The following is a 48,682-nucleotide window of genomic DNA, read 5'->3' on the forward strand; positions in this document are numbered from 1 at the left end:
GCAGCGTGCCGACCGTCGCTCGCATTTTTGCTCTCGCGCCACGTGCTCAGGCAGAGTTAAAACCGAGGGCTTGACAAAAACGTTCATAGCAACGGACTGGGAAGCCTCTATCAGCTTGATCTTGCAGCAATTTGTGCCCCGTTTAGTCGAATAAGGTCTGTGAGGTCCGTTCCATCTAGTTTCTCAGCCGTATTCACCAGAATAACGTCTTTGAGGTCCGTTAAAGTTCAATATTGGAATTACTTCAAGTCTACCATAAATCGCCACAATACCGCTTGCGGAATCTAGCTCCGTCGTTCCGCCCGTCCGTCTCGGTCGATATACACCGTCGTATCGTAGTTTGTCTGGGTTCTTGGTTCTCGAAGCTCCTCCATTTTCACCAACACAACGTCAGATCCAATCTTCACGATATTTTTCCATGGGATAATGAGATCGCTCCCGCCGCCAAACAACCCCATAAATTTCGCCCCGACAGGCACGACAATCGCTTCAATGACACCCTGTCTTAAATCCAGCTCCAGGTCGCTGATATGGCCAAGCCGCTTCCCGTCCACAACATTGATAACGTCCTTCGTCTGAAAATCGGATATTTTCATACTCGCCCTTACCACATTATCCATACTTCTACCGCCCCCGTCCCGTCGAATTACTCCGTCCCTTTACTATATGAGCTTGGGATTCGGTGCATGCCCTTGGCCACAGGAAAAGAGATGCCCGACCAAGCCCACACAGAAAAGGACAGCCCTTCCGAAAATCTGTAAGATTCCAGAAGAAGCCGTCCTTTCAGTTATCCGTTCGTTTTTATGCTATTATTTCCCCAGCGCCCCGGCAGCTGCACTTTCGCCGCCCAGTCGTCCGGAAGTAAAGGAATAGCCAATGCCTACCCCGTTCCCGACGTAAGTGTCGTTAAACAGCACGCCTTCAGATTCAAGCCCAACGGCGTAAAGTCCTTTGATCGGTACACGTTGGTCGTTCAACACTTGGAATTTAGGGTTTACGAGCAAGCCGCCAACCGAACCCAGGTTGTTAATCTCGGCAATGATCGCATAATAAGGACCCTCACCCATCGACAGCAAGTATTCTTTGGATTTGCCAAACTCTGTATCTACGCCAGTTTTGGTCGCTTGCGTATATTTGTTAAACGCGTCCTTAAACACCTCGACGTCCATGCCAGCGTTTTTGGCTAATTCCTCAATCGTATTGCCTTTATACCCATCCCCGTTCTTCACCATCGATTCAAAGACGGCGGTCACGTTCTTCCATGGAGTATCCAGCTTAAACTGATCGGTGAAATCCGCGTAAAATTCCGGTGGAAGCCCTGGCAGCTTCGGCGCTTTGATGCCGTTCATGCCCTTCGCTTCCAAAGCCTTCAACTGCGATTGCGATACGATCACCAGATGGTAAGGCCCGTTAAACGCACTCGTATTCGCTGCCGCTACTGCCGTCAACGTCGCCGTCTCATCTCTGAAACGAGCTCCCGATGGGCCTACGTTCATCAAGTTCGGCAGATAGCTGAGCATGAGTGGATAGCTGGCTTCGAAGGAGGAATATTGCTTCTTCAGATTGCTGGTTCCTCGGGCCAGTGTTTGGTGCAGCATTTGTCCGCCAAAGTTGTCCGGTACCTTCGCTCCAACTTCCCAGGACATTTTCAGACCTTCGCCAATATTTTGGGCGAGTCCGCCATTCACGCCCTCAAAACCAAATGCCTCTTTCACCATTTCCTTGTTTCCTGCGTAACCGCCCGTTGCGATTACGACGCTTTTTGCACTGATTTCCAGCGTGGTGCCGTCCGTTTTTTCCGCGATAACGCCAGTCACCGCTCCTTTAGCGTTCGTGATCAATTTCTTCCCGGTGGTTTCTGTAATTACCTTGCCGCCGTTCTTCTCAACCGAAGCCGTCAACATCTTACGGAGTGTCTGCTCACGAGTGTTATAAGCCGGCAGCACATGCAACTGCTCTCCACCGAAGTTCAGGAACGTCGTAACATACCCTTTGTTCTTCAGCCAATCGTACGTATCCCCGGATTTCGTCACATATTGGCGCACAGCCGCTGCATCCACTCTCCAGTGGTTGTTGACGATCCAATCGGCGATCTCCTTCTCCGCGTCCACCTTGACACCGCTCTCAAGTGCAGCGGAGGAGTTATAGAATTTGCCCGCCCAAGACAGATTGCTGGCACCGCCAATGATACTGGTCTTTTCGATAATGATCACTTTTGCGCCTTTGTCCGCCGCCGCTACTGCAGCCGACACCCCCGAAGCACCGGCCCCAACGACGACGACGTCGGCTTGGAGCTTTTCCGTTTTGCCTGCGCCAGGCTTCTTGACGCTAACCGATTTCAAGGCATTCACATCGCCGCCTGCTTTTTTAACCGCATCCTCTACCGCTTTCAGCATGGCGTCGCTGGATACAGTTGCGCCGCTTACCGCATCAATCTTCAGCGATTGGTTCGTCAAGATTTGATCCTTGATTTTGTTCAGCGCGCTGTCACCAAGCCCCTCAGTTTCGGTTTGGCTGACGATCTTGATGTCCTTGATCCGATCCGCTTGCTCCATCGTCACGAGCACTTTGATGACGCCGTCTTTGCCCTCGGCCTCCCCGGTATACGTCCCCGCCTTAAATGCTGAGGCCGCGACCGCTGTCGAGGAGCTGTTTAGCAGCTTCTCAGATGGCCAACCCCAACCGAACATCGACGCAACCAATACGATGCAGATCGTAACTAAGAGCACCTTGTTCACTCGTTTGTTGCGCATTCCCTCTTCTCCCCTTACTGCATAGTCTGCCTTGTTATTGTGAATGTTTTCACTTGTGTTCACAAACAAGGCTACACTAGAAGCATAAACCTTGGTGTTGCACCAAGGTCAATAGGAATTCTCGATAGGAATATGGATCTCTAGGAACGAACGTTTCGTGCCCTCGTGGTTCTCGGTCAACATTAATCGTCCGGTTACCGCGCCGGAAATTGCATAGTGCTGCTCATTTATGTAATTCAGCATAAAACGAAGCGATTCTTTGGTAATATCTTCACTCTGCGGGGACAAAATCACCGATGTCACACAACGAGACGGCGGAATATACTCTAAATGCTCATCCAACGTGATGCCCAGTTGGTGCACCTCGTTTTCCGAAATCGACAGGCCCCAGCTGTATTCCAAGCCCTCTGCCTCAGATTCAATGGAATCCCGGTCGATGCGGAAGCAATAAAATGAGTAAGGAAGCACCTCCATTAACGCATTAATGGTGCCCTCCAAACCTTTCGTGTTAAGCAGGTGATTTTTATCCGTTTGCTTTAATCGGTAGAGTCCTGGTCGGTCCCCCAGCGTGCAACGATAAAGTCTCCCCTCTAGATTCTGGACCTCCCGGCTCAGTTCATCTAACTTATGCAGCAGCATCGTGCTTTTGCGGATCTCTTCCTCCAGCTCCCGCTTGCTCTGTTCCATCTTGTTGAGAATGTCGTCCAACGAGGCATTTTGAATCAAGCTGGCCACATCCTGCAGTGGAATCTGCAAACTGCGATACCACCGGCTCATCAACAAATCCCGGGCGTCCAAATCGTTGAAATAGCGGTAGCTGTTATGACGGTCCTTGACCGGCCTCACGATGTCATGCTTCTCATACAGCCTCAGTGTATCCCGGGTGATGCCAAGCAGTGAAGAAAATTCCCCAATGCAATACTTCATCTACTTCCCTCCCGCACATCTCAAGTCATAAGCCTTATGTCCCACTTCTATGATATTGAAGCAGGGGGGTTTGAAGATATGGAAATGTTCACACGAAAAAAGGCCCCCGCAGGGACCGAATTACGACTTCACATGTTTCTGCATTTGTGAAATAGCGGATTTCTCGAGTCTGGACACTTGGGCTTGGGAGATCCCGATCTCCTCGGCGACCTCCATTTGCGTTTTGCCTTCAAAGAAACGCATGGACAAAATCATCTTCTCGCGGTTGCCTAACCGCTGCATCGCTTCACGTAAGGCGATTTCCTCGATCCAGGAGACGTCCTTGTTCTTGTCATCGCTGATTTGATCCATCACGTAGATGGGATCCCCGCCGTCATGGTAGATCGGCTCGAACAAGGAAACCGGGTCCTGGATGGCGTCGAGGGCAAAGACGACGTCCTCCTTCGGTAAGCCCAAAGCCTCAGAGATCTCAAAAATCGTAGGTTCACGGGAATTCTGATTGGTCAGGTTGTCCCGCATTTGAAGTGCCTTGTAGGCGATGTCTCGCAAGCTTCGGGAGACGCGGATCGGGTTGTTGTCCCGCAGGTAACGCCGAATTTCCCCGATGATCATCGGTACAGCGTACGTGGAGAATTTGACGTTCTGCGATAGGTCGAAATTATCGATGGCTTTCATGAGTCCGATGCAGCCAACCTGGAATAGGTCGTCCACATACTCCCCCCGATTGTTGAACCGCTGGATGACGCTCAGCACGAGTCTCAGATTGCCATTTACTAACTTTTCTCTGGCTGATCTTACGTGGTCCTGCTGCAACGAGTGGAACAATTCACGCATTTCCGCATTGGTTAGAACGGGCAATTTTGCGGTATCTACACCGCAAATTTCGACTTTGTTTCGGGTCATCGTGTCTTACCTCCCAAGGAGAAACTAATGAACAGTATCTCCCGGGACTGCATTTTTATTCCGCCGTCATCTTCCTCGTCGAGCGAAAACACTCAAGTCGACCTCTGTCGAAATAATTGGAATTTCGATAAACGCATATCTATCATGCCATTCACTAAACCATCTTGTTAAATTCCTTGCGCAGCCGTTTAATAATTCGTTTCTCCAGACGCGAGATGTACGATTGCGAGATGCCCAGCAGGTCAGCTACATCCTTCTGCGTCTTCTCATCGCCGTCAACGAGCCCGAAGCGAAGCTCCATAATCATCCGCTCGCGCTCGGTTAATTTATCCAGCGCCTTGTGCAGCAGCTTCCGGTCAACTTGCTCCTCGATATTACGGTAGATCGTATCGTTCTCCGTACCAAGTACGTCGGAGAGCAGCAGCTCGTTACCGTCCCAGTCGATGTTCAGCGGCTCATCAAAGCTGACTTCGGTGCGGATTTTGCTGTTCCGGCGCAGGTACATCAGAATTTCGTTTTCGATGCAACGAGATGCATAGGTCGCCAGCTTGATCTTTTTCTCCGGGTCAAACGTGTTAACTGCTTTAATTAAGCCAATGGCGCCGATGGATACCAGGTCCTCGATATTGATTCCCGTATTCTCGAACTTTCTGGCGATATATACGACCAGCCGCAGGTTACGTTCGATCAGCATGGCCCGGATAGCGGAATCGCCGCTGGGCAGCCGCTGCAGCAAATATTCCTCCTCTTCACGGGTTAATGGCGGAGGGAGCGCTTCGCTGCCGCCGATATAATAGATTTCTTCACTCTTTAGTCCAAAAAGAAACAGCAGCCGGTAATACTGCAGCTGCAGCATCATTTTCCACTTTACACGCATCACTTTGTATCCTCCTAAGTTACGTTCCCGTTTTACTGATGGTGTCCATACTCTCCTTCGCCTCTGTCGACTCAACCAGTGCGGGATGAACAATCGCTTGGTAGGTTCCTTCCGTCGATAACCGCCCCCCGTCCAGACCAATCAGCACCCGGGACGAACGATATTCCTTGCCGTCTAGACGGACCATGACCTCGTCAGGCTTCAGCGCCAGCATAAACTGGGTGCCTTTGTTGATCCCGCGGTAAGGAACCAACCGCAGCCGCTCCGGCCACGGAAAATCTCCTGCCTCCGTCAGCTGCAAGATGAGGTTGTCCGCACGTTCGTCAGCCAGCTTCCCCCGATACGACGGGGGCAAAACCTGCTCCCAAAGCACAGCTTCCATTACGGTCACCGGAAGCCTGCTGAGGGGATCGGATAACTGGTTGCCCGTATCGATCAATCCCGTGCACGTAATCGCTGTATCGCCTACGCGTACTTCCAAATCAGCTAAGAAGGAGCGAATCCGCTCCTGCCGCTGACGTGCATCGATCACCCGCTTAAACCCATACAATACGGCGAAGAAGCAAACCAGAATAAACAACGCTCCAATTTTCAAGGAAAACGAAAGCCCGCCGGAAGCCGAATACCATATCCCGCTCCAGATTTCTCCGGAATCTTGCAGCAAATAATGTACACCTAGAATTCCGCCGGCCGCTGCAAAATTGACGATATAAAAAGCTCCCATATTCCGTAAGTAGTTTTGTAAACTTCCAAATCCGAACGCAACCCACAGCATCACGACAGAGAATAGAAATTTCACCAGAAACGTGTACAGAAATGAGAGCTCCGGCAAAAACATCATGACGACGTACATCGCCCCAACCACCGCCGACAAGGCCAGCCGCCAGAGAACGACTTTTTGCTTTCGCATCCAAGCCGTGACTAGAAGCAAGCTTGCATCGATCAATAGGTTCATCAAAAATATGAGATCGATATAGACAACCAACGGCATTCACCTGCCTGGGTAGATGGTTATCAGTATAAAGAGAACGAGCGATAAAGTCTGTCTAAAATTGAAAGTAGAATGCCACTATTTTTGTCGACTTCGCGGGAGAGATTTGCAGAAGGGAAGGATAGAAAAAAAAGACCTTGGCCCATCTCGGGTCAAGGTCTAGGGGAAGACGTTTAATAGCTCCTAACCTATTCGTTGTTGTTCCGCGAACGGTTACGAAGAAACGTCGGAATATCCAGTTGGTCGCCGCTAGGCTGGTTACCGAACGGTCTCAGGGTGGAGGTCGAACGGTTCTCCTGCGGCTCCGGAGCACCAGGGGCAGCTGCTGCCGGCTTGCGGCTAGGCAACGGCTTGTTCTCGAATCCCGTGGCGATCACGGTAACTTTGATCTCTTCTTTCATATTCTCATCGATGATCGCACCAAAAATCATATTCACTTCTGGGTCCGAAGCGGCAATAACGATCTCTGCTGCTTCATTGACTTCATACAACGACAGGTTCGCCCCGCCGGTAATGTTCATAATGACGCCGCGCGCCCCTTCGATCGAAGTCTCCAAGAGCGGACTCATGATGGCTTTGCGTGCAGCTTCGGCAGCACGGTTCTCGCCGGTTGCAAGACCGATACCCATCAGGGCGGATCCGCGCTCGGTCATGATCGTCTTCACGTCGGCGAAGTCGAGGTTGATCAGACCCGGCACGGCAATCAAGTCAGAAATGCCTTGCACGGCTTGACGCAGGACGTTATCCGCTTCGCGGAACGCTTCCAGCATCGGCGTCTTCTTATCCACAATCTCAAGCAAGCGATCGTTAGGAATGACGATCAGCGTGTCTACCTTTTCCTTCAACGCTTCAATCCCCATCTCCGCTTGCGTGGAGCGTTTGCGGCCTTCAAACGTAAACGGACGGGTTACGACGCCAACCGTTAGTGCGCCGCACTCTCTGGCGATCTCGGCAATGACCGGCGCTGCCCCAGTTCCTGTACCGCCGCCCATACCGGCAGTAACAAACACCATGTCGGCGCCTTTCAACGTATTGGCGATCAAATCGCGGGATTCCTCAGCCGCTTTCTTGCCCACTTCCGGATTAGCTCCGGCGCCGAGACCACGGGTCAGCTTGTCCCCGATTTGCAATTTATGTTCGGACTTGGCCAAATGCAGCGCTTGAGCGTCTGTATTGACCGTAATAAATTCCACGCCCTGCACGCCGTTCTCGATCATTCGGTTAACCGCGTTGCTTCCGCCGCCGCCAACCCCGATCACCTTGATTTGTGCCAAGCTCTCCATTTCGAAATCAAATTCCAACATACTCTTCCATCTCCCCCTCAATATGCATGGATCGACCATGCATCATTCCTGAACCACTATATAAATTCGCTAAACAAGTTCTTGAGTCGTTCCATCAAACCGTTCTTCCGAACGGGTTCCTGCGGTGCCGGAGCCTTGCTCCGGTTCGCATTCTTCTTCGGGCTGGAAGCGCTGCGGATCCGCAAATTCTTAACCACTTTATGCAGAATTCCCACCCCGCCGGTGTATGAAGGATCACGAACGCCGATGAAATCAGGCACAGCAATCCGTACCGAAGCTTCCAGCTCCTGCTGGGCAATCTTGAGCAATCCCGGCATAGATACCGTTCCGCCGATCAGGATATATCCCCCCGGCTGCTCGCTGTAGCCAAGACGCTTGACTTCCTGGCGAATCAGCTGGAAAATCTCCTGTACGCGCGGCTCCGCAATCGCGGCCAAATCCTCCTGTGTAAACTCCTTGTCCACATTACTTCCGATCCGTGTCACCTTAAAAGTAACATCCGACGCCGCGTCCTCAATGGAAGCACAGCCGTATTTCAGCTTCGCCTTCTCCGCATGGTCCGTTAACGTCCGAAGGCCGTAAGCAATGTCGTTCGTTATAAATTCTCCCCCAATCGGAAGCGTGGATGTCGCAACGATCGTGCCGCTTTCAAATACAGCGATCGTCGTGGAACCCGCACCGATGTCCACCAGGACGGATCCCATCGTTTTTTCGTCTTTGGACAACGCCAATTGACCGGCAGCAAGCGACAACAATACCAGATCCCGAACTTTAAGGCCAGCCTTCTCCACACAGCGAAGCAAATTGTGAATCGCCGTCTTGGAGCCGGTGACGATCGTCGCTTCCACTTCCAGTCTGACGCCAATCATCCCGCGTGGATCCGAAATTCCTTCCAGTCCATCCACGATATACTGCTTGGCCACCACGTCGATAATTTCGCGTTCTGGCGGCAGGGCGATCACCTCGGCCGCCTTCAGGACCCGCTCGATGTCTTCTTCACCAATTTCCCGGTCTTCATTTTGTACGGCTACAACCCCGTGGCTCGTTTGGAGTCCGATGTGATTTCCCGAAATGCCGACATACACTTCAGATATTTGAATATCTACCATCCGTTCTGCATGATCCACAGCGCTGCGGATCGATTGCACCGTTTGGTCAATATCTACAATCGCGCCTTTTCGAATTCCTTCCGAGTCGGCAGATCCAACCCCAATAATATTAAAGGTTCCATTATTAATTTCCCCAATAATAGCACGAACTTTGGATGTACCGATGTCCAAACTAACAATGATGTCATTGTTGCTCAAGCCCCTGGCACCTCCTATTTCCCCATCAAAATATACTTGCCGTGTTAGATGCACTATCTACTAATTCAACGCCACTTAACCTTTCCCTCTTTTTTCTACAAATTTTTTGACTTCCAACTTTTAACACCATATAGACAGGAAGTATCCTGACTGTGACAGAGAACCTGCCCCTATTTGAAAAATTAGAAGAAAAAAGAGGGAGAACGCCAACTAGCCCATAAAATGTATTTTATCATTGTTTTTCAATCATGAGTAGTATCATTTTGTCCATCGTCTCCGTCCTCCGTCGTGGAGTATGGAACATATGAATCCGCGTCCAGCATCGTCAGCTTTCCAGGGTCCTGGGTTTGCAAAATTTCGTTCATGTATTCCGCCTTTTTGGCTAGGAGGGAAGTGGCTGAAATGATTTCGAACTTGGACCGGGTATACAGCTTAATTCGGTCCGGATAAGACAACGTAGGTGAAGGTACGATCTCCGAAATGTCTGCGGTCAGCTCGTCCGGAATTTGCGACAACGTTTGGCAAAGTTTGACCAGTCCTTCATCGTCGTCCTTCCAACCGGTTAATATGGGCTTGTCCACCGGCATCGACCCGTCCTTCAGGTCGATGCGCGTCCCGTTGGCGAGCAAGCCATGCAGCTTCCCGTCCTCTGCCAGCACATACGCTGCAATCGGATACTCCTCAATATGGATCGTAACGCTGCCGGGGAACGTCTTATCTACCTCTGCTTGCTTCACCGAAGGAATTTCTTCCAGCCTGCGGGCGATATGATCGGCACTGACCGCAAAAAACGGCGAACCCACCTGAAGCCCTGTGGCGCCCAGCAGCTCTGTCTCCGTTGTATACTCATTGCCGTCGAACGTAATAACAGATATTTTGCTAAGAGATGAACGGAAAAATAGAACGCATAATAATGCGAGGAACAACAAAATAAGTATGGTTTTGATTTTTCGTCCGCTTTTCTTCTTAGGCGCAGGTTCTTTTAGGACGGGTACATTCGCTTTTGGCATGTCATTTCTCCGCAACTTTCTGAATAAGTATTACAAAGCTTATATCCCCTCCAGGGGAGGGGACAAAAGTTTAGGGCTATACTACGAAGGTTTCGCGAATCAGCACCACGATAGCCTTAAGCCAGATCCAGCTGACGCAAGGCTGGCGATTCACGGCGTACCGAGCCTCCAAGCCGTTGGAACATCGTTTCGATTCGATCATAACCGCGGTCGATATGATGAACCTGCTCCACCACGGTTTGACCCTGGGCCGCCAAACCAGCGATCACCAGCGCCGCCCCTGCACGCAGGTCGGTTGCTTCCACGGTCGCGCCGTAAAGCCGGGGCACCCCGCGAATAAACGCGGAATTCAAGTCCACCGTAATGTCGGCGCCCATGCGAACCAGCTCGCCGACATGCTTGAACCGGCCTTCGAACACGGTTTCTTTCATCACGCTCATTCCGTCCGCCAAGGATAATAGAACCATCACTTGGGACTGCAAATCGGTAGGAAACGAAGGATACGGCGAGGTCACAATTCGTTCCACCGCTTTCGGACGGCCTGCACTGCTCAACGTTATTATATCATCGCTCACTCCGATTTGAACACCGGCCCGCTTGAGCACGGTAAGCAACGATACCAGGTGTGAAGGGTTGCTGTGGGTCAACGTAACACTGCCGCGGGTGGCAGCCACAGCAATCAATGCAGTTCCCGCAACGATACGGTCCGGGATAATCTCGTAATCGCAAGGGGTGAGACGCTTCACTCCTCGGATCGTAATCGTGTCGGTTCCCGCGCCGATGATGCTGGCGCCCATGGCATTCAAGAAGTTTTGCAGATCCTGAATCTCCGGCTCCCGCGCTGCATTCGTAATCATCGTTGTGCCTTCAGCGAGCGCTGCAGCCATCATGATGTTCTCCGTTGCACCCACGCTGGGGAAATCCAGATGGATGTCGGTACCAATCAACTTGCTGGCTCTGCACCATATTTGCTGATCGTGTTCTTCAATCTTCGCTCCTAAAGCTTCAAGTCCCTTCAAATGCAGATCGATCTTCCGTTCCCCGATCGCACAGCCTCCCGGCTGATAGATGCATACTTCCCCAAAACGGGCAAGCAGCGGCCCCATCAAAAAGATGGAGGAGCGCATCTGTTTCATCAAGTCCTCAGGAACATGGCTGGAATCTGCCCCCGAGGTATCCACAGTCACCGTATCTCCCAAATGGACGGCTTTACAGCCCAGTCGACTGAGAATGCCTAACATGACATCAATATCGAGCAGGCGGGGGACATTTCGAAGTTGCACCTTACCTTCCGCCAGCAGCGATGCGGCCAGAATCGGCAATGCGGCATTTTTCGCTCCATGGATACGAATGGTTCCTGATAGGGGTTTCCCGCCTTCGATCACCAATTTGTCCAATGTATCACCTCCGAGTTTACCGTTCACCCACGAAGAAGACCTCCGGCACCAGCGCCACCCCAAATTGATCTTGGACGGCTGCCTTGACTTGCTCCATGAGCGCAAGAACGTCCTCTGCTGTCGCTTGCCCGGTATTGACGATGAAATTGGCATGCAGCGTGGACACTTCAGCCCCGCCGACCTTCATCCCTTTGAGACCCGCCGCTTCAATCAGCCGAGCGGCATGATCGCCGGGCGGATTGCGAAATACGCTGCCTGCACAAGGCTGCGAGAGCGGCTGCGTTTTGCGACGGCGGTCCTTGTACGCCGCCATGGCCGCCGCGATCTCCAGCCGATCACCCACGGCAAGCGAAAAACGTGCCTGAGCCACGATCCCTCGCTGTTCATGCAGGACGGAATGCCGGTAGGCAAACTTCATATCCTCCGCTGTGTATGTGACCAATTCACCCGTCTCCAGAACAATGTCAGCGGATTTAAATATACGTGACACATCGGACCCGTGGGCACCGGCATTCATGTAGACGGCGCCGCCGACTGTACCCGGAATTCCCCCCGCAAACTCCAGCCCGGTTAGTCCCTGTTTGCCAGCCATGATGCTGAGCCGGACGGTGGATGCGCCGCCTCCGGCGCTGACTTGCGTACCGTCGAATACAATCTGCTCGAACTCACCACCCAGCCGGATGACGCAGCCTCGGATGCCTTTGTCGGAAACCAGCAGATTGGAGCCTTTTCCGATCATCATCCACGGGATTCCTTCTGCGTGGAGCAAGCGCATCAGCTCCGCAAGCTGCCGGGTCGTTTGTGGAACGGCCATCGCATCCGCCGGACCGCCGATTTTCCAAGTCGTGTATTTCGACATTGGTTCATTCGGCAACACCTCCAAGGCTTCCAGCCTGGTCAATTGTGATATCCACTGCTGCATCGTATAACCCTCCTTGACTTGAATGGCGGATCCCTTCGACGGTACTTCGCCGGGTGCCGCTGTTTCATATCGGCAGTCGATGGCTGCCGGAGCCCGGGTCCTGCAGGGCTGAAGATCTTGCCCCGCTTGGTTGTCACGATTTATAGAGTATCTTATGCCTCCCTAACGGAGAGTGTGACAATCGCCCAGACTTCCCGGCACAAGCCCTTACATCGCCTCTGAACAGCGCCTTATTGGTGCTTAACGAGCCTTTGCATCTCTTCCACGATGAGATGGGCGGAATCCGGTTTGCCCAAGGCACGGGAAGCGGTCGACATCGCGCTGTGCCGACGCAAATCGCTCATCACGCGCTCAATGGATGCATACAAGCTCTGTCCCGTCAGCTCCGGCTCCAAAATCACTTCGGCCGCACCGGCGCTCTCCAGCGCGCGGGCATTTTTCTCTTGATGATTGTTCGTTACGTTAGGAGATGGAATCAGAATCGCCGGAATCCCCAGTGCTGTAATTTCCGCCAAAAAAGAAGCCCCGGCACGGTTCACGATCAGCGAGGTGCAGGCCAGAACCTCCGGCATGTTATGCACATAAGGAAGCATCTGCAGATTGGCAGGAAGTTCGCCCAATTTCGCTGAAATCGCCTCCACCGTCGAGGCATAGTAGCGGTCTCCGGTGACGTATACAAATTTCAAGTGTTCGGACTGCTTAAGCAGCGGAGCCATTTCAACCATCGCTTGATTGATGGCACGGGCCCCTTGACTGCCGCCGACCACAAGGACAACCGAGTTGCTAGACGGCAACCCCAGCGATTCAAAGCCCTTTTGCTTATCGGCTGTGTATACGGTTGTCGCCCGCGGATTCCCGGTGTAAATCACGTTGCGAGCTGCGGGGAACGCATTCTCCGATCCCTCGAAGCTGACGGCAACCGTCGATGCGTATTTGCTCAGAAAGCGGTTCGTTAAGCCCGGAATGGCGTTCTGTTCATGAATAATGCTGGGAATGCCCAGCTTGGCCGCAGCGTAGACCACCGGACCGCAGACATATCCGCCGGTTCCGATGACGACGTCAGGCTTAAATTCTTTGAGCAGTTTCTTGGAAGTTTGCACTCCCTTGAGAAAACGCATGACCGTTTTCACATTATCGAAGGACAGCTTCCGACGGAAGCCGGTAATCTCAATCGCTTCAAATGGAATTCCTTGCTGCGGTACAATCGAGCTTTCAAGCCCGCGCTTGCCCCCGATGTACAGAAACTCAGAGCCGGGAAATTCCTTGGCGCATTGGCTGGCGACGGCCAGAGCCGGGTAAATATGCCCCCCGGTTCCACCGCCGCTAAGTACGACGCGCATATTCTCACCTCGCGTAACGGGATAAATTCAGTAGAATGCCTAGCGCGGTCAGCATCAGCGTCAGCGAAGATCCGCCGTAACTGATCAACGGCAGCGTAATGCCGGTGACTGGCATCAGACCGATGACAACGCCGATGTTGATGACAACCTGCACGCCTACCATACCTACGATTCCGACAGCAAGCAAGCTGCCAAACAGATCATCGATGGTCATGGCCACGCGCATTCCGCGCCATACTAATATCAAAAACAATAACAAAACTAAGAGTCCGCCGATAAAACCTAATTCCTCAGCTAGAATCGAGAAGATGAAGTCGGTTTGCGGCTCCGGCACATAGCTGTATTTTTGCCGGCTCATCCCCAGACCCAAGCCTGCCAATCCACCGGGCCCAATCGCATAGAGCGACTGGATGATCTGATAACCCGCACCCAATGGATCCGACCATGGATCCAGGAAGGCGGTAATCCGTTTCAGCCGATAAGGTGCCGCCAGGATCAAACCAACGAAGCCTATCGCACCTACAGCCGCCAATCCGGCTAAATGGCGAATGCGTGCACCTGCGGTAAACACGATCAACAGGGAAGCGCCCAGCATAACCGTTCCTGTCCCCAAATCAGGCTGCAGCATGATTAATCCAAAGGCAAGTCCGATAATCCCAAGCGGCGGCAGCAGGCCTTTCGTAAAATTCGTGATCTTGTAATCTTCTTTACTTAGCCAATAGGATAGAAACAAGATCATCCCCAGCTTCATAAACTCGGAGGGTTGAATCCCAAACGAGCTGATGCCCAGCCAGCTGCGCGCCCCGCCGCGTACGACCCCGATCCCGGGAATCAGTACGATGACGAGCAGGATAAAGCAGAGAACCAGCCCGACTTTCGCGTATTTTCGCAGCAGACGGTAATCTACATTCATCATCAAGAACATCGCAATTAACCCAAGTACAGCAAAGAGCAGCTGCCTCTTAACGAAATAGAAAGAATCGCCGTAATCATGGAAAGCGAGTACGGAACCCGCGCTGTATACCATTACGATTCCGATCGCCAGCAATCCGAGAATGCTGGCCGCCAGCCAAAAATCCGGCGCCGTACGGCTCTTGCCCATCGTGGATGCCACCTCTTAACCGAAAGTAGGGGCTTTTCCACCCCCCTACTTAAAGGGTATGCACCGCCTCTTTAAAAATGCGTCCACGCTCTTCATAGGAAGGGAACATATCCCAGCTTGCACAGGCCGGCGAGAGCAGAACGATATCTCCCGGCTCCGCCAGGCTTGCAGCCTCCTTCAGCGCAGCGCGCAGCGTATCTGCGGCGCTGTCCACAGTATCGACCAGCACGATGTGCGATAGACCCGCCAGCTCAGCGACTCTAGCAATTTTTTCTTTCGTTTGCCCCATCGCCACGACGGCCTTTACCTTCTCTTTGAAAACCGGCAGCAGCTCCATATAATCCGAGCCGCGGTCCAATCCGCCGGCGATCAACACGATAGGTGCCTGCAGTGCTTCAAGGGCCATGACCGTTGCCTTGGAGTTGGTCGCTTTGGAGTTGTTATAGTAAACGACGCCTTGCTTCTCGTCGACATACTCCAAGCGATGCTCCACGCCGCGGAACGTTCGCAGCGGCTCCGCCAGCGCATCTGGTGCAGCTCCCGCAGCAATCGCCGCCGCAACCGCCGCCAGCGCATTCTCGACGTTAAAGCGGCCCGGCAAAGCGATGTCAGCGATGTCGACAATTGCCCGCGCCACGCCATCAGCCCCCCGGTACATGATGTGACGGGTTAATCCGTCTTCGACATCCGGAATGTACGCCGGTGCGACATAAACCCCCTCCGACTGCAATTCTTCAGTCATCGAGAAAGGGATCAGCTTCGCTTTTATGTAGGGCACAAGCTCCCGGCACACGGGGTCGTCCCAATTGAGGACGGCGCGGTCCGTTTCTCGTTGATTCGCAAACAGCTTGGCTTTCGACGAGATGTAATCATCCATCGTCCCGTGATAATCCAGGTGCGTCTCCGTCACGTTCAGCAGGCAGGCCACCTCCGGGCGGAACGCCCGGGTCCCCTTCAACTGAAAGCTGCTGAGCTCGGCGACCAACCAGTTGCGTACATCCGCCTCCTCAGCAGCCTCGCACAGCGGGATGCCAATATTACCGGCGACAATCGGTCTCATGCCGGCAGCCTCCAGCATGTTGCCAACCCACGTCGTTGTGGTCGTTTTGCCATTGGAGCCAGTAATCCCGAGAATGGGAGCCGGGCTGATCAAATAAGCGATCTCCACCTCCGTCACAACCTCGATGCCAAGCTCCATCGCCTTGGCCACAGGAGGCGCGGTATAGGGGATCCCCGGGTTTTTAACGACCAACGAAACGCCCTCATGAATGAGATCGTCCGGGTGACCTCCGCATACAACAGAAATTCCCAAAGCCTCCAATTCGGATGCTTCGGGACACTGTTCTCGTTCTTTTCGATCATTGACTGTGATGACGGCGCCATAATGATGCAGGGTTTTGGCGACCTGAACGCCGCTTCTCGCCAAACCGAGAACGACAACCTGACGTCCCCGGTATTCTTCTGGATGATTCATCTTCATTACAACCCCTTGTTCAAGTAAAGTCCTATGACCGCCAGCACCAGTCCAACCGCCCAGAAGGTGACGTCAACGCGCCATTCCGACCAACCGGACAACTCGAAATGATGGTGAATCGGGCTCATCTTAAATACCCGCTTGCCGCGTGTCTTAAACGAAACGACCTGGATGACGACAGACAACATTTCGATGACAAATATTCCGCCGATGACCAGGAACAACAGCTCGGTTTTGGTGACGATCGCAATCGCGCCAATCGCCCCGCCGATGCCCAGCGAACCGGTATCGCCCATGAACACCTTGGCCGGATGCGCGTTAAAGACGAGAAAGCCCAGCACGGCACCGATCATGGCTGCGGCACATACCGCAGATGGAAGCGAAGTCACCTGCATGGCGATCACCGCGAATGCCCCCAGCGCAATTGCGCTGACGCCCGACAGCAAGCCGTCCACGCCATCGGTAAAATTCACGGCGTTCGTCACCGCCATCATCATGATCACGATAAACGGATAGTAGAACCACGGGCCCCAGTCAAACGAAATGTCCGTCCCCGGGATAGCAATCGCTGTGCTATGACCCTCCGAAATGAGCAAGGCACACATGATTCCGGCGAACAGCAGCTGTCCAATTAATTTCTGTCTGGGTGTGAGACCCAAAGACCGTTTAAATACGATTTTGATATAGTCGTCGAGAAATCCGACCAGTCCAAACCCCAGCGTGGCAACGAGTAGCACGTAGAAGTCGGTATTCACAACGGAAAATTTTAAGTAAGCCAACGTAAACGCTAGTAGGATAATAATGCCGCCCATCGTTGGCGTGCCCGCCTTTTTCAAATGGCTTTGCGGCCCTTCGCCGCGAATTTGCTGGCCGAATTTGAGTCTTCTCAGCAGCGGTATGATCAGCGGAGCCGAGATGACCGCCAGAATAAAAGATACGCCGATCGTTAACAAGATAAGTCCAAAATCCATGGGATCCCCCCCTTTCGCCGGTATTAGTGTGTTAGCTCGCTAGTTTTGATCGCTTCAACGACTTCTTCGAGTTTCATGCCCCGGGAAGCCTTAACCAAGACAATGTCCTGAGGATGCAGCAACGAAACCAGCTTGCGGATCAGTTCAGACTTATCAGTATATGCATGAATACAATTGGGGTCCAACTGTTTCTTCGCCCCCTCGGCAATGTGGCGCGACAGCGGACCGCAGGTGAACAGCAGATCCACCTTACCTGGCGTCAACATCTCCCCGATTTCGCGATGATAATCTGCTTCGGAATCGCCCAGTTCGAGCATATCCCCCAGCACGGCGATCTTCTTCCGATGCCCTTTCATATGCTCCAAAACGCCAAGGGCCGCCTTCATCGAAGTCGGGCTGGCGTTATACGCGTCGTTCAGGATCGTAATGCCGCTCTGTCCAGTAATGACTTCAATCCGCATTCCGGTCAGCTCCACATTGCTGAAGCCCTCACGGATCGCTGCGTCGCTCACCCCGTATTGACGGGCAACCGTGATCGCCGCAAGCGCATTGGATACATTATGTTCACCCAGAAGCGGCAGTTCCAGCGGTTCGCCTTCGCTGCCATGCGGCGTAAACAACGTATGATGGTCCGTAAACAGGATTCCTGTGGGATACAAGTCATTCTCCGGACGCAGCCCAAATGTTGCTGTTCGCAGACCTTCCGGCTTCACCGTAGACGGCTCGGCCAGCACTTGAGGGATAAGAGGTTCGTCCCCATTGTAGATGAACAGTCCTCCTGGCTTCATCCCCGCCAGAATTTCCAGTTTGGCTCTTGTGATCTCCTCCCGCGAACCCAGCTGCAGCAAGTGAGATTCGCCGATGTTGGTGACGACCGCTGTTTCCGGTTCACCAATCTTCGAGAGCAGTTCGATCTCCCCGCGCCCGCTCATGCCCATCTCCAGCACGGCGATTTCCGTATCTTCCGGCATGGCCAAGATCGTTAACGGAAGTCCGATATGGTTGTTGAAGTTCCCTTTGGTTTTATGCACTTGATATGTCGTCGATAAAAGAGCGTAAACCAGATCTTTGGTCGTCGTTTTCCCGTTGCTTCCGGTGATCCCGACTACTGTTGCTCCGGTTGCAGTCAAGTAGGATTTGGCCAGCGCCTGCAGCGCGATTAGCGTATCGTCCACGAGTACGGCCGGGCCTGGCGGCGTTCCCTTTGAGCGCGCCCATAGGCAAGCGCCTGCTCCAGCCTGAAGGCAGTCCGACGCGAAATCATGGCCATCGAACCGTTCCCCCGCCAGCGGCACAAACAGGCAGCCTTTCGTTATTTGCCGGGAATCCGTCACAACCCCCTGCACTTCGATGCCAGCATCGCCCGCATCCCGAATCTGTCCGCCGCACATCGCGGCAATTTCTGCTAAGTTTCTTTTAATCACTTTGCCAGACCCCTTATCGCTTCTTTTGCAACGATTCGATCGTCAAAATCAAGCACCTTCGTACCTATCAGTTGATAGGTCTCATGGCCTTTGCCCGCAATCAATACTACATCCTCATGGCTTGCCATTTCAATAGCCTTGCCAATCGCCTCGCGGCGGTCGACGATCATCTCATAACGCGCCTGATCCACGCCGTCCTCGATGAGTCCCTGTTCGATGTCCCGTAAGATCGCTTGCGGGTCTTCCGTACGCGGATTATCCGAGGTCACCAGCACGTAATCCGCATACTTCGCGGCGATTTGACCCATAATCGGGCGTTTCTTCCGATCCCGATCCCCGCCGCAGCCGAAGACGCAAATCACGCGGCCTTTCGCAAATTCATTTACCGTCCGCAGCACATTCTCCAACCCGTCCGGGGTATGGGCGTAATCCACAATGACGGCGAAATCCTGACCTTCGTCCACCGCTTCCACTCGACCCTCAACGCCTTTCACCGATTCCAGGCTGGCCTTGATCTGCGTAAGCGGGATACCTTCCAATAGTGCCGCGGAGATGGCGGCCAGCGCGTTGTATACATTAAACTTCCCTACCATCCGCAAGGAGATATCTGCGCTGCCGCGGAACGTATCCACGTGAAAGGATGTCCCCCGTGCGGTAATCGAGATGTTGGAGGCTCTAACGTCGGCATCCTGCTCCACGCCGTACGTAATCACTTCAGCCGCCGTCTGTTTGGCAAAATAAGCGCTCGCCGGGTCATCAACATTCAGCACGGCATAGCTGCGTTCCTCTGGATTTTCCGCATACGTATTCCCCAATCGGGAGAAAAATAATCCTTTGGCCCAGCGGTATTCGTCCATGGTCTTATGATAATCCAGATGATCCTGGGTTAAGTTCGTAAATACGGCCGTCCGGAAGCGGGTTCCTTTCACACGTCCTTGCGCCAGCGCATGGGAGGACACTTCCATAACACAATACTCACCGCCGCCTTCAGCCATGTCATGTAAATATTTCTGCAGCTCCAGCGACTCCGGTGTTGTCCCGGACATCGGATACGTCTGCCCGGCGAACCGGCGTTGGATGGTGCCAATCAATCCCGTTTCCTTGCCTTGATCCTGCAAAATCCGCTCGATCAGATAAGTAGTGGTCGTCTTGCCATTCGTACCAGTCACGCCGATGACTTTCAGCCGCGAGCTAGGCGCCCCGTAGAATACGCCTCCGAGTACAGCCATCGCCTGTCGACAGTCCTTGACTTTCAGCTGCGGCAGGGCAACCTCGTCCAGCCACCGTTCTACCACCAGTGCTGCAGCCCCTTGTTCTGCAGCCTGCCGGGCATAATCGTGACCATCCACCGTATGGCCGGGAAGGCAAATAAATAGATCCCCCGGTTGTACCTTGCGCGAATCGATCGCGATCCCCGTACAGGACGTTTCTTCATCTCCTCGTATCTGCGATGTCATAAAATACGTTGCTAGTTTCTTAAGCAGCATAGGTTACCCCTCCGTCTTTCAACTGCGTGCCCTATACGAAATTCAAAAATCGGGTTTCCATACACAATTTTTGAATTACCGATACACACTCATACTATATTATCACCAAATTTAACTAAGTTCAGGATTATTATTCACTTGTGATCGAGTTATGATCATGCTGTTGCTCTGCTTCCGCTTCTGTCCCCATGTAGATGCGGATCGTCGATCCCTTCTCTACGCGTGCCCCCGCTTTCGGGGCTTGGTTGATCACCACATTGCCGGCGCCGGATCTGGCCAGATTGAAATTCATATTCAAGTCCTCGTAGATTTCCTGCGTCGTGTGGCCGATCAAATCAGGTACCGTGACGATTGGCGTCTCGCCGTATTTATATTTCTTGTTGACCTGTTGCTCACGAGGAGGAACCTTCATATACTCCAGCGCATCCTCCATGATGTTGCGAACGATCGGAGCAGCTACCACGCCGCCGAATTGAATGCCTTGCGGGTTATCCACCGCCGTGTAAACCACGATCTGCGGGTCGTCCGCCGGGGCGAAGCCGATAAAGGAAACGATATGTTCATTTTGCGAGTACCGTCCGTTCACGACCTTTTGCGCTGTCCCGGTTTTCCCGCCAACCCGATACCCGTCGATAAACGCGTTCCCGCCAGTTCCGTTGGCGACGACGCTTTCCAGCGCCATACGAATTTGCTTCGAGGTCTCCTCCGAAATGACCTGCCGCACCATCTGCGGCTTGTTCTCGGAAACAACCTCGCCTGTCTCCGGATTCGTCCACGCTTTGGCGACAAAAGGCTTATACAGCTTCCCGCCGTTAATCGCCGCAGAAACCGCCGTAATCTGCTGGATCGGAGTCACCGATACGCCTTGACCAAACGAGGTGGTTGCCAATTCCACCGGCCCTACTTGCGAGAGCTTAAACAAAATCCCGTTCTCTTCTCCATTCAGATCGATGCCGGTTTTGCTGCCGAAGCCGAAATTTTTGATGTAATCGAACAACGTCTCTTTACCCAGCCGTTGGCCTAACGCTACAAATCCCGGGTTGCAGGAGTTTTCAACAACCTGAAGGAACGTTTGGCTGCCATGGCCGCCCTTCTTCCAGCAGCGAAGCGTAGCCCCTCCTACCTTAACATAACCTGGGTCAAAAAAACGCTCATTCAGCAAATCCACCTTTTTCTCTTCTAATGCCGCTGCCAGCGTAATGATCTTGAAGGTGGAACCTGGCTCGTACGTCATCCAAATCGGCAAGTTCCGGTTATATACTTCGGTATCATATTCTTGGTAAGCTCCAGGCTCGTACCCCGGCCGGGCTGCCATGCCAAGGATTTCTCCTGTCTTCGGGTTCATCGCGATCGTCAGTGCCGAATCAGCCTGCAGCCGATCCATCGCTTGATCCAACTCCCGTTCGATGATGCTTTGGATCGTCTTGTCGATCGTTAGCGTCAGATTTAGACCGTCCTTCGGCTCTACGTACTTCTCCGACGAACCTGGCATCAAGCGCCCGCCGGCATCAGATAGATAAGATACGCTCCCGTTCATGCCGCTGAGTAAATTATCGTACTTGCTTTCCACGCCGGTAAGGCCTTGGTTGTACCCGCCGGTAAAGCCCAGGATATGTGCCGCCAATCCTCCGAAGGGATAGTAGCGCTTATTGTCTTCGGCAACAACAATACCCGGAAGAGCTAAATCACGAATTTGCTGCGCTTTTTCCATCGTAATTTTGCGTCCGCCGGGTTGCAGCCTGACTATGGATTGTCTCTTGGTGATCGTCTTCAGCACCGATTCCTCGGTCATCCCAAGCAGCGGCGCCAGCTTCTTGGCCGTCAGCTCCGGATCCTTGATCTGCACCGGGATGGCCATCACCGTTGGCGTCGTAATATTATAAGCTAGCATCGTGCCGTTGCGGTCGCTGATTTCGCCGCGCTTCGCCGAATACGGGATATTCCGGCGCCAGGAATCCTCCGCTTTGGCGGACAATTCAGCCCCTTTCCCGATTTGAACGTAGGCAAGACGCACGGCCAGCGCCACAAACAGCAAACATAACACCATTAACAGCCAGAATAATCTTCGTCTGACGGTAAATCTGGATACTTTCACAGGTTGCCCCCCTTACCTATCCTGACATCATCATGATTGTACTCATCACATGACTATTCAGGACAACCAGGGGTTAGAACAAGCTATGGCGAGTCCGAGGTCTTCTTCTCTCCTGCATCGTCCCCTTGATCGCCGCCGTTTGTGGCATCCTCCGCCTGCTCCTCGTCGGACGAAGTTTCCTCCTTGTCCGGCGGTTCCAAGGTAAGGATCACGCGTCTGCCGCCGTTTTCGTTCACGATCTCCTGCGAAACGACGTAACCTTCCCCTTGTGTCGTAACCGGGATCTGCAGGATGGACAGCAGCTCCACCGCATCGCGCAACGATTCGCCCTGCAGGTTCGGCACATTGATGTCCGAGCCTTTCTCTGTAACCAAGTACACGAATTGCCCGGATTTAAGCGTCGTGCCCGCCTTCGGGAATTGAGAGATAATCGTGTCCCCCTTCCCATAGGTTGCGTAGGAGATGCGACTGGCCGACAGCTTGTCCTTGGCTTGTTGTACCGACAGACCACCGACATCCGGAACCTTAGGGCCCGTAGCAACCGACTTCGAGGAGTTATCAGACGAGCTGCCTTCGTATTTTTTCGGAACACCCATATATTGCAGCGTTTGATTCACGATCTGCTTAAATACCGGGGCGGCAGCAGCCCCCCCGCCCAGCTCCGAGTCCTTCGGTTCGTCGATCAAGACGATGACTGCTATCTTCGGATCATCCACCGGCGCATAGCCGATAAAAGAAACGACCTGCTTCGTGTAATCATATTGGCCGTTAACTACCTTTACCGCAGTCCCCGTCTTACCAGCTACACGATACCCATCGATGTAAGCATGGCGTCCGGTACCGATTTTTTGGTCCGAAACGACTTGCTCCAAATAGGTTCCGACTTCCTTCGCTGTGTCGGGAGAGATCACCTGTTGAAGCACTTTAGGTGTAGTTTCCACCGTCTCCCCGGTCTGCGGATCGGTGATAGACTTGACGATATGGGGCTCCATCAGCTTGCCGCCGTTGGCGATCGCCGATACTGCGACAATTTGCTGCAGCGGCGTCACAAGCAGCTTCCCGTGCCCGTATGACATCGCCGCAAAGTCAGCCTGCTGCACCGGATCCACGATCCCTTTGGATTCTCCCGGCAGCTCAATGCCCGTCTTTCTCCCGAAGCCAAACTGATCGACGTACGTCTTCAGCCGTTCCGGGCCCAGCATCTCGTAACCCAGTTTGACGAATGCGACGTTACTGGAGCGCTTGACGCCTTCCAGATAAGTGATTTCGCCCCAACCGGACCGCTTCAAGTCGTGAATCGTTTGCCCCGGCACCCGGATGCTGCCGGATTTGTATGTAGCGTTTGGATTAAATAAGCCTTCCTGAACCGCCCCGGCCAAGGTTACGATTTTAAAGGTGGAGCCTGGCTCGTAAACGGACTTAATCGCGTGGTTATAAAAATTCTTCTGATCGACATCCGCCCAATATTCATTGGGGTTAAAGGTCGGCATATTCGCCATGCCAAGGATTTCCATCGTATTGGGATCGGCCGCAATCACCGTCATACTGATCGGCTGCAGCTGAGCGTAGGCTTCCTTCATCGCCTGCTCGATGTAATACTGGATCGTGTAGTCGATCGTCAGCTTCAAGTTGTCTCCGTTCTTCGGCGGGTTATAAATTTCGCTCGCTTTCGGAATCTCAATTCCTCGGCCGTCCCGCTTATATTCGAGCGAACCGTTCACGCCCTTGAGCTGTTCATCGAAGTAGGCTTCAATTCCAGATACGGCTTTGCCCTCTCGATCGATATATCCCAAAACGTGGGAAGCCAAGCTTTGATTCGGATAATATCGCTTCTGATCCTTGATCAAGTAAATACCGACGTCCTGCAGGTTTTTATGCTCTTCCTTCAGCTCGTCGATCAATGCCTGCACCTGATTCTTCAAGTCTTGATCAATTTTCCAGCCCTCGTTCCGCACCTCACGTTGCGTATAGAACTCGCCGGACTCTTTTTTCGCATTGACGATCTTCCGGAGTTCACCTTCGTCTTTCCCGAGAACCTTGCCAAGCCCTTCAACGACCTCGTCCTGAATGCCGTATTTGTTAATAAGTTCGGGATTAACCGCCACCGTGTAAGCCGGAGCATCCACTGCCAGGACATCGCCGTTCCGATCCATGATCGTTCCCCTCGTGGCGGGCAGCAACTTTTTGGTCGACCACAGCTCCTCCGCATGCGACTGCCAAAAATCCGCTTGCACAACCTGCAGCCAAAACGCTCTACCGATCAATACAGCAAAAAAGAGGGTAATACATCCCCCTATCAGCAGTGTTCGAAGCTTTATTCGCTTGATCATGGCAAAACCTCTTTAGACATTATTTCTTGGCCGTTTCAACGCCATCTGCCGGCACGTTCACATGAAAACCTTCTACCTCCGGCTGAACATAACCGAGCTCCTTCGCCTTCTCTGGAATTTGTTCCTCCAGCTTTTCCTTCTGGATGCTAAGTTCCTTCACTTCCGCGTTGATCGCTTGAATGTCCGTATTCAAATTAAACATTTGGCGCTTAATGTTGTAAAGTGACACATTTTGCCATAACAACCCGCCCATCACGGCCACGCAAAAAATAACCGTCATCATATACAGCAACTTCTCACGGACCGGCAACGGCGAACGGCGGGTGACGACCTTCGTCGTTTCCCGATAACGCTGCGGTTGATAGCTGCGTTCTGCTTGCTTCTCCTTGACTGCCAGATTCCCACGCGTATAAGCCATTTACGATACCTCCACACCGGTTTGCAATTTCTCCGCCACGCGCAATTTCGCGGAACGGGCCCGCGGATTCTCAGCCAACTCCTGCTCCGACGGAACGATTGGTTTCCGGTTGATTAATTTAAGTGATCCTTTGCCGCCGCATACGCACATCGGAAAATCGGGCGGGCAAGTACATTTCTCCACATAGCTGGCAAAGATTTGCTTACAGATTCGGTCCTCCAACGAGTGGAAGGTGATGACCGAAACCCGTCCTTCCGGCGCCAAGCAACGGATAGCGGCATGCAGCCCTTCTTCGAATGCGCCCAGCTCATCGTTAACCGCGATGCGCAAGGCCTGAAAGCTGCGCTTGGCGGGGTGCCCCCCCGTACGCCTTGCGGCCGCCGGGATGCCCTCCTTAATCAGCTCGACGAGCTGACCCGTCGTTTCAATCGGCTCCTGCGCTCGCCGGTCTGCAATGACCTTGGCGATCCGCCTGGAAAATTTCTCCTCGCCGTATTGGAACAAGATCCGAGCAATTTCGCGTTCTGGCCACGTATTTACGATCTCCCGAGCCGTCAACGAGGCCGATTGATCCATCCGCATATCGAGCGGCGCGTCCGCATTATAGCTAAACCCCCGCTCTCCTTCATCAAATTGGGGAGAGGAAACGCCGAGGTCGAACAATACGCCGTCCACCTGGGGAACTCCGTTTAGTTGCGGCACCCCTTCGATCTCCCGCAATTTTTGCTCAATGTAGCGGAAATTGCTTTTTACCAAAGTTAACTTGTCCGCATAGGCTGCTAGCCGCTCCTTGGCATTGTCCAATGCCCAGTCGTCCTGGTCGAAAGCAATCAGCCTTCCCCCGGGACCTAGCTTGGATAAGATAACAGAGCTGTGGCCTCCGCCTCCCAGCGTACAATCCACATAAATGCCGTCCGGCTTGATGCGCAGCCCTTCTGTTGCTTCTTCTTTGAGTACCGTGATGTGATGGAACAAGACTTACGCCCCCAAACCTGAATTCATTTGACTTAGCTCAAAGAATAACCTCTTCTAAAGATCGAAGTTGAAATCCACCAACTTCTCAGCAATTTCGTTAAACGTATCTTCCGACTGCTGGAAGTATTGCTCCCACGTGTCTTTGCTCCAAATTTCCACGCGATTCGACACGCCTAAAACAACGCAATCCTTCTCCAGCTTGGCATACTGCCGTAAATTACTCGGCAAGTTTACCCTTCCCTGTTTATCCCATTCACATTCGGTTGCTCCCGAGAAAAAAAACCGGGTAAACGCACGGGCGTCGGATTTCATCAGTGGTAAGGCCTTCAGCTTCTGTTCCAGCACTTCCCATTCCTGCATTGGATAAACGAAAAGACACTGGTCCAAGCCGCGGGTTACAACGAAAGAGCTGCCGAGGAGTTCACGAAACTTAGCCGGAATAATAATCCGGCCTTTATCGTCAATGCTATGTTGGAATTCCCCCATAAACATTGGTGACTCACTCCTTACCTCTTTCCCCCACTTTGCACCACTTTACACCACTGTGATATGTAACTATTCCACACTAAATGTGAAATTCCTTCTTTGGTTCAAATTTTTTTTGACATGAGGTGGATGCGAAGAGTGTATTGCTTTAGGACAGCGACCGCGGTAGAAGTTCGTTTGGCGCTTAAGAAGCAGCAAAAAGGACTATCCCGACAGATTGAATCTGCCTGAGATAGTCCGCTTATCGTGCGTTAACAGTAAAAACTAATGTTATTTTATGGATTGATCTCTGGTTTCTGCGAATTAAGAGCATTTTGTACCGTTATTTTAGGTGAAATCCTCCAACTTTGCTCTATCTGTCGGAATTAGCGGTAGGATTTACCGTTAAATCTCCTCTAGCGGGGGAAAATCAGCAATTAACGGTACGATTTACCGTTAACTATCGCCTCTTGGCGATGGAGCAGCATCAATTGGAACGAGGATCTTCTCTCCACCAGCGATTGAACTGCTCCCGCACTCCCAACAAATTAATGCTCTTGCCAGCTATCCAGGTAAGCGCGTTGCTCCGCGGACAGCGCATCGATGTTCACGCCGAGGCTTTCCAGTTTGAAGCGAGCTACCTGCTCATCCAATTCGTAAGGGACATTCACAACCGTCTTCCCGATTTCTTTATAACGGTCATTGACGTATTTCAAAGACAACGCCTGCAGCGCAAACGTCATGTCCATAATTTCAGCTGGATGTCCATCACCAGCAGCCAAGTTCACCAGACGGCCTTCGGCGAGCAGGTACATCTTGCGTCCGTCTTTCAGCTGATATTCTTCAATGTTCTTACGCACCGTGCGAACAGAAACCGAACGCTCCTCAAGCTCTGGCTTGTTTACTTCCACGTCGAAGTGGCCGGCATTGGACAGAATCGCGCCGTCCTTCATCACATCGTAGTGCTCGCCGCGAATGACATCGCGGTTGCCTGTTACTGTAACGAAGAAATCGCCGATCTTCGCTGCTTCCAGCATCGGCATCACTTGGAAGCCGTCCATCACCGCTTCCACCGCTTTGATCGCGTCAACTTCGGTAACCACAACGTTAGCGCCGAGGCCTTTGGCCCGCATCGCCACGCCTTTGCCGCACCAGCCGTAGCCGACAACAACCACGGTTTTCCCCGCAACGACCAGGTTTGTCGTCCGGTTAATGCCATCCCATACCGATTGGCCGGTGCCGTAACGGTTGTCGAACAAGTATTTGCAATAAGCATCGTTAACTGCAACCATCGGGAATTTCAACTGACCTTCCTTGTCCATCGCTTTCAGGCGCAAAATCCCGGTAGTCGTCTCTTCAGCGCCGCCCCGCACATTCTCCAGCAAATCCTGACGTTCCGAGTGCAAGATCGTAACCAAATCACCGCCATCGTCGATGATCAGATCCGGCTTCGTCTCCAGCGCTTTAATTAACAACGCCTTATATTCTTCCGGTTCAGGATTATATTTGGCATAAACGGTGATGCCATCTTCAACGAGTGCAGCACAAACATCGTCCTGCGTCGACAGCGGATTGCTGCCGGTAATCGTCACTTCCGCCCCACCGGCTTGGATAACTTTAGCCAAGTAGGCCGTTTTGGCTTCCAAATGAAGCGAGATGGTCACTTTCAGTCCTTTAAAAGGCTGCTCCGCCTCGAATTGCTTCCGAATCCGGTTCAGCACCGGCATGTGGGCTTCCACCCAATCGATCTTCAAATGCCCCTCCGGCGCAAGCTTCAAGTCGGTAATGATGCTGTTCTGAATCGCTAACGAACTCATAAATGTCTCCTCCTATAAATAGATGATTCGATGTTTGCCAGTTAACTCATAAGGGATATTCATCAGGCCTTCGATCCAATCTGTCCCATACCGATTTAATGCATCAAAGAGATTGTAAACTCTCTCCTGCGGCTTGCTTAGAGGGAATAGCGAGAGTTGAATCCGGTCGAAATGGCGTAAGCCGGTCTCATGAATTTTCTCCAAAGCATCCTTCGCCTTGCCGCGCAAATACTCGATTTGGCCGATGATCTTGTCTCGGTTCACCGCCCCGAGTCTGGACAAATCGCTTTGAACTCCTGCCAGCTCCTCAATGAGCGGATTGTATAGCTCTCCAAACGCAGCGATGACCTCATCAAACCGCTTGTCGACCGGCATCCGCTCCTGCGCCGCAAGCCAAGCTTCACGTCTGCGGCGGAAGCCTTCGGCATCCTTCACATCATCCCAGCTGAGCTGATATTTCTGCATATACTTTTGCACGGTTCGATCTACCACCGTAAAAGCTTCCCGTGCCAGCAGCAGTGGCATTTTCAGCCCCAGTTTATGAAACGCCTTACGCGTCAGCCCCCAGTAAGCAATTTCGCCGGGGCCGAGAACCGAGCCAAGGACGGGAAGCAAACTGTCCTGCATCAAGGGGCGAGTTAACACATTATTGCTGAACCGCTCCGGATGCTCCCGCAGCTCGGTGAGCAGCTCGTCAGCCGTAAAGGAGACTTTGCCCTTGCGGTCTTCGAAGCGCCCTTCCTGTTTAAACAACAGCAGCCGTTCATGTTCATTAATATAGAACAAATTCGCTCCATTTTCGGCCACTTCAGCCGAAGGTTCAAATCCCAAGCCCGCCAAATCCCGTACCGTTTCGTGGTAAGCCGATTCCAGCTCATCATTGCGGCGAATCATTTGCTCAAACACCGGTACTTCCAGCCGGCGCAACTCAGGATCTGACGAGTCCAGCAGCACCAGTCCGTATTTTCCAAACAAAGCTCCCATCAGCTTGGCAAAAGCGGCCGTCAAGTTATCCGCATCCGCTGACGAGCTTCGTGCCAAATCCAGGACCACCGCCTTATGCTCACTGTCGGGCAGCAGCTGCTCCAGCTCGGTTAGAGCCTTGTCCCACGCCTCAGACGTCACTTTTGTAAAGCTGACGGGGAGCCGTTCCATGCCGCCTCGATGCATGCGGATCCGACGCACCTGCAAATCCGGCGCCATGACATAGGTGTGATTAACCTCATCCCAATCGTGGTCTTCGCCGGCAATCCAGAACACGGGCACCACCGGGCGATTTAACCGGGCAGAAGCATCCTTCGCCGCTTTGAGGATGGTCACCGCTTTATAGATCACGAGCAGCGGCCCGGTAAACAATCCGCTTTGCTGCCCGCCGACAATCACCGCCGTTCCCGGCTGCTCAAGCTGATGGATTGCCTGCTCCACGGCTGGGTCCGGGTTATATTGTCTGTTATATTCACGAAGTCGGGCTGCTAGCGCCTTCCGACCTACACGCGTATGCTCTGATTGATCAAGCCATGCGACTCGTTCAGCCCAGCTGCTCGTTTCCGCCGGGTTGCTCTCATACAATTGCTGAACCGTAGCAAACTGATTTACGTAAACTTCAGCCAGCGGCCCTGCAAATGAAAGTTGCTCTTGAACGACATTCATCAGTTTGCGTCCTCCTGTCTGCATCAAAACCTTCCTTGATTGTAACGGATGTCCCACTGCTCCGTCAAAGAAATCCTTACTTTAGCTAAACCTCTAACTTTCCGTAATTAATAAGGCGCAAAAAAACTCCCGCATCCGTCATACACGGCTGCGGGAGTTCGCAGGTTCGATCAACCTTTTTTCGGCATGGAGACGAAATGGCCTTTCGACACTTCCACCAACTCGGAATTCTCCAAGTCGTACAAGCCTCCGCTGGCTGCGCCTTCTTTGCCGATTGGACCGCTGGTCGTATCCTCCAGAACAATCCGTTTCTTATTCGCTTCAACTTCCGGATCCGGAATCGGAATCGCGGACAGAAGGGTTTTGGTATAAGGGTGCAATGGATTGGCATACAGCTCCTCACTATCTGCCAATTCTACGATCCGCCCCAGGTACATCACGGCTACACGGTCACTGATGTGCTTCACCATGGACAAGTCATGTGCGATAAACAGATACGTTAATCCGAGACGTTCCTGCAGATCCTCCAGCAGGTTAACAACCTGGGCTTGAATGGAGACGTCCAGCGCCGAGATCGGTTCGTCACAGATGATGAACTTCGGATTTACCGCAAGCGCGCGAGCAATCCCAATCCGTTGGCGCTGACCGCCGGAGAACTCATGCGGATAACGGGTTGCATGGTCCGGGTTCAGGCCAACCATATCGAGCAATTCCTCAACGCGTTTCTTACGTTCAGCTCTCGAGCCGGCCAAACCGTGGATATCCAGCGCTTCCCCGATAATATCCGTTACGGTAAACCGTGGATTCAGCGATGCATATGGATCCTGGAAGATCATCTGCATATCACGGCGCATCGCTTTCATTTTCTTCGGCGGCAATTTGCTGATATCAACGCCGTTAAAGCGGACGCTGCCAGCTGTAGGCTCGTACAAACGAAGGATGGTACGGCCTGCGGTCGATTTACCGCAACCCGATTCGCCAACGAGGCCAAGCGTTTCGCCTTCGGCAATCGAGAAGCTGATGTCGTTAACTGCTTTCAGGACGTTACCGCCGCCAACATTAAAGTATTTTTTCAAGCCTTCAACTTCAATTAACGTCTTGCCTTTGCTCATGACGACTGTACCTCCTTGGCCATCGGATGAAGATCCCAGCAACGGGCGGTATGTGTTTCGCTAAATACCGTCGCGCCGGGGTCGATGCGTTCACAAATCTTCATCGCTTGGTCGCAACGAGCAGCGAATGGACAACCAATTGGCGGCTTAATCAAGTCCGGCGGCGTCCCGATAATCGGAATCAGCGGTTCGCCTTTCTTCTGGTCCAAACGCGGCATCGAACGTAACAAACCTTTGGTGTACGGATGCTGCGGGTTTTTAAAGATCTCCCACTTCGTTCCGGTCTCCACCACTTCACCCGCGTACATAACGATGACACGATCACACATGCCGGCTACAACGCCAAGGTCATGGGTAATCAAAATGATGGAGGTGCCCAACCGCGATTGCATTTCTTTCATGACGTCCATGATTTGAGCTTGAATCGTCACGTCGAGCGCCGTTGTAGGTTCGTCAGCGATCAACAGCGCAGGCCGGCAGGCAAGCGCAATGGCGATCATGACGCGTTGCCGCATCCCCCCGGAAAATTCGTGTGGATATTGGTTAAAGCGGGCTTCTGCATTTTTGATGCCTACAAGCTTCAGCATTTCGGTAGCCTGTTTCTTCGCTTCGCCCGCTGACATTTTCTGATGTTTGATTAATACTTCAGTAATTTGTCGGCCTACTTTGATTGTAGGATTCAAGGAGGTCATCGGGTCCTGAAATATCATGCCAATATCTTTCCCGCGGATCGATTCCATTTGCTTGTCGCTTTTTTTCAATAGGTCTTGCCCTTGGAAAATAATTTCACCTTGCTTAATAATGGAAGGAGGAGACGGAATCAGGCGCATAATCGTTTGGGCCGTGACACTCTTGCCGCTGCCGGATTCGCCGACGATCGCAACCGTTTCACCTTTCCCCACTTCAAAGTTCATACCGCGAACGGCTTTCACTTCTCCACCTTTGACTTGGAAGGAAACATGCAAATCTTTAACTTGTAAAATCGGCTCCATCATTCCACCTCCTACTTCTTCAGTTTAGGGTCAAGCGCATCGCGAAGACCGTCACCAAAAATATTAAACGCCAGCATGATGATACTGATCAGAATAGCCGGGAACAGCATCCGCCAAGGATAATACAACCAGCCGGTCAAGGCATCGTTGATCATCGAACCCAGCGAAGCAACCGGAGCTTGAACGCCCAAGCCAAGGAAGCTAAGGAAAGCTTCAGCGAAAATGGCGTTAGGCACAGATAAGGTCACCGTAACGATAATTGGCCCTACTGCGTTTGGCAACAAGTGGCGGAACAACAAGCGTCCGTGGCCTGCGCCCATCGAGCGGGATGCCAGTACGTATTCACGGTTTTTCAGTTGCATAATTTCACCGCGGACAATCCACGACATATTAATCCAGCCGGTGATAGTTAATGCCAAGATAATCGTCCCTAAGCTTGGCTCCATCACGACCAGCAAAAGAATCGTAACGAGCAGATAAGGGATGGAGTACAAAATCTCCGAAAACTTACTCATAATTTCATCGACGCGACCGCCGTAGTACCCCATGATTCCGCCGTAAATAACGCCAATCAAGAGGTCGATACACGCCGCCGCCAAACCTACGATCAAGGATATACGAGCTCCCATCCAGGTACGGATAAACATATCACGACCGAGATCATCCGTGCCAAACCAGTGTGCGGCCGATGGCGCTTTGTTCGTATTTAGAAGATCATTCGAATAATAGTTGTAGCCGTAGATTTTACCGACAATCCAAGGAGCGATAATCGCAGCGAGCGTAACCAGCCCCAAGAAAATCAAAGCCGTCATCGCCAGCTTATTGCTGCGCAATCGTTGCCATGCATCACGCCAAGCAGAAATACTTTCGCGTTGAATGACTTCGGCTTCTTTCTCGTCCGCGCCAATTTTGCGGAAATCGTCCGCCGTCAGGTCGACCGGTGTCGGCATCACTTTCATCGGATTTGTATTTTCCATGCGCATTATCCCTCCTTCCCTTTCGCAAGCTTAATTCTCGGATCCACCAGCACGTAAAGGATGTCTGTGATAAACCGGGCCACCATCAAGATTACGCCGTAGAAGATCGTAATCCCCATAATCAACGGATAATCGCGAACGCTGATCGCTTGCACGAACTGCTTCCCGATGCCGCCAATCCCGAAGAGCTGCTCAATCACCACAGAACCGGTTACGATGTTTGCCGTCATCGGTCCCATGTAGGTGATGACCGGCATAATCCCGTTACGAATGACGTGACGGAACAGAATGGCCATCCAGCCCAAGCCTTTTGCCTTTGCTGTTTTAATGTAGTCCGCATGCAATACCTCCAGCATGCTGGAACGAGTCAAACGGGCAATAAACGCGATCGGCTGCGCCGTGAGGGCCGCTACCGGCAACACATAATACATCGGACCTTTAAAGCCCATCGTCGGCAGCCAGTGCAGCTTCGAAGCAAATACGTACTGCAGCAAAGAAGCCACGACGAAGCTAGGTACCGCGATGCCCAGCACCGCTAACACCATCGCCACATTGTCGATCAATTTGCGATGATACAGCGCTGCCAGCATACCAAGCAGTACCCCAAGGACTAACGCGACGATAATCGCAACAATCCCCAGCTTCAATGAAGCCGAAAACGTTTGACTGATAATGTTGGATACATCCTGGTTGATTTGCTTCATGGAAATTCCCAAATCGCCCTGAGCAATTTCACCCAAATATTTCAGATATTGCTGGTAAACGGGCTTATCGAGACCTAACTGTTCTATCAGGCGCTCCTTAATTGCCGGAGGTACCTGCTTCTCTGAAGTCAGCGGATTCCCCGGAATCGCCTTCATCAGGAAAAAGGTAGCTGAGATCAAAATAAACAGTGAAATTAACATGTAAAAAAACTTACTGGCAATATAGCGTACCATGCCCGTTCACACCTCCTTCTTTTAAATTTCGACATATATCGATTTTAGGTGAAAAGAACCACTTTGTCTATTCCATATATTTGTATAAGGACGTAATGCTTGGAAGAAGAGGACACGCAAAAAAAACGGGATATATATGGAATACCCACATATATATCCCGAGATTTCTATGCGATTTGCAATGACTTATTTACGATCATCCGTAATATAAGCGCGGGTGTAATCGATCGCACCACTGTAATCAAGTACTACACCTTTCAACCACGGTTTCGTAGCCGAAACGTTTGTATAGTAGTAAATCGGCATCAGAACTTGATTTTCTTTGATCAAGATTTCTTCTGCTCTTGCGAAGTTCTTGTCGCGAACAGCCATATCGTCGCTAGTTTTGGCTTCTTTGATCAGCTTGTCGTATTCTTCGTTCGAGAAGCCGGTGTCGTTGTTACCGCCACCTGTTACCCACATATCCATGAATGTCATCGGATCGTTGTAGTCTGCACTCCAACCAGCACGAGCTACTTGGTAGTTCAGGTTTTGACGGTTTTCGATGAATACGGCCCATTCTTGGTTTTCCGCTTTCACGTCAACGCCCAGGTTTTTCTTCCACATATCCGCAACTGCCAAAGCGATTTTCTTGTGCCCTTCACTGGAGTTGTAAGTCAATGTGATCTCAGGCAGTTTTGTGTAACCTTCTTCTTGCATGCCTTGTTCAAGCAGCTTCTTCGCTTCTTCTAAGTTTTCCGCGAAGTAGTCGTCTTTATGTTCGTTACGGTATTCGTCATTCACGCCTTTGATACCCGGAGGTACGAAGCCAAATGCCGGAACTTGTCCGCCCAGCGTTACGTTGTCAACAATTTTTTGACGATCGATTGCCATCGAGAACGCTCTGCGGATATTTACGTTATCAAACGGTTTAGCCGTTACGTTAAATTCATAGTAGTACGTACTTGCAATCCCTTTGATCTCCAATTCGTCTTTCAATTGATCTTTCAGGATCGGAATTTGGTCGGTTGGGATTTCGCCGTTAGGCGCACCTGCGCGATCCAATTCGTTGTTTTGGTAAGAAGCCAACTCAGTTGCGCCGCTGTTAACCAGAGACATGGTGATTTTGTTCAGCTTGATGTTAGCTTTATCCCAATAGTTTTCGTTCTTCGTTACTTCGATCGATTGGCCTTTCACCCAGTTGGTCAGCGTGAACGCGCCGTTAACGATCATTTTGCTTTGGTCAACCGCCCATTTCGGATCATCCTTAACGGATTGGTGAACCGGATAGAACGTATAGAAGGAAGTCAGACCGAGGAAGTAAGGAGTTGGAGCAACCAGTTCTACTTCCAGCGTGTAGTCGTCAACTGCTTTGACGCCAACTTGGCTGAAGTCTGTAATTGTTCCTTCGTTATATTCTTGAGCATTTTTCAAGTAGTACAATTGATAAGCATAAGGTGCAGCCGGATCTGTGTTCGGGCTCAGCACGCGCTCCCAAGCGAATACGAAATCGTTCGCCGTTACAGGGTCGCCATTGCTCCAAGTTGCGTCCTTGCGCAGATGGAACGTATACTTCGTTCCGTCAATGTCCCAGCTTTCAGCTGCAGCGGGGATAACTTGACCGGATTCATCCATACGAGTAAGACCTTCATACATCAATTTCAGAACCGTGTTCGCTTGGCTGTCTTGAGCTTGAGCCGGATCAAATGTTGGTGGTTCAGCGCTCAGGTTAATTCTAAGCGTTTGATCTGCGGCCAGTTTCTCTCCGCCGGTGTTACCATTGTCGGAAGCTGTATTGCCTCCATTTGCTGCGCCATTGTTAGCAGCGCCACTGTTTCCGTTGTTCGATCCGCATGCGGCAAGCAAAGTGCCGACTGCAAGAACGAGCGTCAGAAGAAGCAATAGACTCTTACTCTTCTTCATCTAGCAATATCCCCCTTAAAATGGTTTGGTATATGTTTTTAGATTATACAACCAGCGGTCAAAAAAATCCAACACAAAATTAAAGATTTTTCGCGTAATTTGTCAAATTTCGCGCTAGACTTTAACAAAATAGTCCAATATACAATATTGACATTTGATTTTCTTAACAATTAACCAAGAATGTCATCCTTTTATTCGGTATTGAAAAGTTAACCATAGTTTGGCCTAAGCGGCGGTGATATATGTAATAAAGCTGATCAAAAATAATAAAACGTATGCTAATCCGGTTGCCGCAAACGCCAAACGCCACACCACACGCAGCAGCTTGCGGGCGTCGACCCTTCCCTTCAGGCGAGTCTGCGCCCCGCCAATCAATCCGCTAACCACCAATAGAATGATTAGAATCAGATAGAAGCCAAAGGTCGAATGGAACAGATTATTAAACAAAGCAGAGACCGACAAGATCAGAAACAGCGTCGTTACGTCCATGGCCAGCTTCAGCGCTCTTTTCTTGTCCCGTTTGACATAATAATGAATGAAGTAAACGAGCCCAAATGGAATGACCGGTATCATAGCCAACACGATCAAGGAAGAGACCAACGCTTCCAAAGCCTCACCTCCGCATCAATTTTGGTTATAGAAAAAATCAATTCAAAAAAGTAAGTAACTATATTTTTATATCCATGTCAGCTTACAAAGCTCGGACCAACCGCCAAACCATCTCGTGTCCGGGAACCGCGATCCCTTTGCTGTGCGCCATCTCAACGATTTTCCCGTTAATCTGATCAATCTCCGTTGGCGCTCCCTGCTGCACGTCCTTTAGCATGGAAGAGATATTCGTTGAGGTTGATCGACAAACCTTGACGATTTGATTGAACATATCGGCATCGTGTGGAATCCCGTAAGCCTCATAAACCTGTAATCCTTCATCGCAAAGTTGCTGGAGCAGGCCCATTCGTTCATCGTTCTCCAACAGTTGGCCGTTATTCAGCCGCCACAAAGCTGTTAAGGGGTTAATCACCGCATTGATTAGCAGCTTTCTATAGACTTCTCTCCCGATGTCTTTCGACAAAAGGGCGGTAAATCCTGCCTTCACCAGCAATTTCACGAAACTTTCTGCATGAGACTCCAGCTCGGCCATATCGCCGTTCGCACCAATCTGCGTTGTCCCCTGGCCAGCCCGGTTCACGCTGCATTCATCCAGCCGTTTGGCACCTTCCGTTGTAATCGCCGCATAGAGCGGTATCCCCGGCAATGCTTTGCCGATCAGCTCAAGATGTCCGATCCCATTTTGAAAGCACACAACCTTCGTCTCTGGCCCCACAATCTGCTTCAGAAAAGACAGCAGCTTCGCATCGATATGGCGTTGCTTCGTCGTTAACACCAGCCATTCAGCCGCCCGCTCCGGCACGCCACTTTCTCCAGCGGGTAAAGCTTTGAACCGCTTTCCATGCACAACGGTTGTGGACCCGTCCGCTTCAGTAAGACGAATCCCTTCTTTATTCAGCTTTGCAGCCTGCTCAGCGGTTCTTGTCCAAAAACGTACCGGCAGACCAGACGCCGCCAGCTTACCGCCAAACAGCAGCCCCAGTGCACCGGCGCCGATGATATCGATCTGCATGGAGCTCCACTCCCTTTCTGTATCTCCTAATCCCTTTATACCAAACTCCCCCTAACAACACAAAAATCCCGCCATTTAGGCGAGATTTTGCGATAGTTTTCGGTTATTCGATCCGTTCTAAATTTCCGTTCGCATCCATTTTGAATCTGGATTTGTTTTCTTCGTCTTCTTCATTTAAGAAAGCTAATCTTCTAGCCCGGTCCATGATCTGAATTAACGCTTTATAGTCGTCGTTCACAACCCGATAATCCGTCTGCACCTCATTGACCTGCGCCGACAACTTCTCGTTTTCCTCGCGAAGCTTCGCAATCTCCTCTTCTTTCTCTTTAAGCTCTTTCTCCAGCGTTTTGATTTGCCGATTCGTTTCCTGAATCGTGTTTTTCCATCCGCGTAAGAAGCGGATCACCGCGTCAATCGAAATCGTCTCCTCCGACACCCCATCTCCGCGATAACCGTTGTCGTCCATATCGACGGAAGTAAGCGAGGCCATGCCGGAACCGGCCGTTAGCGAGTTTTGCTTTTTCATATAATTACGTTTCTGTCTTTGTGCTTTCGCGATGCTGATGGCCGCTTCGTACTTCTTGCGAACGCAGCTGTTCCATCGGAAACCGCAGGCCGCCGCCGTTCTGCCTATCCGTTCCCCGACCTCTTCGAAAGCGTTTAATTGGGTGCTGCCCTCCCGTATATGCCGAAGGGTAACCTCGGCCAGAATCAAATCATCTTCTGGGCTCCATGCATCTTGTCTCACAGCTGTCATGCTATAAAAACCTCCTAACGACATCCTAATCTAACCGTCATCCAACCGGCGGTCTCCGGCAGGCGTAAGGGTAAAATGCTTCTTACTCCATTTCTATGCCTCTCATAGAGTTCATAGAATCTATTTGATACTAAAATGTATTTCCAAAATCCGGGGACTCCATACATGACGTTTCATGAAATGAATAACAAGAGCAGGGGGCGCCAACACTACTGTAAGGTTTGTCACAACAACACCTTCGATATTTGGCTAAATCGTGACTTTTCGTTTACACTTTTCAGCCTAACGGGTATAATGGGAAAAGGAATGGAAGGCTCGTTGATACATAAGAAAGGGGGATTACCTCGTGGCACGCATGTTTCGCGTCCTTGGCTTCTTCACACTGGCTATTGGGCTTATGGCCTTTGCGGGCGATCTGACGGAAATGGCTTTGCTGTTCTTCTTGCAAACCGCCTTTTTCGTCCTTTTCGGCTATCTGAAGCTTACCGAGAGAACCTATATCCTGCTGTTCTGGGGATATATGATCGTCGCATTTACCGGTTTCAGCTACTGGACGGTCTTCAAAATGGGTTTACCCCTCTAATCCCAAATCTCATAAGTATTTCAAAAAGGTGTTTCGGCATGATGCTGGAACGCCTTTTTTCGTGAGTTCTGCTATTTCGGGACCTGTTATCATATATATAGGACAACTACAGATGGGAGAGGATCGTTGTTGAAGATACGCATCATATCGCTCTGTCTATTGCTGTTGCTGGCAGCTCTTCAGTTTGCCAGTTTGTCGGCTGCCGCTGCTCCGCTGACTGCTGAAGAACAACAGATCCTGGAACAAAGCTTGTCCATTCAGGAAATCGACCGGGAAATCGAGCGAATCGCTTCCCGCCAGCAAGAGACGGCAACAGACCTTCACAAGCTGCAGGCACTATTAAGCGATAAAAACGAGCAAATCCGGATCAGCCGCGAACAAGCTGGCTTAAGATTACGCGCGTATTATATGGGGGAACGGGAAAATCTGCTGTATGCTTTGCTGAGTGTGAACAGTCTGAAGGATTTTTTTACCGTATTGGATTATTATCAACTCATTCTGGATCGGGATCGTACCATCCTTAACCAATACAAGTCGGAATATGCTGATCTGACGAAGACCAAACAGAAGCTGGAAGCCACGTCCACTGAACTGGCCCGTATGAAGGAGGAACTGGAGCTCCAGCGCACCCGGGTGGCCGCGCTTCGACAAAGCGTCGACGAATCCCTTGGCCTCAGCGCCGATCCCGAGAAGTTAAAGGCGTTAATTCAGGAGTTGACTGCCTATTGGGAGAACGTTGGACTGTACGAGCTTCGCAGATATTTTCAGGCACTCAGCTCCGCGATGTCGCAATTCTCCGACTTTTTGAAGCAGAACGAGAGCAGTTTGATTGCTGAAAAAGGGGGCTATCGTCTTGAGGTCCACGAGCAGGATCTAAATGCGTTTCTCTACCGCAAGAGCGAGCTGCTCAAGGATATGAGCTTTCAATTCAAAACAAATAAGATCATCGCACGCGGCAGTCGGGAAGGCTTGGAGCTCGAAGTCGAGGGGCATTATACGGTGGAGCAGGAACCGGAGAACGCAATTGTTTTCCACGTAGACCGTTTGCTGTTTAATGGATTGGCTCTCCCGGATACGACGCGTGCTGAACTGGAGCGGGATTTCGACCTTGGCTTTTATCCGAAAAAAATCGTCCCCTTCGTGGAGGCCACTGAAGCGGTGATCTCCGAGGGGACGTTAACTGTGAAATTGAAGTTGACATTATAAATACGAGGTGATGTTTTATCGACTTAGCTCAGCCAACCGTCCGCGATATTGTTTGCCGGTTATCGCTCCGCTTAAAAAATCGGTGGTGGGCGGTGCGAAAGCTGCGAGCTGTTCCGGTAGCGATGGACTGGCTGGCAGCACAATGCCGGATCCCGCAGCCAACGTGGCGGGGATCCAAGCGGGAAGCTGATTTCGCGCGGCTTCGTAATAAATCGTTTTGAGAACGGGAAGATTCCCGGTAGTTTCATACCATCGCGCTTGATTATAAAGGGAGGTCATTTCCGAGATCCACAATCCGGCCGCATCGGGATGATCCGTTTGGGAAGAAACGGCGTAACTTCGGCCGAGGATCCACGTCGACGCTAGATTCTGTTGCAACTCAGGCATCCAGATTTTCGTGCGAGGATGCCGGTGCTTCTCGGCTTCCGTTGCCGTCGTGATCATCATCGACAGTTCGCCGTCACTCAGCTTGCTCCACGCATCCAATCCAGTCAAGCTAGAATCCATGAGCGTTGAGCGCAGTGATTCCAGCAGTTGCAAGGCGTATGTCAGATGCCCCTCTTCCATTGCATAGAAGGGTCCTGAACCGGTTGGTTTCCAGCCTCCGCCGACTTGCCATAGTAAGGTCGCTGCAGCGTAGGGATCACGGAAATCCAACCCTAATAGGTAGGGCTGGGAATGTTGTTTTTTGAAGGTGGAGATGAAGACGTTCCAATCATCCGCTGTAGCCGGCGGGCGTTTCCATCCTAACTGCTTCAGCTTGTCCTCATGATAGACCAGCACATAGGGATCCACATCGAGCGGGACTCCCCAGACGTAACCATTCCACTCGTTCGGAATTAAGGAAGCGCTTAACACTTCGCCTGACAACGAGCCCGAGAAATACCCCTCCGTGGGCAGCAGGTAACCGTCCGCCGCAAAACGGCGAACCCAGACATTGTCCAAAAGCAGGACGTCCGGCGACTCCCCAAGCTTCATTAGCTTGCGTTGGTACGCGGGATAACTCTCCTCCATCGGCACATTCACTAGATCCACCTCCACCGGATGGCTCAGCGTAAACTGCCGGTTCATCTCCTCCAGACGACGGAAGTCAGTCTCATTCATCTGTACTGCCACCTGGATGTGGCCAGTCTCCTCCTTGGTTTGCGCTTCAGGCGGCGTAACCGGCTGAGCCTCCCCGCCGTCTTCTTGGCGAACTAGCGTTAATTCTTCGCTAGGCGACAGATTAATTAAAGCGAGCAGGAGGATTGCAAAAAGCACCCAATGATTTTTTCGCTTCACGCCTGTCCTTCCTCTCCACAATTTAGGAGCGCACGTCACGTCAATCGATAACCTTCTGATACTCCGTATTGTAGCAAATTGCCGGATGAATTGTCCCGTAAAAAAATGTATAAGCCGCGGCGGGCCCTCTGACCGATATGTGATTTCGAACTGTAACTGATCCGCCTCTTAGTTGAGTTTACCACCATTCACTGAAAAGTCCGGCTCACGTGATTCCTGCAAAAATACAGTTTTTGTGCGGGGAAGTTACTATTTTGTCTAGAAAGCCTGGAAAAGTGCAGGCTTTTTTGTGGAAAAGCCCTTTTTGCCCTATTTCGCGAAAAATAATTGCACTTTTGCAGGTTCCCACTTCGAGAACACACACGAAAAAAGCCCGGTGAATCAAGTTGAACGATTCGCCGGGCTGCTACTATGATTTTCCTCGAATGTGAGCGAGCTCTCCCTTCTACAATAAATCCGCCGCCAGCTGAGCCAGCTTCGAGCGTTCGCCCTTCTCCAGCGTGATATGCCCGCTGATCCCCTGGTCGCGAAAGCGTTCGACCAATATGGTTAACCCGTTGCTGGAAGCGTCCAGATACGGATGGTCGATCTGCTCCGGATCACCGACCAGCACGATCTTGCTGCCTTCGCCGACGCGCGACACGATTGTCTTCACCTCATGGCGGGACAGGTTTTGCGCCTCGTCCACGATAATAAACTGCCCCGGGATTGAGCGGCCGCGGATGTAGGTGAGGGCCTCGACCTGGATGCTGCCCAGCCCCATCAAGATTTTCTCAATGTCACCGGATTTCTTCGTATCGAATAGATACTCCAGGTTATCATAGATCGGCTGCATCCACGGACGCAGCTTTTCTTCCTTTTCTCCGGGAAGATAACCGATATCTTTGCCCATCGGGACAACGGGCCGGGCAATCAACAGCTTTTTGTATTTGTGCTCATCTTCGACCTTCAACAGCCCGGCGGCTAACGCAAGCAACGTCTTCCCCGTCCCGGCTTTGCCCGTGATCGTGACGAGCGGAATATCATCGTTAAGCAGCAATTCCAATGCCATGCGCTGCTGCGCATTTCGAGCGCTGATTCCCCAAATCGGCTCATTGCTAAGATACAACGGTTCCAAACGAGTAGCATCTTCGTTTACTTTCAGCAAAGCGGATTTTCCGGTTCCCATTTCATCTTTTAATATCACAAACTCATGCGGATAAAGGGAATAACTAAGTCCCAGCGGTTTAATGGGCAAAAAGCGATACGTATAAAATTCATCGATCACCGATGGGTGAACCTTAATGGTTGAATAACCTCCGTATAGATCGCTGGGGCCTACGGTTCGGTCTGACAAGTAATCCTCAGCATGAAGTCCTAGAACATCGGCTTTGATCCGAACCAGTACATCCTTGCTGACCAGGATCACCGGCCGCGGCGTTTCCATCTCCGCTTGCTCCAGGTGATAATTCAGGGCTACGGCAAGAATCCGGTTGTCGTTAGTGACTTCCCCGAACATTTCCTGAACCTTGACGAAGCTGCGGTGATTTAACTCCACCTTAATTCGCCCGCCGCCCTCCAGCGGTACGCCATCATGCAAATGGCCCGTCGACCGCAAGCCATCCAGCAAGCGGGAGACGCCCCGCGCATTCCGGCCGATCTCGTCGGCGTTACGCTTCTTGCTGTCGATTTCCTCCAGCACGACAGCCGGAATGACCACATCATGTTCGTCAAAGGCAAATACGGCCCCCGGATCATGCAATAATACATTCGTATCCAATACAAAGATCTTCTTCACCATTATCCCCTCCACCGCGGTCATTGCAGCCTTATGAGCATACATATTTTTTGGCGTCCCGGGAACTCTATAACCGATATTAGAACCCGGTATCGAGAGATCAATTCCGAAAGGACGGATCGAACATGCGATTATGGCTGTGTTTGTTACTGACGGCTACCCTGCTTACAAGTTGCGGAACTCGTTCTGAAAAGGCATCACCCTCTCCAAATAATCAAACAGGGAATGCGCCCCAGGCACAAAGCGTGGACCCTTATGCAACCAATATCAACGATAAAGAGGTCATGTCGGACCAGGAAAGACAAGTATATTTGGAACAACTGGTGAAAAAAGTCCCCGGCGTGAAAGGCGCGCATTGTGTCATTATGGGCAAAACCGCCATCGTAGGTATCGATGTGGATAGCCGCCTCGAACGTGCAAGGGTTGGAAGCATTAAATATACGGTAGCTGAAGCGCTTCGGAAAGATCCGCACGGGGCCGGCGCCATCGTCACCGCGGATATCGACTTAAATCAACGAATTGCCGAGATCGGCAAAAAAATCCGCGAAGGTCGGCCGGTATCCGGCTTCGCCACCGAGCTGGCAGATATTATCGGCCGGATCGTCCCTCAGATTCCGAACGATACCCGTCCGCCGGAAGGCAATCCGAAGCAAATGCAAATCGCCCCTGGCGACGGCGGAACGCGGCAAAATCTGCGTTAAGTTTGTCCCAAGAAGGAAAAAAAGCCTAGCGATCAATTCGCTAGGCTTTCTTCATGGCTTCAAACACTTGACGATCCAGCATGTCCGCAGCACGCTGGTCATAAACTTTGGCATATTCCGGCGGTGACACCAGTTGCGCGCCATAAAACAACGCGTTTCGCACCGCATCGATCTGGATGTCGAAACAGCACATATTAAACGGCACTCCATCCAGTGGATCCTGTACAACGGAAGCTCGGCCATTGATGGCATAAATCGTATCCTGGCCAAACACCGTCACCGTCGCCCGCGGATTGGCCTTCAAATTGCCGACCAATCTGGAGCGATGATCCAGAGCCAGCCGCAACTTCGAAGGATCCACCGCATACACCCAAGAAATCGCACTGGATGTAGGGCCGCCGGATTCCTGATCCACCGTGTTCAACAGTACATACGTTTCGGACTGGAGTAGGGAATAAAGCGAATCAGACAATTGGGTTACGACTTCGGACATTAGACCAGCCCTCCTGTACGGTGTTACATCGGATTTCTGCTCAATACGCTTCAGCTATCCTTAAGTCAATTGTATTATAGCACGCAGCAAAACTTGCATTCAATCGTCAGTTGACCTGTCCGTCTTCCGTCTCCCCGCTGTTTGCCTGCGCCGAACCTGCCTTCCCGTCGAGCTGATCCTTCAGCGCCTGCTTGGCCGCTTCGAGTTCATCCTGATGCAAGTACACGTACGGACTCTTCCAATCCCCGGTTACTGGCATGAAATCTACATTTTCCTTGGAAATATTCCAGTACGCTTGAATGATATTCTTCATTTGCTGCGATTCCAGGTCCGTCTCCAAATTCTTGCCGACGGATTCAATGACTTTGCCAGCCCCCATGACCCCATTCAGCGACTTCGCTTGATCAATCAGGGCGTGAAGCACTTCATTTTGTCGGCGGTTACGATCGAAATCATCCGAACCCTTCGTCTTCGGACTACAGTTCGATTTGCGGTAGCGAACATAACCTAACGCATCTTCCCCGTTCAGGTGCTGCTCGCCTTTCTTCAGATTGATATTCGTGCCATCCGCCGTATCCCGATAACACATGTTGGCATCCACATTGACGTCCACGCCGCCCAGCGCATCCACCACATCGCGGAACCCTTGGAAATTCAGCACCGTTACATAATCGATGTTGATCCCAAAAAACTTGCTCATCATCGTTTTCATTTCCTGAGTGGCAGGGATTCCTGATTTCTTCTCTGCCGCTAGGAAGTTCGGATAGTACGCATTGAGCTTATTCGTCTTATATCCGTCCAATTCCAGCTTCGTATCGCGCGGAAGAGAGACAACCGTGGCCGATTTCGTATCCGGGTTCATCGCGATGACCATCATCACGTCACTCAGATGGGTGCCGGTCTGCGGACGGTAATCCGTCCCTAGGAGCAACATCGTAATCGGCTTGACCTTGGCGGATTTCTCAGGTGCCACCTCGCCTGAGGTCCCTGTGGCATCGATCACCTTATCGGCGGTATAGAATAAATACCCTGCATAAAGGCCTACCCCAATCACTCCGATAATGAGGAGCGTCAGGACGGTTCGGAAGAACCGTTTGAGGCCGCTGGATTTTCTTTTTCGAGTGGAACCCCGTTTTGAACCTTTTGTCGACCCTCGTTGGCCTTGCCCTCGTGGAGGTAAGCCGCTGCGGTTAGAACTCATGAACTAAAACACCTTATTTCTGTAAAAATGTTGTTGTATTCAATAAGACGTACCGAGCTTCGGAAAAGTTACCGGTTCGAAAGCGAAGGTAAATTATACCGATTTATCGCCAGACGGCGAACCCTTCTTGCTCTGCTTGTTCCGTCGTCCCTCGACAAAATAACGAATTCTCACCATAAGCATCAAAACGACAGCCACCAGCAAACATTGAATGATCGGCAGCTTATCAATTTGGAAAATGAGCAGCAGGAAGGAACCCAGCGCCATGAGGAGGTACAAAATAATCTCCTTAAACAGCGGCAGCTTCTGCTGTGCACGAAACACCTTATTGTAAACATAAATAATCAGCACGAAGATCAGCACGTAGGAAATTATCGGATGGCTGGCAAACCAAGCCTGCATAACGAAACCCTCCTTCAAATGGCAACCTTATTCCTAATTATAGGTTGGCTTCCGCCATTTTGCGATGTTTTTCTGCACGTTCCCGCTCGCTCTTGTTCAGAATCTTCTTGCGCAAGCGAACCGATTTTGGCGTAATTTCGCAATATTCGTCGTCATTCAAATATTCCAGCGCCTGTTCCAGCGAGAAGAGCCGCGGTGTCTTCATCTTCACTGTTTCGTCCTTCGTAGCAGAACGGACGTTGGTCAGTTGTTTTTCTTTACAAATATTTACAACGATATCATTATCGCGGGTATGCTCCCCTACGATCATACCTTCATAAATTTCTGTACCTGGTTCCACGAACAGGATGCCGCGATCCTCAATGGACAAGATCCCGTAAAGGGTCGAAACGCCGTTTTCACTGGAAACCAGCACGCCTTCATGACGTCCGCCAACTTGCCCGCCAACAAATGGACCATAGCTGTCGAACGCATGGTTCATCACGCCGTAGCCGCGAGTCAACGTCAGGAAATGCGTCCGATACCCGATCAAGCCGCGGGCTGGAATCAAGAATTCCAAGCGAACTTGGCCATTACCGTTGTTGACCATATTCACCATTTCCGCTTTGCGGGAACCTAAACTTTCCATAACGGCGCCCATGCTCTCTTCCGGCACGTCGATCAGCAGGCGTTCGATCGGTTCCATCTTCACGCCGTCGATTTCCCGTACGATAACCTCAGGCTTAGATACTTGCAGCTCGTATCCTTCACGACGCATATTCTCGATCAGAATCCCCAGGTGAAGCTCACCACGGCCAGATACGATAAAGGCGTCCGGGCTGTCCGTCTCATCCACACGCAAGGAAACGTCCGTTTCGAGTTCCTTAAACAGACGCTCGCGCAGTTTACGGGAAGTCACCCATTTACCCTCACGTCCCGCAAACGGGCTGTTATTTACAAGGAACGTCATTTGCAGCGTTGGTTCATCGATTTTCAAGACCGGCAAGGCTTCCGGGTTGTTCGGATCGGCGATCGTTTCCCCGATATTGATATCCTTAATCCCGGCAACGGCGACGATGTCCCCGGCGCCCGCTTCTTCGATTTCCACGCGGCGCAAGCCTTGGAAGCCAAACAGCTTCTCGATGCGTGCCGTCTTCTTGCTGCCGTCACGGGTCATGACTGCGACAGATTGACCTTGGCGAATCACGCCGCGGTTCACTCGGCCAATGGCGATCCGTCCCAAGTATTCGTTATAGTCCATCAACGTGACGAGGAATTGCAGCGGCTCATCGACGTTCTCCGTCGGTGCCGGAATATGATCGATGATCGTTTCATACAATGCCAGCATGTTGTCATCCTGCTTCTCTGGATCCAGGCTGGATGTGCCGTTCAACGCCGAAGCGTAAACGACAGGGAAGTCCAACTGATCATCGCTGGCTTCCAACTCGATAAACAGATCCAGCACCTCGTCGATGACTTCGGCCGGACGTGCGGCCGGACGGTCGATTTTGTTCACCACAACGATAGGTGTCAGATGGTGTTCCAGCGCTTTGCGAAGTACGAACTTCGTCTGCGGCATGCAGCCTTCGTAAGCATCCACCACGAGCAGCACGCCGTCGACCATTTTCATAATCCGTTCTACTTCCCCGCCGAAGTCGGCGTGTCCCGGAGTATCCACAATATTAATCAAATAGTCTTTGTACGTAATGGCAGTATTTTTGGCCAAAATGGTAATTCCGCGTTCCCGCTCCAAATCGTTGGAGTCCATGGCCCGCTCTTGCACTGCTTCGTTCTCCCGGAAGATCCCGGATTGCTGCAGCAGTTTATCGACGAGTGTCGTTTTCCCGTGGTCAACGTGGGCAATAATCGCAATATTGCGAATTTGTTTTCTATCATGCATAGGTTTGTCTCCATATCCTTTCGTCTCTATAGATTATTGAGAAGGGTTTATCAATACAATTTGCACTTCGAACAGGAATTAGTCGACAAGACCAAGTGCCGTCTCATCCACCACAAAACAAAGCGTCGACTTAAATGCCGACGCTTGACATATCCCTTATATTATACGTGAAATCTTGAAATTTTCAAGAACTATCCCTGCCTCACCATGATCTCCGACGGTTGCCTCGACCTGCAATCAACCAAATCCCGGCAACGATTAGAACAATAGCCAAGAAATAAACGATGGATGAAGCAAACAACGTCCAACCGAGCAACAGAAGTGAGATCGCTCCCAAAATCAGGGCGGCGATGAATATTCCGTTCTGCCGCTGAGGCGCGAAGTAACCATACTCAAACAAACCGACGGCAACGCCGAGGAAGAAGATCGGCCAGGTGTATTTCAAGGTTTGCCATCCACCGATAACCCCGGTAAAAAATACAAGGCTGTAGACGACCAGAATGGCACCAGGAAGCAGCAATTCCGCAGGACCTTTCCGCCAGAAATGCCAGATGTGCAGCAAAATCCCAGGGATCAGCAGCAGCAGCGGCCAAAGCGCTCTTCCCAGAAAGCTGAAAAACCCTAATTTACCGAGCAGGATAATCACTCCGGCAGCGAGGATCAAGACGCCAGTCATGAGTTTGTTGTTGTCGGACATATCCACCACACACCTTCCAGAAGACAATGAGGGACAAGACGTTGCAATTTACGACATCCCCTTCACTTCCAGTTTATATGAATTCTGCCCAAAAAACCACTCGGCCTAAGGCGGGGACCGATGTTTTTTTCGGATGGTGTGGATGGAACTGCCGGGGGCGTTAGCTGCGCCCGGCGTTATATTTTCGCAGCCAGCCGAACATAATAACGACCGCGGCGGTTCCC

At 51.6% G+C, this 48,682-nt stretch carries 42 protein-coding genes; 3 read left to right on the forward strand and 39 right to left on the reverse strand.

Translation table 11 applies throughout. The features are described 5' to 3' along the window. Positions 1-284 precede the first annotated feature (284 nt). From RW092_RS07055 to RW092_RS07210, 32 genes are all read right to left on the reverse strand, one after another. Complete coding sequence (locus tag RW092_RS07055) at positions 285-620, reverse strand: YlmC/YmxH family sporulation protein (RefSeq protein WP_016311518.1); 336 nt, start codon at positions 618-620, stop codon at positions 285-287. 189 nt (positions 621-809) lie between these two features. Next, positions 810-2,753: an FAD-dependent oxidoreductase gene (locus RW092_RS07060; protein WP_085279290.1), complete on the reverse strand. Its 1,944-nt coding sequence runs from the start codon at positions 2,751-2,753 to the stop codon at positions 810-812. A gap of 108 nt (positions 2,754-2,861) precedes the next feature. Further along, positions 2,862-3,680 carry a MerR family transcriptional regulator gene (locus tag RW092_RS07065; protein ID WP_016311516.1) on the reverse strand — a complete coding sequence of 273 codons (819 nt, stop codon included), beginning with the start codon at positions 3,678-3,680 and terminating at the stop codon, positions 2,862-2,864. A 120-nt stretch (positions 3,681-3,800) separates the two neighbouring features. Then, on the reverse strand, positions 3,801-4,583 hold the full coding sequence (sigG, locus tag RW092_RS07070) for an RNA polymerase sporulation sigma factor SigG (RefSeq protein ID WP_316009878.1): 783 nt from the start codon (positions 4,581-4,583) through the stop codon (positions 3,801-3,803). Positions 4,584-4,737: 154 nt separating this feature from the next. Further along, positions 4,738-5,460: an RNA polymerase sporulation sigma factor SigE gene (gene sigE, locus RW092_RS07075; RefSeq protein WP_016311514.1), complete on the reverse strand. Its 723-nt coding sequence runs from the start codon at positions 5,458-5,460 to the stop codon at positions 4,738-4,740. Between the two features lie 19 nt (positions 5,461-5,479). Then, positions 5,480-6,451 carry a sigma-E processing peptidase SpoIIGA gene (gene spoIIGA, locus RW092_RS07080; protein WP_316009879.1) on the reverse strand — a complete coding sequence of 324 codons (972 nt, stop codon included), beginning with the start codon at positions 6,449-6,451 and terminating at the stop codon, positions 5,480-5,482. 188 nt (positions 6,452-6,639) lie between these two features. Then, the gene (ftsZ, locus tag RW092_RS07085) at positions 6,640-7,755 is read right to left on the reverse strand and encodes a cell division protein FtsZ (RefSeq protein ID WP_028537941.1); all 1,116 of its coding nucleotides are present in this window, start codon (positions 7,753-7,755) and stop codon (positions 6,640-6,642) included. Positions 7,756-7,811: 56 nt separating this feature from the next. Continuing rightward, positions 7,812-9,062 carry a cell division protein FtsA gene (gene ftsA, locus RW092_RS07090; protein WP_028537940.1) on the reverse strand — a complete coding sequence of 417 codons (1,251 nt, stop codon included), beginning with the start codon at positions 9,060-9,062 and terminating at the stop codon, positions 7,812-7,814. A gap of 242 nt (positions 9,063-9,304) precedes the next feature. Next, positions 9,305-10,072, reverse strand: a complete 768-nt coding sequence (locus tag RW092_RS07095) for a cell division protein FtsQ/DivIB (RefSeq protein WP_016311510.1) — start codon at positions 10,070-10,072, stop codon at positions 9,305-9,307. A gap of 116 nt (positions 10,073-10,188) precedes the next feature. Beyond that, positions 10,189-11,469: a UDP-N-acetylglucosamine 1-carboxyvinyltransferase gene (gene murA, locus RW092_RS07100; RefSeq protein ID WP_028537939.1), complete on the reverse strand. Its 1,281-nt coding sequence runs from the start codon at positions 11,467-11,469 to the stop codon at positions 10,189-10,191. A gap of 16 nt (positions 11,470-11,485) precedes the next feature. After that, positions 11,486-12,391, reverse strand: a complete 906-nt coding sequence (murB, locus tag RW092_RS07105) for a UDP-N-acetylmuramate dehydrogenase (RefSeq protein WP_028537938.1) — start codon at positions 12,389-12,391, stop codon at positions 11,486-11,488. A 230-nt stretch (positions 12,392-12,621) separates the two neighbouring features. Further along, positions 12,622-13,731, reverse strand: a complete 1,110-nt coding sequence (gene murG / locus RW092_RS07110) for an undecaprenyldiphospho-muramoylpentapeptide beta-N-acetylglucosaminyltransferase (RefSeq protein WP_316009880.1) — start codon at positions 13,729-13,731, stop codon at positions 12,622-12,624. Positions 13,732-13,735: 4 nt separating this feature from the next. Beyond that, the gene (gene spoVE, locus RW092_RS07115) at positions 13,736-14,833 is read right to left on the reverse strand and encodes a stage V sporulation protein E (RefSeq protein WP_016311506.1); all 1,098 of its coding nucleotides are present in this window, start codon (positions 14,831-14,833) and stop codon (positions 13,736-13,738) included. A 49-nt stretch (positions 14,834-14,882) separates the two neighbouring features. Further along, on the reverse strand, positions 14,883-16,307 hold the full coding sequence (gene murD, locus RW092_RS07120) for a UDP-N-acetylmuramoyl-L-alanine--D-glutamate ligase (protein WP_316009881.1): 1,425 nt from the start codon (positions 16,305-16,307) through the stop codon (positions 14,883-14,885). Positions 16,308-16,312: 5 nt separating this feature from the next. Beyond that, the gene (gene mraY / locus RW092_RS07125; protein ID WP_016311504.1) at positions 16,313-17,278 is read right to left on the reverse strand and encodes a phospho-N-acetylmuramoyl-pentapeptide-transferase; all 966 of its coding nucleotides are present in this window, start codon (positions 17,276-17,278) and stop codon (positions 16,313-16,315) included. Positions 17,279-17,301: 23 nt separating this feature from the next. Further along, positions 17,302-18,702 (reverse strand): UDP-N-acetylmuramoyl-tripeptide--D-alanyl-D-alanine ligase, encoded by a 1,401-nt coding sequence (locus RW092_RS07130; RefSeq protein WP_316009882.1) that lies wholly within the window; start codon positions 18,700-18,702, stop codon positions 17,302-17,304. After that, positions 18,699-20,189: a UDP-N-acetylmuramoyl-L-alanyl-D-glutamate--2,6-diaminopimelate ligase gene (locus tag RW092_RS07135; protein WP_016311502.1), complete on the reverse strand. Its 1,491-nt coding sequence runs from the start codon at positions 20,187-20,189 to the stop codon at positions 18,699-18,701. Before RW092_RS07135 ends, RW092_RS07130 begins: the two co-directional genes overlap by 4 nt. Positions 20,190-20,319: 130 nt before the next feature. Next, positions 20,320-22,284, reverse strand: coding sequence for a stage V sporulation protein D (locus tag RW092_RS07140; RefSeq protein WP_316009883.1), 1,965 nt, complete (start codon positions 22,282-22,284; stop codon positions 20,320-20,322). A gap of 83 nt (positions 22,285-22,367) precedes the next feature. Then, on the reverse strand, positions 22,368-24,614 hold the full coding sequence (locus RW092_RS07145) for a penicillin-binding transpeptidase domain-containing protein (protein WP_316009884.1): 2,247 nt from the start codon (positions 24,612-24,614) through the stop codon (positions 22,368-22,370). 19 nt (positions 24,615-24,633) lie between these two features. Continuing rightward, a complete protein-coding gene (locus tag RW092_RS07150; protein WP_009225594.1) occupies positions 24,634-25,032 on the reverse strand; it encodes a hypothetical protein in 399 nt (132 codons plus the stop codon). After that, positions 25,033-26,007 carry a 16S rRNA (cytosine(1402)-N(4))-methyltransferase RsmH gene (gene rsmH / locus RW092_RS07155; protein ID WP_316009885.1) on the reverse strand — a complete coding sequence of 325 codons (975 nt, stop codon included), beginning with the start codon at positions 26,005-26,007 and terminating at the stop codon, positions 25,033-25,035. Between the two features lie 54 nt (positions 26,008-26,061). Beyond that, positions 26,062-26,499: a division/cell wall cluster transcriptional repressor MraZ gene (gene mraZ / locus RW092_RS07160; RefSeq protein ID WP_009225592.1), complete on the reverse strand. Its 438-nt coding sequence runs from the start codon at positions 26,497-26,499 to the stop codon at positions 26,062-26,064. 521 nt (positions 26,500-27,020) lie between these two features. Next, complete coding sequence (locus tag RW092_RS07165; RefSeq protein WP_085169624.1) at positions 27,021-28,289, reverse strand: adenosylhomocysteinase; 1,269 nt, start codon at positions 28,287-28,289, stop codon at positions 27,021-27,023. Positions 28,290-28,301: 12 nt separating this feature from the next. Further along, complete coding sequence (bshC, locus tag RW092_RS07170) at positions 28,302-29,939, reverse strand: bacillithiol biosynthesis cysteine-adding enzyme BshC (protein WP_316009886.1); 1,638 nt, start codon at positions 29,937-29,939, stop codon at positions 28,302-28,304. Between the two features lie 170 nt (positions 29,940-30,109). After that, on the reverse strand, positions 30,110-31,051 hold the full coding sequence (locus tag RW092_RS07175; RefSeq protein ID WP_028537929.1) for an ABC transporter ATP-binding protein: 942 nt from the start codon (positions 31,049-31,051) through the stop codon (positions 30,110-30,112). Next, a complete protein-coding gene (locus tag RW092_RS07180; protein WP_316009887.1) occupies positions 31,048-32,043 on the reverse strand; it encodes an ABC transporter ATP-binding protein in 996 nt (331 codons plus the stop codon). The genes RW092_RS07175 and RW092_RS07180 overlap by 4 nt, the downstream gene beginning before the upstream one ends. A gap of 11 nt (positions 32,044-32,054) precedes the next feature. Next, positions 32,055-33,026, reverse strand: a complete 972-nt coding sequence (locus tag RW092_RS07185; RefSeq protein WP_316009888.1) for an ABC transporter permease — start codon at positions 33,024-33,026, stop codon at positions 32,055-32,057. Beyond that, positions 33,026-33,958, reverse strand: coding sequence for an ABC transporter permease (locus tag RW092_RS07190; RefSeq protein ID WP_316009889.1), 933 nt, complete (start codon positions 33,956-33,958; stop codon positions 33,026-33,028). The genes RW092_RS07185 and RW092_RS07190 overlap by 1 nt, the downstream gene beginning before the upstream one ends. 186 nt (positions 33,959-34,144) lie before the next feature. Beyond that, positions 34,145-35,860: a peptide ABC transporter substrate-binding protein gene (locus RW092_RS07195; protein ID WP_316009890.1), complete on the reverse strand. Its 1,716-nt coding sequence runs from the start codon at positions 35,858-35,860 to the stop codon at positions 34,145-34,147. A 225-nt stretch (positions 35,861-36,085) separates the two neighbouring features. Further along, complete coding sequence (locus RW092_RS07200) at positions 36,086-36,469, reverse strand: DUF3397 domain-containing protein (RefSeq protein WP_316009891.1); 384 nt, start codon at positions 36,467-36,469, stop codon at positions 36,086-36,088. Positions 36,470-36,551: 82 nt separating this feature from the next. Further along, positions 36,552-37,481: a ketopantoate reductase family protein gene (locus tag RW092_RS07205; protein ID WP_316009892.1), complete on the reverse strand. Its 930-nt coding sequence runs from the start codon at positions 37,479-37,481 to the stop codon at positions 36,552-36,554. A 103-nt stretch (positions 37,482-37,584) separates the two neighbouring features. Continuing rightward, positions 37,585-38,238, reverse strand: a complete 654-nt coding sequence (locus tag RW092_RS07210) for an RsfA family transcriptional regulator (protein ID WP_009225582.1) — start codon at positions 38,236-38,238, stop codon at positions 37,585-37,587. Positions 38,239-38,584: 346 nt separating this feature from the next. Here RW092_RS07210 and RW092_RS07215 point away from each other — a divergent pair, with 346 nt between their 5' ends. Then, complete coding sequence (locus RW092_RS07215) at positions 38,585-38,821, forward strand: DUF2626 domain-containing protein (RefSeq protein WP_009225581.1); 237 nt, start codon at positions 38,585-38,587, stop codon at positions 38,819-38,821. Positions 38,822-38,950: 129 nt separating this feature from the next. Continuing rightward, positions 38,951-40,027, forward strand: coding sequence for a coiled-coil domain-containing protein (locus RW092_RS07220; protein ID WP_255315286.1), 1,077 nt, complete (start codon positions 38,951-38,953; stop codon positions 40,025-40,027). 15 nt (positions 40,028-40,042) lie between these two features. Here RW092_RS07220 and RW092_RS07225 read toward each other — a convergent pair whose 3' ends face one another. Further along, on the reverse strand, positions 40,043-41,308 hold the full coding sequence (locus tag RW092_RS07225) for a sugar ABC transporter substrate-binding protein (protein ID WP_085169631.1): 1,266 nt from the start codon (positions 41,306-41,308) through the stop codon (positions 40,043-40,045). Between the two features lie 445 nt (positions 41,309-41,753). Beyond that, positions 41,754-43,085, reverse strand: coding sequence for a PhoH family protein (locus RW092_RS07230; RefSeq protein ID WP_127575402.1), 1,332 nt, complete (start codon positions 43,083-43,085; stop codon positions 41,754-41,756). A gap of 125 nt (positions 43,086-43,210) precedes the next feature. Here RW092_RS07230 and RW092_RS07235 point away from each other — a divergent pair, with 125 nt between their 5' ends. Beyond that, complete coding sequence (locus tag RW092_RS07235) at positions 43,211-43,786, forward strand: YhcN/YlaJ family sporulation lipoprotein (RefSeq protein WP_316009893.1); 576 nt, start codon at positions 43,211-43,213, stop codon at positions 43,784-43,786. A gap of 40 nt (positions 43,787-43,826) precedes the next feature. Here the strand turns inward: RW092_RS07235 and RW092_RS07240 are convergent, their stop codons facing one another. The 5 genes from RW092_RS07240 to RW092_RS07260 all read right to left on the reverse strand — a co-directional run bounded on the left by RW092_RS07240 (position 43,827) and on the right by RW092_RS07260 (position 48,458). Continuing rightward, positions 43,827-44,279, reverse strand: a complete 453-nt coding sequence (locus RW092_RS07240) for a pyridoxamine 5'-phosphate oxidase family protein (RefSeq protein ID WP_016311484.1) — start codon at positions 44,277-44,279, stop codon at positions 43,827-43,829. A gap of 106 nt (positions 44,280-44,385) precedes the next feature. Next, complete coding sequence (locus RW092_RS07245; protein WP_316009894.1) at positions 44,386-45,480, reverse strand: LCP family protein; 1,095 nt, start codon at positions 45,478-45,480, stop codon at positions 44,386-44,388. Positions 45,481-45,573: 93 nt separating this feature from the next. Next, positions 45,574-45,882, reverse strand: a complete 309-nt coding sequence (locus tag RW092_RS07250) for a YlaH-like family protein (protein WP_085169634.1) — start codon at positions 45,880-45,882, stop codon at positions 45,574-45,576. A 37-nt stretch (positions 45,883-45,919) separates the two neighbouring features. Next, positions 45,920-47,761, reverse strand: a complete 1,842-nt coding sequence (gene typA, locus RW092_RS07255; protein WP_016311481.1) for a translational GTPase TypA — start codon at positions 47,759-47,761, stop codon at positions 45,920-45,922. 202 nt (positions 47,762-47,963) lie between these two features. Then, on the reverse strand, positions 47,964-48,458 hold the full coding sequence (locus RW092_RS07260) for a hypothetical protein (RefSeq protein ID WP_028537918.1): 495 nt from the start codon (positions 48,456-48,458) through the stop codon (positions 47,964-47,966). Positions 48,459-48,682: the final 224 nt, after the last annotated feature.

It is taken from the genome of Paenibacillus sp. 3LSP (assembly GCF_032465655.1).
Classification (GTDB): Bacteria; Bacillota; Bacilli; order Paenibacillales; family Paenibacillaceae; genus Fontibacillus; species Fontibacillus barengoltzii.

What these genes read in the sequence shown, in the direction of transcription:
- sigE (WP_016311514.1), bottom strand. Translation starts at nt 5,460, where the DNA reads ATGCGTGTAAAGTGGAAAATGATGCTGCAGCTGCAGTATTACCGGCTG.
- spoVE (WP_016311506.1), bottom strand. Translation starts at nt 14,833, where the DNA reads ATGGGCAAGAGCCGTACGGCGCCGGATTTTTGGCTGGCGGCCAGCATT.
- RW092_RS07060 (WP_085279290.1), bottom strand. Translation starts at nt 2,753, where the DNA reads ATGCGCAACAAACGAGTGAACAAGGTGCTCTTAGTTACGATCTGCATC.
- RW092_RS07235 (WP_316009893.1), top strand. Translation starts at nt 43,211, where the DNA reads ATGCGATTATGGCTGTGTTTGTTACTGACGGCTACCCTGCTTACAAGT.
- RW092_RS07190 (WP_316009889.1), bottom strand. Translation starts at nt 33,958, where the DNA reads ATGGTACGCTATATTGCCAGTAAGTTTTTTTACATGTTAATTTCACTG.
- RW092_RS07165 (WP_085169624.1), bottom strand. Translation starts at nt 28,289, where the DNA reads ATGAGTTCGTTAGCGATTCAGAACAGCATCATTACCGACTTGAAGCTT.
- RW092_RS07185 (WP_316009888.1), bottom strand. Translation starts at nt 33,026, where the DNA reads ATGCGCATGGAAAATACAAATCCGATGAAAGTGATGCCGACACCGGTC.
- RW092_RS07205 (WP_316009892.1), bottom strand. Translation starts at nt 37,481, where the DNA reads ATGCAGATCGATATCATCGGCGCCGGTGCACTGGGGCTGCTGTTTGGC.
- ftsZ (WP_028537941.1), bottom strand. Translation starts at nt 7,755, where the DNA reads ATGTTGGAATTTGATTTCGAAATGGAGAGCTTGGCACAAATCAAGGTG.
- RW092_RS07260 (WP_028537918.1), bottom strand. Translation starts at nt 48,458, where the DNA reads ATGTCCGACAACAACAAACTCATGACTGGCGTCTTGATCCTCGCTGCC.
- RW092_RS07250 (WP_085169634.1), bottom strand. Translation starts at nt 45,882, where the DNA reads ATGCAGGCTTGGTTTGCCAGCCATCCGATAATTTCCTACGTGCTGATC.
- RW092_RS07240 (WP_016311484.1), bottom strand. Translation starts at nt 44,279, where the DNA reads ATGTCCGAAGTCGTAACCCAATTGTCTGATTCGCTTTATTCCCTACTC.
- RW092_RS07150 (WP_009225594.1), bottom strand. Translation starts at nt 25,032, where the DNA reads ATGGCTTATACGCGTGGGAATCTGGCAGTCAAGGAGAAGCAAGCAGAA.
- murD (WP_316009881.1), bottom strand. Translation starts at nt 16,307, where the DNA reads ATGAATCATCCAGAAGAATACCGGGGACGTCAGGTTGTCGTTCTCGGT.
- mraZ (WP_009225592.1), bottom strand. Translation starts at nt 26,499, where the DNA reads ATGTTTATGGGGGAATTCCAACATAGCATTGACGATAAAGGCCGGATT.
- RW092_RS07245 (WP_316009894.1), bottom strand. Translation starts at nt 45,480, where the DNA reads ATGAGTTCTAACCGCAGCGGCTTACCTCCACGAGGGCAAGGCCAACGA.
- RW092_RS07055 (WP_016311518.1), bottom strand. Translation starts at nt 620, where the DNA reads ATGGATAATGTGGTAAGGGCGAGTATGAAAATATCCGATTTTCAGACG.
- typA (WP_016311481.1), bottom strand. Translation starts at nt 47,761, where the DNA reads ATGCATGATAGAAAACAAATTCGCAATATTGCGATTATTGCCCACGTT.
- RW092_RS07210 (WP_009225582.1), bottom strand. Translation starts at nt 38,238, where the DNA reads ATGACAGCTGTGAGACAAGATGCATGGAGCCCAGAAGATGATTTGATT.
- murG (WP_316009880.1), bottom strand. Translation starts at nt 13,731, where the DNA reads ATGCGCGTCGTACTTAGCGGCGGTGGAACCGGGGGGCATATTTACCCG.
- RW092_RS07135 (WP_016311502.1), bottom strand. Translation starts at nt 20,189, where the DNA reads ATGCTGCTTAAGAAACTAGCAACGTATTTTATGACATCGCAGATACGA.
- mraY (WP_016311504.1), bottom strand. Translation starts at nt 17,278, where the DNA reads ATGGATTTTGGACTTATCTTGTTAACGATCGGCGTATCTTTTATTCTG.
- RW092_RS07180 (WP_316009887.1), bottom strand. Translation starts at nt 32,043, where the DNA reads ATGGAGCCGATTTTACAAGTTAAAGATTTGCATGTTTCCTTCCAAGTC.
- RW092_RS07175 (WP_028537929.1), bottom strand. Translation starts at nt 31,051, where the DNA reads ATGAGCAAAGGCAAGACGTTAATTGAAGTTGAAGGCTTGAAAAAATAC.
- sigG (WP_316009878.1), bottom strand. Translation starts at nt 4,583, where the DNA reads ATGACCCGAAACAAAGTCGAAATTTGCGGTGTAGATACCGCAAAATTG.
- RW092_RS07145 (WP_316009884.1), bottom strand. Translation starts at nt 24,614, where the DNA reads ATGATCAAGCGAATAAAGCTTCGAACACTGCTGATAGGGGGATGTATT.
- RW092_RS07065 (WP_016311516.1), bottom strand. Translation starts at nt 3,680, where the DNA reads ATGAAGTATTGCATTGGGGAATTTTCTTCACTGCTTGGCATCACCCGG.
- RW092_RS07195 (WP_316009890.1), bottom strand. Translation starts at nt 35,860, where the DNA reads ATGAAGAAGAGTAAGAGTCTATTGCTTCTTCTGACGCTCGTTCTTGCA.
- RW092_RS07095 (WP_016311510.1), bottom strand. Translation starts at nt 10,072, where the DNA reads ATGCCAAAAGCGAATGTACCCGTCCTAAAAGAACCTGCGCCTAAGAAG.
- murB (WP_028537938.1), bottom strand. Translation starts at nt 12,391, where the DNA reads ATGCAGCAGTGGATATCACAATTGACCAGGCTGGAAGCCTTGGAGGTG.
- spoIIGA (WP_316009879.1), bottom strand. Translation starts at nt 6,451, where the DNA reads ATGCCGTTGGTTGTCTATATCGATCTCATATTTTTGATGAACCTATTG.
- bshC (WP_316009886.1), bottom strand. Translation starts at nt 29,939, where the DNA reads ATGAATGTCGTTCAAGAGCAACTTTCATTTGCAGGGCCGCTGGCTGAA.